A 56,370-nucleotide genomic window follows, 5' to 3' on the forward strand; every position below is an offset into this window, starting at 1 on the left:
CGGCCGCCGCGAAGCCCGCGGCCGCCGCGCCCGCGCCCGCTGCTGCCAAGCCGGCGCCCGCCGCTCCGGCCAAGCAGGCCGCGGCCCCGGCCGCCGACGGCCCGGAGCTGGTCACGCTGCGCGGCCCCGCCGCCGCGGTCGCGAAGAACATGAACGCCTCACTGGAACTGCCCACGGCCACATCCGTGCGCGCCGTCCCGGTGAAGCTGCTGTTCGACAACCGCATCGTCATCAACAACCACCTCAAGCGGGCCCGGGGCGGGAAGATCTCCTTCACGCACCTGATCGGCTACGCGATGGTGCAGGCCATCAAGGCCATGCCGTCGATGAACTGGCACTACGCGGAGAAGGACGGGAAGCCCACCCTCGTCAAGCCGCCGCACGTCAACTTCGGCCTCGCCATCGACCTGGTCAAGCCCAACGGCGACCGCCAGCTGGTCGTCGCGGGCATCAAGAAGGCCGAGACGCTGAACTTCTTCGAGTTCTGGCAGGCCTACGAGGACATCGTCCGCCGCGCCCGTGACGGCAAGCTGACGATGGACGACTTCACCGGTGTCACGGTCTCCCTGACCAACCCCGGCGGCCTCGGCACCGTCCACTCCGTGCCCCGTCTGATGCCCGGACAGTCGGTCATCATGGGCGTCGGCTCCATGGACTACCCGGCCGAATTCCAGGGCACCAGCCAGGACACCCTCAACAAGCTCGGCATCTCGAAGGTCATGACGCTCACGTCGACCTACGACCACCGGGTCATCCAGGGCGCCGCCTCCGGCGAGTTCCTGCGCCTCGTCGCGAACCGCCTCCTCGGCGAGCACGGCTTCTACGACGACATCTTCGAGGCCCTGCGCATCCCCTACGAGCCGGTCCGCTGGCTCAAGGACATCGACGCCAGCCACGACGACGACGTCACGAAGGCCGCCCGCGTCTTCGAGCTGATCCACTCCTACCGGGTCCGTGGCCACGTCATGGCCGACACGGACCCGCTGGAGTACCGCCAGCGCAAGCACCCCGACCTGGACATCACCGAGCACGGGCTCACCCTGTGGGACCTGGAGCGCGAGTTCGCGGTCGGCGGTTTCTCGGGCAAGTCCCTGATGAAGCTGCGCGACATCCTCGGCGTCCTGCGCGACTCGTACTGCCGTACGACCGGCATCGAGTTCATGCACATCCAGGACCCGAAGCAGCGCCGGTGGATCCAGGATCGTATCGAGCGCCCGCACTCCAAGCCGGAGCGCGAGGAGCAGCTGCGCATCCTGCGCCGGCTCAACGCGGCGGAGGCCTTCGAGACCTTCCTGCAGACGAAGTACGTAGGCCAGAAGCGCTTCAGCCTTGAGGGCGGCGAGTCGGTCATCCCGCTGCTGGACGCGGTCATCGACAGCGCCGCCGAGTCCCGCCTGGACGAGGTCGTCATCGGCATGGCCCACCGCGGCCGCCTGAACGTCCTGGCGAACATCGTCGGCAAGTCGTACGCCCAGATCTTCCGTGAGTTCGAGGGCAACCTCGACCCGAAGTCGATGCACGGCTCCGGCGACGTGAAGTACCACCTGGGCGCCGAGGGCACCTTCACGGGCCTGGACGGCGAGCAGATCAAGGTGTCGCTGGTCGCGAACCCGTCGCACCTCGAAGCCGTCGACCCGGTCCTGGAGGGCGTCGCCCGCGCCAAGCAGGACATCATCAACAAGGGCGGCACGGACTTCACGGTCCTGCCGGTGGCTCTCCACGGCGACGCGGCCTTCGCGGGCCAGGGCGTGGTGGCCGAGACCCTGAACATGTCGCAGCTGCGCGGCTACCGCACCGGCGGCACGGTCCACATCGTCATCAACAACCAGGTCGGCTTCACGGCGGCTCCCGAGTCGTCGCGGTCCTCGATGTACGCCACGGACGTGGCGCGCATGATCGAGGCCCCGATCTTCCACGTGAACGGCGACGACCCCGAGGCGGTCGTCCGCGTCGCGCGCCTGGCCTTCGAGTTCCGCCAGGCGTTCAACAAGGACGTGGTGATCGACCTCATCTGCTACCGCCGCCGCGGTCACAACGAGTCGGACAACCCGGCGTTCACCCAGCCGCTGATGTACGACCTGATCGACAAGAAGCGCTCGGTGCGCAAGCTGTACACCGAGTCGCTGATCGGCCGGGGCGACATCACTCTGGAAGAGGCCGAGCAGGCCCTGCAGGACTACCAGGGTCAGCTGGAGAAGGTCTTCACGGAGGTCCGCGAGGCTACGTCGCAGCCGGCCGCCGCCGAGTCCCACGACCCGCAGGACGGCTTCCCGGTCTCGGTGAGCACCGCGATCTCGGCGGAGACCGTCAAGCGCATCGCCGAGTCCCAGGTCAACGTCCCGGACCACATCACCGCCCACCCGCGTCTGCTGCCGCAGCTGCAGCGCCGGGCGTCGATGGTCGAGGACGGCACGATCGACTGGGGCATGGGCGAGACCCTCGCGGTCGGCTCCCTCCTCCTGGAGGGCACCCCGGTCCGCCTGGCGGGCCAGGACTCCCAGCGCGGCACCTTCGGCCAGCGTCACGCGGTGATCATCGACCGCGAGACGGGCGAGGAGTTCACGCCGCTGATGTACCTCTCCGAGGACCAGGCACGGCTGAACGTCTACAACTCCCTCCTCTCCGAGTACGCGGCGATGGGCTTCGAGTACGGCTACTCGCTGGCCCGCCCCGAGTCCCTCGTGATGTGGGAGGCCCAGTTCGGCGACTTCGTCAACGGCGCCCAGACGGTCGTGGACGAGTTCATCTCGTCGGCGGAGCAGAAGTGGGGCCAGACGAGCGGCGTCACGCTCCTCCTCCCCCACGGCTACGAGGGCCAGGGCCCGGACCACTCCTCGGCCCGCCCGGAGCGCTTCCTCCAGCTCTGCGCCCAGAACAACATGACGGTCGCCATGCCGACCCTCCCGTCGAACTACTTCCACCTCCTGCGGTGGCAGGTGCACAACCCGCACCACAAGCCGCTGGTCGTCTTCACCCCGAAGTCGATGCTGCGCCTCAAGGCCGCCGCGTCGAAGGCGGAGGAGTTCACGACGGGCCAGTTCCGCCCCGTCATCGGCGACCCCACGGTCGACGCGGCCGCCGTCAAGAAGGTCGTCTTCTGCGCGGGCAAGGTCTACTACGACCTCGAGGCCGAGCGTCAGAAGCGCGGCGCCACGGACGCTGCAGCTGCCGAGACGGCGATTATCCGCCTCGAGCGCCTGTACCCGCTCCCGGGTGCCGAGCTCCAGGCCGAGATCGCCAAGTACCCGAACGCCGAGAAGTACCTCTGGGCCCAGGAAGAGCCGGCCAACCAGGGCGCCTGGCCGTTCATCGCCCTGAACCTGATCGACCACCTCGACCTGGCCGTCGGCGCCGACGTCCCCCACGGCGAGCGCCTGCGCCGCATCTCCCGCCCGCACGGCTCCTCGCCGGCGGTGGGTTCGGCCAAGCGGCACCAGGCTGAGCAGGAGCAGTTGGTGCGGGAGGTGTTCGAGGCGTAATCGCTCTCGATCCCATCCGTACGCAGCCGGGCCGCACCCCTCTCTCGGGGGTGCGGCCCGGCCGTTTCCGCGCACTTATCCTTGACGCATGTACTTCACCGACCGTGGCATCGAGGAACTGGAGAAGCGGCGCGGCGAGGAGGAGGTCACCTTCGAGTGGCTCGCCGAACAGCTGCGGACGTTCGTCGATCTGAATCCGGACTTCGAGGTGCCCGTCGAGCGGCTGGCGACATGGCTGGCTCGGCTGGATGACGAGGACGACGAGTAGAGCCCCAGGTCGGGGGAGTCAGTCGCGGGGGTGGGACAAGTCGTAGAGCAGGCCGAGGGCGCCGTGGGCGATCAGGAGGCTGCCCGCGACGATCCAGCCTCCGCCGCGGCGGTACAGGCCCCAGACCGTGAGCGGTAGGCCGGCCACCAGTTGGGCGGTGGCGAGGGCGCGGGCTCTTGGGGTGCCGGCCCAGGGCAGCCAAGGGCCCAGGCGGCCGCGTTCGAGGGCGTCGAGTTCCGTGCGTACGGCTCCACGCCAACCCGTCCATTCGATGCGCTGGACGTCCGGCTGGACACGGGCGACCCCGCGCAGGCGGTCGGCCGGTTCGCCCGGGGCCAGGCCGGCGGGGAGGGCCACTCCCGCGCGGGCGAGGACGGCGAGGAGGCCCAGCATGCGGGTGCGGGCCTTCGCCGTCGGGTCGGGCTTCGTGAGGTCGTACAGGGGCTGCGTGTCGAGGACCGGGTCCAGGCCCAGGCGGGCGGCGAAGGTACGCATCGCCTCGTCCTCGCCGACCGGCGTGCCGTTCGCGAGCCATACGTAGCCGACGGTGCGGCGGAAGCCGGCGGCAAGGGTGCAGCCGCTGCGGTCCGCGTCCCACCACAGCGCGAGTACGGGCCAGGAGGCGCCGACGGCGAGGGCGGTGGCCCAGCCGGTGAGGACGCTGTCGACGGGTTCACCGCCTTCCAGCCAGGGCTTGCCCTCGGGCACGAGCACACTCCACCCGGTTCCGGCCGAGGTGAGCAGCATGCGTTCGCGCAGCAGTTGGGCGACGGGGGCGACGGAGTCGGGATCCGCCCGGCAGAGCAGGAGCGCGCCGGGGGCGGGTGTGGGCCGGGAGTTTTCCGTCGACATGCACCCACGCTAGGGCGATTTGTCCGCATACACCCCTGCGGGATCACCGGAACGGGTGTCTTGACTTCCCGTCACCGCGATATATCGTGAATTACGTGAGACGCGATATTGCGCGTATGGGGTGGTTGGTTCTGTCGAGGAGGTCAGCGCTATGTCCGAGTGGTCCGTCGCCGAGCCACGAAAGCTCACATTCGACGAACCGGTGACGGCACTGCATGTGCGAGTCGTCAACGGAACGGTGAACGTCGTGGGCACCGAAGAGGGTTCCGCCCGTCTGGAGGTCTCCGATCTGGAGGGCCCACCGCTGACGGTGACGCAGAGGGACGGCACCCTGACCATCGCGTACGACGATCTGCCCTGGAAGGGCTTCCTGAAGTGGCTCGACCGAAAGGGCTGGCGTCGCAATGCGCTGGTCTCGCTCGCCGTTCCGGCCGGCACCCGGGTCGAGGTGGGCGTGGTCGGCGCCACCGCCGTCGTCTCCGGAGTGGGCGGGCGTACGGACGTGAAGGGCGTCTCGGGCGACACCACCCTGGTCGGCCTGTCAGGGCCGGTGCGCGCGACGACGGTGTCCGGGAACGTGGAGGCACAGGCCCTCACCGGGGATCTCCGGCTGAGTTCCGTCTCCGGCGACCTGACCGTCATCGAGGGGTCCTGCCCGACCGTCAAGGCCGAGTCGGTGAGCGGCTCGATCATCCTCGACCTCGACCCCACGGGCGGGCCTACCGACGTCGGCCTCAACAGCATCTCCGGCGAGATCGCCATCCGCCTCCCCCACCCCACCGACGCCGAAGTCGAGGCCAACACCGCCAGCGGCACCATCGCCAACGCCTTCGACGACCTCCGCGTCACCGGCCCCTGGGGCGCCCACAAAGTCACGGGCCGCCTCGGCAAGGGAAATGGCCGCCTGAAGGCGACGACCGTCTCCGGTTCCATCGCCCTACTGCGCAGGCCTCCGGCGGAGGACGAGCCTTGGGGTGGGGATATGGGGGACGAAGCGATGAGGGGCATGCGCACAGGGGGTATGGAGGCTGGGTCGCGCGACGCCGGATCAAGCGACGGGGGTCCACGCGACGCACGGCCACACGGCGGCGGGTCTGGGGACGGGGGCGCTGGGGGTCTTGGGGCGAGCGGTGGTGTGGCGGGGGACGACCTGGCGGGGGACGCCGACCCCGGGGGCGAGGGCGCCAAGGCGGACGGCGGCACGCCGGGGGCGGGCACGGACTCCCTCGGGCTGAGCGGCGGCACAGCGGTGGCGTCGGGCACGGCTTCGAGTACCGACGCGCACGAGGCCCCGCCCGGTAACCCGGGGGCGGGCACCGACTCCGCTGGACTCGGCGGCACAGCGGTGGCGTCGGGCACGGCTTCGAGTACCGGCGCACACGTGGCCCCGCCGGGCACCCCACAAGCCGAGCGGATCGGTGTCGTGACCGACAATGTGTCTGCCGACTCCTCCGAGCCGTCCACCGACCTCACCAGGTCGGCTGCCGACTCACCTGAGCCGCTTGCCGACGCGACTGAGCCGTCCGACGCCCCCTCGGGCCACGCGACGTCCGAGGGACCCACAGGACCCTCGCCCGACAGTTCGGCCCCCGGTTCGGCCGACGGCACGAACTCCAGCACGACCGAGAAGAAGGTGTGACATGCCTCCCGTCTTCGCCCACGGACGCCTGCGGCTGTATCTGCTGAAGCTGCTGGACGAGGCGCCGCGCCATGGCTACGAGGTGATCCGGCTGCTGGAGGAACGCTTCCAGGGGCTGTACGCCCCCTCGGCCGGCACCGTCTATCCGCGCCTGGCCAAGCTGGAGGCCGAGGGGCTGGTCACCCACACCACCGAGGGCGGCCGCAAGGTGTACGCGATCACGGACGCGGGCCGCGCCGAACTGGCCGATCGGAGTGGCGAGTTGGCCGACCTGGAGCTGGAGATCCGCGAGTCGGTGGCGGAGCTGGCCGCCGAGATCCGAGCCGATGTACGGGGCGCGGCGGGCGAGCTGCGCCGCGAGATGCGGGCGGCGGCCTCCGAGGCACGCAAGGGCGGCGGGGCGGGCGCCGGTGAGCAAGGGCCGCTCGGGGAGTTCGGGGAGTACGCCGACAAGGAGGCCTGGCGCGCCGCGAAGGAAGAGATGCGCCGCGTCAAGCAGGAGTGGAAGGAGCAGGCCCGGCGGGCGAAGGACGAGAGCCGCCGGGCCCGCGAGGAGGCCCAGCGCGCCCGCCGCCAGGCCAAGGAGGCCCAGGAGCGGGCCCGCACCCAGGCTCAGGAAGAACTCCAGCGCATCGCCAAGCGGGTCCAGGACCACGTCCAGGACCACTTCACCCGGGGCGACTGGCCGACGGGCGTACGTGAAGGGCTCACCGAACTGGCCAAGGAGTTCGGCGAGTTCGGGAAGGACTTCGGAAAGGAGTTCGGCAAGGACTTGGGCTTCGGGCGCACGGGGGCGGGGACGGGGACTGAGGCAGGTGCGGGCGCCAGCCCCGGCTCTGGCTCTGGCTCTGGCTCTGGCTCTGGCTCTGGCTCAGCGACTGATAAGGGCGTCGGGGAGCCCGAGTACTCGACGACTCCCGAGGACTTCCCCGGCACGTTCGAGCCCGCCTGGGTGCACGAGGCCTCCACGGGCGATCCCGGCCGCGATCTCGACCGCCTCCTGGACCGTTTCCGCGACGACATCCGCGACGCGGCCCGCGACCACGGAGTGACAGAGGACCAGCTCCGTGACGCCCGCCGCCACCTGTCGACAGCGGCGGCTCACATCGGGGCCGCTCTGAGGACACCCAAGGCGTAGCGCCGGGGGCGAGGGCGGGCGCCGAGAGGGCCTCCCACGCTCACCCCCGGCTCACCCCGCCTTGGCCTCTCCGGGGCCATAAAGGACCCGCTCCAGCGCCTCGTGCGTCACCCCGTGGTCCGCGAGGACCTCGGCTGGGACACCGGGGCGGGTGGTGAGAGCGAGGAGCAGGTGTTCGTCGCCGATGTGCCGGTCACGGCGGGCGACGGCGATGCGGAGGGACTTCTCCAGGATGTCCTTGGCGGGCCGGCTGAAGGAGCGGTGGCCGGTCCACCACCGCTTGTCCTTCCAGTCACCGGACATCGCGCCCACGCCGTGCGCCTCCTCGACCCGGGAGACGATCTCCGAGACGTCGATCCCGAGCCCGGCAAGCGCCTCGGCCTCGGCCCGGGAGAGGCCGGCCCGGCGTCGTACGTCGTCCAGGGCACGCCGTACGGACTCGCTGTGGTCGGTGAGCCCGAGCGCCGACAGCGCGAAGGAGCCGCGGCTGCCCCGGCGGTCGAGCAGCGCGAGCAGCAGGTGCTCGGCGTCGACGGTCCGGGATCCGGCCCCCTCGGCGTGCTCCACCGCGCCCAGCACCACGGCCCGGGCGTCCTTCGTGAACCGTTCGAACATCAATGCCTCCCGTACTTCTTGTGCACGGCTTGCCTGCTCACACCTAGTTCCGTGGCGATCTCCTGCCACGACCAGCCCTGATTGCGCGCGCTGCGCACCTGGACCACTTCCAACTGCTCCAGCACCCTCCGCAGCGCGGCGACGGCCCGCAGCCCGATACGGGGGTCGCGGTCGCCCGCGCGCTCGGCGAGATTCGTTGCTTCGGTCATGCTGTCAACTTACGTTGACGTCGACGGTCGCGTCAACCCCGGTTGACATGACGACGGCCGGCCCGGAAGAACCGGGCCGGCCGTCGTGTCGATGGATTCCGTCAGGGGTTGGTGAGAACGATCTTTCCGAACTGGTCCCCCGACTCCAGGCGTTCAAAGCCCTCGCGGGCGCGGTCCAGGGGCAACGCCTCGTCGATGACGGGGCGTACGTCGGTCGCGGCGCAGAAGGAGAGAAGATCCTTCAGTTCGTCCTTGCTGCCCATGGTGGAGCCGACGACCTTGAGTTCGAGGAAGAAGATGCGGGTCAGTTCGGCGTGGGAGGGACGGTCGCCGCTGGTGGCGCCGGAGATGACGAGGGTGCCGCCGGGACGCAGGGACTTCACGGAGTGGGACCAGGTGGCGGCGCCGACGGTCTCGATGACCGCGTCGACGCGCTGCGGCAGCCGGGCCCCCGACTCCAGCGCCTCCACCGCGCCCAGTTCCAGGGCCCGCTTGCGCTTGGCCTCGTCCCGGCTGGTGGCGAACACCCGCAGTCCGGCCGCCTTGCCGAGCACGATCGCGGCGGTGGCGACACCACCGCCGGCGCCCTGGACGAGGACCGAATCGCCGGGGCGTACGCCCGCGTTGGTGAAGAGCATGCGGTACGCGGTCAGCCAGGCGGTGGGCAGGCAGGCGGCCTCTTCGAAGGAGAGTTCCTTGGGCTTGGGGAGGACGTTCCAGGTGGGGACGGCGACCTGTTCGGCGAAGGTGCCCTGGTAGCGCTCGGTGAGGATCGAGCGGGGCTCGTCGGGGCCGACGCCGTGGCCGGTCTGGCCGATCACCGAGTGCAGGACGACCTCGTTGCCGTCCTCGTCGACGCCGGCGGCGTCGCAGCCGAGGATCATGGGCAGCTTGTCCTCGGGGAGGCCGACGCCGCGCAGGGACCACAGGTCGTGGTGGTTCAGCGAGGCGGCCTTCACGTTCACGGTCGTCCAGCCGGGCCTCGGCTCCGGGGCCGGGCGGTCGCCCAACTCCAGTCCGTTGAGGGGGCGGTCACGGTCGATGCGGGCGGCGTAGGCAGCGAACATGGGCCTGACCATAGGGGTACGCCGGAGGCGATGGAACCGGGCCGCGCTGTGACACGCGTCCCGCCACCGGATCCGCCCGGGGAGGTTTGCGCCTCCAGACCCCCCTGGGCGGTTTGTTCGGCTGCGGGGAACTGCGCGACAAGCCCCCACCCACCCGCACCCGGACGGGTAGGGGCGGCGGGGGCGGAAAACCCAACGGCTCCGCCCCGCACCAGCGGGACGGAGCCGTCGAACCAACCGTCGGCGTCGGGTCAGCGCCGAGCCACACCCTCCGCCCGAGCCGCCGCGGCCACCGCCGCGGTCACCGCCGGGGCGACCCGCTCGTCGAAGGGGGACGGGATGACGTAGTCGGCCGCGAGGTCGTCACCGACGACCGAGGCCAGCGCCTCGGCCGCGGCGATCTTCATGCCCTCGGTGATCCGGGACGCCCGCACCTGCAACGCCCCCGCGAAGATCCCGGGGAACGCCAGCACGTTGTTGATCTGGTTCGGGTAGTCCGACCGCCCCGTCGCGACGACGGCCGCGTACTTGTGGGCGACATCGGGGTGCACCTCGGGGTTCGGGTTGGCCATGGCGAACACGAACGCACCCTCGGCCATGGAGGCGACCGCCGCCTCCGGGACCGTACCGCCGGAGACGCCGATGAAGACGTCCGCGCCCGCGAGGGCGTCCTCCAGGGAGCCCGACAGCCCCGCCTTGTTGGTGAGCTCGGCGAGCTCCCGCTTGACCGGCGTGAGGTCCTCGCGGTCCGCGGAGACGATGCCCTTGCGGTCGGCGACCGCGACGTCGCCGAGGCCGGCCTCAAGCAGCATCTTGGCGATGGCGACACCCGCCGCACCGGCACCGGAGATGACGGCCCGCAGGTCGCCCAGCCCACGGCCGGTCAACCGAGCGGCGTTCCGGAGGGCCGCCAGTGTCACGACCGCCGTACCGTGCTGGTCGTCGTGGAAGACCGGGATGTCGAGGCGCTCCTGGAGCCGCTTCTCGATCTCGAAGCAGCGGGGCGCCGAGATGTCCTCCAGGTTCACGCCGCCGAAGGACGGGGCGAGACGGACCACGGTCTCGATGATCTCGTCGACGTCCGTGCAGGCGAGCGCGATCGGCACCGCGTCGACGCCGCCGAACTGCTTGAACAGGATCGCCTTGCCCTCCATCACCGGGAGGGAGGCCTCGGGCCCGATGTCGCCGAGGCCGAGAACCGCCGTACCGTCCGTCACGACGGCGACGACCGAGGATTTCCAGGTGTAGTCGTTGACCAGTTCGGGCTGCTCGGCGATGGCGGTGCACACGCGCGCGACGCCGGGCGTGTAGGCGAGGGACAGATCGTCCTTGTCGCGGATCGGCACGGTGGACTGCACGGCCATCTTGCCGCCGCGGTGCAGGGCGAACGCGGGGTCGAAGGAATCGAGCGGCTCCCCGCTGCCCTCCTGCCCCGTATTGCCCGTGCCGGCGTCGTTGCTGTCGGTGCGAGGATTGACAATCTCCGCTGCCACGTTGGTGACCCCTTAAGTCTTCAAGGTTTGAGGGTGACCGCTCCCGGTTCGGGAACGGGCGGGCACCGCGTAAGTCCCAGGTCACCGATACGTACGGCGACACCTGCGGGCTCAGACGCGACGGGCGCGCCGCACACGCGCCCTGGGCCCCGGATGAGGGGTGTGAAGAACCTTCTTACCGGACGGACGGCGCCGACGACGAGTCCATACCTGTTCACACCTCGAAGGTCACAACTGATGGTCACCACCGAAGGTCATTTGCAGACGATCACCGGTGCCGCGACTCATCGCCGCATGACAGGACAGGTTCGAACAGATCGTGACAAGTCCCATACGGCCGCGTGTGCGGGGTCCGCGGCCGACCGCATCCTGAGATGCACCGAAGATCCTCCGGCCAGAAGGAGGGAAGTCCGCACAGGATTCGGCTTGATCACCTGGTCTGCGACGGTTCGTGGGGTGCTCGGGGGTGACCCGTTATCCGATTTTGACATGGGGGGTCATCTGAATGCACATGCCCGAATGGCAAGATGCCCTAATCACACGAGGTCGCGACACTCGAAGAAGTGTGTCGCCCCAGCCGACCCTGTCGGCCTTCTCCACACCTTCTCCACCCACCCCGCCGGAGGAATCCACCATGACCGCAAGCACCACTCGTCGTACGACCGGCCTGCGCTCCCGGACAGCCGCGGTCGGCGCGATCGCGGTCGCGGGCGCCCTGCTGCTCACCTCTTGCGGTGACCAGACGGACAAGAACACGGACTCGGACAGTGCCTCCGCCTCCGCTGCCGCACCGCTCGCCGACAAGCTTCCCGCGGACATTCGCAAGGCGGGCGTCATCAAGGTGGGCTCCGACATCGCGTACCCGCCGGTCGAGTACATGGAGGACGGCAAGGCAGTCGGTATCGACCCGGACATCGCCGAGGCGCTGGGCAAGCAGCTGGGCGTGAAGTTCGAGTTCCAGAACAACAAGTTCGCGCAGCTCATCGTGGGCCTGGAGGCCGAGCGGTACAACGTGATCATGTCCGCGATGAACGACACGGCGGACCGCCAGAACGGCGTCGACTCCGACACCGGCAAGAAGGTCGGCAACGGCATCGACTTCGTCGACTACTTCACCGCCGGCACCTCGATCCTGGTCCAGAAGGGCAACCCCAAGGGCATCAAGTCCCTGGACGACCTGTGCGGCCAGGTCGTGGCCCTGCAGGTGGGCACCACCTCCGAGGGCATCGCCAAGGAGCAGAGCAAGAAGTGCGAGAAGGACGGCAAGAAGGCCATCAAGCTGCAGACCTTCGACACCGACCCCGAGGCGCTGCTCCGGCTCAAGCAGGGCGCGTCCGTCGCGGACCTGAATGACTTCCCGGTCGCGGCGTACAACGCGAAGACCTCCGGCGGCGGCAACGACTTCGAGGTCGTCGGTGACCAGATCGAGGCCGGCCCGTACGGCATCGGTGTCAGCAAGAAGAACACCGAGCTGCGTGACGCCCTCCAGGCGGCGATGGCCGCGATCATCGAGAACGGCGAGTACGAGAAGATCCTCAAGGAGTGGAACGTCACCGACGGTGCTGTGACCGAGGCGAAGATCAACGGCGGCTCCTGAGCCTCGCGCAACACTGAAGGGCAGTCACTGTGACTGACACTGTCGACAAGGTTCCGGCGTCGGCGCTACCGCCGGAGCAGATCAAGGCCATCCCGGTGCGTCACTACGGGCGCTGGGTGGCCGCGGTCGTGGTCGTCGCGATCCTGGTGCTGATCGGGATCGCGTTCTCCAACGCCAACATCAACTACGACGTCATCCCGGACTACCTCACGGCCGACACCATCCTGTCCGGCGCCTGGGCCACGTTGTACATCTCGGTGCTCTCCATGGCGCTCGGCCTCGTCCTGGGCGTGGTCCTCGCCGTGATGCGCATGTCGTCGAACCCGGTCACGAGCACCGTGTCCTGGTTCTACATCTGGTTCTTCCGCGGCACGCCGGTGCTGGTGCAGTTGCTGCTCTGGTACAACATCGCCCTCGTGTTCCCCGTCCTGAACCTGGGGTTCTACAAGGACGAGATGAACCAGGTGATGACGCCGTTCCTGACGGCGCTGCTGGGTCTCGGGCTGAACGAGGCCGCGTACATGGCCGAGATCGTGCGGGCCGGTATCCAGTCCGTGGACGAGGGGCAGACGGAGGCGTCGCACGCGCTGGGCATGACGCGGGGGCAGACGCTGCGCCGCGTCGTCCTCCCGCAGGCCATGCGCGTGATCGTGCCGCCCAGCGGCAACGAGTTCATCAACATGCTGAAGACGTCGTCGCTGGTCTACACGGTGCAGTTCACCGAACTCATCAAGGCGGCCCAGGACATCTCCAGCACCTCGCTGGCGGTGGTCGAGATGTACTTCGTGGCCTCGATCTGGTATCTGCTCCTGACCAGCATCTTCAGCATCGGTCAGTACTATCTGGAGCGCCGCTACGCGCGTGGTTCGACGCGTAATCTGCCGCCGACCCCGTTGCAGCGTCTCAAGGCGAACGTCCGCCTGTTCGCTTCGTTCCGCCGTCCGGAGGCCGTCCGATGACCGCTCTCAGCAAGGGCACCGATCTCGACAAGGGCACCGGCCGCCCGATGGTCAAGGCCGAGGGCGTGCACAAGTCCTTCGGGCCGGCGCACATCCTCAAGGGCATCGACCTGGAGGTGAACCCGCGCGAGGTGTTCTGCCTGATCGGCCCGTCCGGCTCCGGCAAGAGCACGTTCCTCAGGTGCATCAACCATCTTGAGAAGATCAGCGCCGGCCGGCTGTACGTCGACGGCGGCCTGGTCGGCTACCGGCAGAAGGGCGACAAGCTCTACGAGCTGAAGGAAAAGGAAGTGGCGGCGCAGCGACGGGACATCGGCATGGTGTTCCAGCGCTTCAACCTCTTCCCCCACATGACGGCTCTGGAGAACGTCATGGAGGCCCCGGTCCTGGTCAAGCGCGAGACCAAGGCCATCGCCCGGGAGCGGGCCGCACGCCTGCTGGACCGGGTGGGCCTCGGCGATCGCAAGGGTCACTACCCCGCCCAGCTCTCCGGCGGCCAGCAGCAGCGGGTGGCGATCGCCCGGGCGCTGGCCATGGAGCCGAAGCTGATGCTCTTCGACGAGCCGACCTCGGCCCTCGACCCGGAGCTGGTCGGCGAGGTCCTCGACGTCATGCGGGACCTCGCCGAGGACGGCATGACCATGATCGTGGTCACCCACGAGATGGGCTTCGCCCGTGAGGTCGGCGACTCGCTGGTCTTCATGGATGACGGTGTGGTGGTCGAATCCGGCCACCCGCGCGAGGTCCTGACGAACCCCCGGCACGACCGCACCAAGTCGTTCCTCTCCAAGGTGCTGTGACTCCCCCGCGGGTTCACCCTCGACCGTAAGCGGGTTCCCCTCGACCGTAGGTACGTTCGCACATCCCGCCATGCACGTCTGCATGGCGGGATGTGTGGCGTCCGGGCCGATCATCGCTGTCGCCCGGCGGCGATGAGCGCCGCCCCTGCGTACGGGGAGAGATCCATGAAGGCGAAGACGAGGCTGCTGGCGGTCGTACCGCTGGCCATGACGATGGTCGTCGGCGTGAACGCCGCCGAGGCGAACGCGGTCACCAAGCACTGGTCGAGCAAGCCGTACGGCGGCGGGTTCTCGACCTGGTCGGCGCCGTTGGACCGGTGTGTCACGGTCAACATCAGCGGGACGATGGAGTACCGCTGGTGGCGCAAGCAGCCCACGACCAACCGCAAGGACATGTGGATCGACCAGGTCCGGCTGAAGAAGCCCCAGATGGAGATGATCGTCAAGGGCAACTGCCGCGCCAACGGCGCCCCGCGCAAGCTCACCGCCGCGAAGATGTCGCAGGTCATCTACGACCACGGGTGCAAGACCTCCACGGCCATCACCGTCAGCTACCCGTTCGCCGTCGGTGTCACGCCGACCAAGAAGTGCGGCCGGATCAAGGTGGCCAAACGGAAGTCCTCGTTCTCGAACGACAACTCGAAGTACTACCAGTTCAACACGGGTCGTCCCGCGACGTTCAAGCCGGACGGCATGGACGCCGCTCCCTACAAGGGCAGGAAGAGCATCTGCCTGCGGGCCGACGTGACGGCCACCGCGGTCATCAAGAACTACGACGACTCGTTCAGCAAGACGATGAGCATCTGCGCGAAGGTCTTCAACTAGGAGAGCGGGTACGGACCCTCCGGTCCGTACCCACTCTCGTACTGCTCCCAAGGCCCCGTAGGGCGGCGTTCACGCCGCTCTGAGTGACTCCGCCGACGCTCGGGCCGCGTGCGTGACCACCGCGCGAATGGGGCCGAGCACACGGAACCGGCGGCCGTACGGCGTGTCCCGGGACTGGACCATCGACTGCTCCACGAGTGAGGCCAGCAAGGACACGACGCAGGTGGGGGACAGTGGAGGTCGCGAAGAAGCTCCCGCGGGATCCTCCACGTCCTCCAGGCTGAAAGCGCCGGGGAGCTCGGAGAGGCGCTGCAGGAGCAGTCGCTCCGCCTCGTCGAGGCGCTGGTATGACCACGCGAAGACGGACGTGAGCGTGGCGGGCCGTTCTCGGACATAGGGCGACCGGGTGGCCCGCGCGGGAGGGGTCGGTGCCATCAGGCAGTCGAGGCTGGTGTCAAGACGGTCCGCGAGCGTCTTCATGGGGAGGACGCGGAGCCGGGCGGCGGCCAGTTCGAGTGCCAGAGGCAGGCCGTCCAGGCGGCGGCAGATACGCCCGGCCAGGGAACGGTCGCCGTGCGTGGCCCGGTACCCGGGCATGGCCTGGGCGGCCCGGTTCAGGAACAGCAGGGTGGCCGCGGTCTCCTCGTCGGCGACGGGGGTGGACAGCGGGCCCAGGGGCCAGACCACTTCACCGCTGATCCGCAGTGGGGCGCGCGATGTGGCGAGCACTGTCACATCAGGGTGAGCGAGCAGCCGGCGGACCAGAGAGGTGACGGCGGAGCCCATTGGGTCGAAGTCGTCCAGAACGACCAGCGTGCGCCTGCCCGGGCCGACGGTGAGCGCCTCACCGACATCGTCCGCCTGTTCGGAATCCAGCAGGGACACAAGCCTCGACAGTGCCGTCCGGCTGGGCGTGGTGACCGTCACCCCGTTGGGAAATCGGTCGGCCACCACACGCGCGGTGTCCAGAGCGAGCGCCGATTTTCCGCATCCGCCAGGACCCGTGACGGTCACCAGTCGCCCTTCCAGGGCGAGTTCGGCGAGCTCGGCGCGCTCGCGGTCGCGCCCGAGTACGGCGACGTGTGGTCGCGTCCCTTGCCAGTGAGGTTTGCCCACGGCGGTGCGGACGGAGAGGGGAGCGGCCGGCGGAGCAGAGATCTCATTGGCGAGAATCGCGCGGTGCAGCGCGCGGAGTTCGGCGTTCGGTCCGACGCCGAGTTCCCTGTCCAGCAGGGAGCACAACTCCTGGTACGTCTCCAGGGCTTCCTTCGTGCGGCCGCATCGGTGCAGGGCCAGGATCAGCCGCCCCCAGCGGTACTCGCGGAACGGCTGGGCCTGCACCAGCGTCCTGAACTCCCCTACCGCGTGGGCATGTTCACCCGCTGACAGGCGGGCGTCCATCATGTCCTCCTGGACGCTCAGCCGCATCTCCTCAAGTCGGGTGACCTGCGCCCGCAGAGGTTCCGACAGCTCCAGCGACTCCAGGACGTCGCCCCTCCACAGGTCCAGCGCCGCGACAAAGAACCGTACCGCCTGGTGTGACCGATCGGAGCGGGCGGCTTCCCGGGCGTCGGCGACGCGCCGCTCGAAGGCGGACAGGTCGAACTCGTCGGGGGCGATCCGGATGCCGTAGCCACCGCGGGACGCGACGACTATGGGCGCTCCCTGATCGTCCAAGTGCCGGCGGAGTGTGGAGATGTACGAGTGGAGATTGGCGCGGGCAGACGAAGGTGGTGCGTCTCCCCACAGGACGTCGATCAACTCATCGGTGGGGACGGTATGTCCATGGCGTAGCAGCAGAGCTGCCAGCAAAAGGCGGGTTTTGCGGCGAACAAGAGCCACCGGTTCACCTTTGTCGGTATTTATACGCAGTGGCCCCAGAATGTAGAATTTCATTGTCTATCCCCCGTGTTCAGTAGCCGGATACTACTGAACACGGGGGACTTCGATCCAGTATCAATAGGCCTTTATCAGTAGACCTTTACACAGATCTTCGCGGTCTTCCCGAAGGAATCCGAACGGCTACCGTCGTACGCGGTGTAGACGGCGTCGGCCCGCACACAGGCCTGGTTACGGCCGGCGATGGGTGCGGCACTGATGGTCTTCTTGAAAGTCGCCTTCCGGCCACTGTTGAACTGGGCGTACGTCGAGGCGTTGTTGGTGTACTTGGTCGACATCTTGGCGGTCTTGATGCGGCCGCACTTCTGGGTGGGCGTCACGCCTACCGCGAAGGGAAAACTGACCGTGATGGCCGTGGAGGTCTTGCACCCGGAGTCGTAGTAGCGCTGCGACAACGACGCGTCGGTCAGCTTCTTGGGTGCCCCGGCACGGCCGCACTTACCCTTGATGCGCATCACCATCTGCGGGTCCTTGAGGCGGATCTGCTCGACCCACTTCTCCTTGGAGCCCGGCTTCTTGTACCACCAGAGGTACTCCATCTTCCCGGTCAGATCGACCACAATGCACTTTTGCAGCGGCTTGGAGTAATTCACGAACGTCACGCCGTACGGCTTGCTCGACCATTTCTTGGTCACCGCTTCCGCCTGCGCGTTCATGCCCACAACCATCATCAGGGCCAGCGGCGCGACAGCCAGGGCACGCTTCTTCGCCTTCACTCGCACTCTCCTTGGGAACGGGCGGCGCCGATCACCACCTGAGGCGACGATCGCGCGGCCCGCCACACACCCCGCCATACGCGAGTGCATGGTGTGCGTGGCGCGCGAGGTGTGCGTGGCGCGCCCGGACACCGCACTCCGGACACAGAACTCACCTTCGCGAGGAGGGACTTCGCGCAGTCGTGCCGCGCGCTACTTGAGCGCCAGCACCAGCGAGTCCGACGGCGAGCTCCACACCGTGCGGGCCTCGGCGAAGCCCTTGTCGCGCAGGACGCGCGTGTGCCAGTCGGCGCTCTGGACGTCGCCCTCGGCGTGCTCGCCGTAGATCTCGAAACGGCGGGCCGTCGGCGCGGCGAGGACGGGGTCCTGGGCGGCGAGCTGCCACCATGCGGCCCAGTCGACGGCACCCTTCGCCTTGGCCTGTTCCATACGGGCGTGGCGGTGCGCGCGCTCCGCCGCGTTGATCCGGGGCGTGGTCTCGTCGATCATGTGGTCCGCGTTCACGAAGACACCGCCGTCGCGGACGAGCTCCGCGACCTGACCGTAGAGGGCGGCGAGGGGTTCGCTGTGCAGCCAGTGCAGGGCGGTGGCCGTCAGGACGGCGTCGTACGCGTCGTACGGCAGTTGCGTGGGCCAGTCGGGGTCGGTGAGGTCGGCGGTGACGAAGGTGACGCGCCGGTCGCCCGTGAAGGTGCCCTCGGCGATGGTGAGGAGCGCGGGGTCGAGGTCGATACCGGTGCTGACGGCGTTCGGGAACCGCGCGAACAGCCTGGACGTGATGGATCCCGTACCGCAGGCGAGGTCGAGGACGCGGGGTTCGGGGCCGACGAGGGCCTCGACCATGTCCAGCATGACCCGGAACCGCTCCTCGCGGTCCGGCATGTACCACTCCTGCTGCCGGTCCCAGCTCTCCTGCCAGGCGCGCCAGTCGGTTCCGGTCGTGGTGGTCATGGAAGCCCCCTTGTCTCCGCACACCGCGTCGCACGCGCAATACCCGTAGCACCCGTAATACCCGCGATATCCGTAATACCCTGTAAGCGTGAGCAGCTGTTACTGACCGCATCGACGACGATAGACCGCCCCCGTAAGGACTACAAGTGGAACTGGCCTATTACTCGGATTACGCCGTGCGTCTCGTCAACACCGAGGAGCCGTCCCGGGGCAAGGACACGCTGACCTCGGTGGACGCGGTGCGTGACCTCTTCGGGGTCAACCAGTCGGCGGCCCGTCGCGCCACGGACGCCGACGTGACGCGATTCCGCTCGGTCCGCACCCGGCTGCGGGCGGTCTTCGAGGCGGCGGACGGCGGCGACGAGACCCTGGCCGTGGACCTCCTGAACTCACTCCTCCTGGAGTTCCCGGTGAGCCCGCAGATCTCCGGCCACGACTTCCGCGACGACGACGGCCGCCCGCTGTGGCACATGCACCTGGCGGACCATCCCTCGAACGCGACCGCGGGCTATGCCGCCATCGCCACGATGGGCCTCGCGTTCCACCTGACCGAGTACGGCGTGGACCGCCTCGGCCTCTGCGAGGCCGCACCGTGCCGCAACGCCTACCTCGACACCTCCACCAACCGCTCCCGGCGCTACTGCTCGGACCGCTGCGCGACCCGCGCCAACGTGGCGGCCTACCGCGCCCGCAAACGCCTGGAGGCGGACCGGTCGCAGAGCACGGGACGGGCGGCCGACACGACCCAGCGAGCGAGCGCGAACGGCGAACGCTGACCGTCGCCATCGCCGTCGCCGCCGACGGGGCGGGGCCTGGGCCGGAAACGGAACCGCACCTTCCCCAGCACGAGTTCGTCGGGCACGACCCCGTAGTCCGTGCTGTCCCCGCCGGCGTACGCGTTGTCCCCGAGCACCCACCAGCCGCCGTCGCGCCGCTCGGCGATCCGCTTGACGACGAGCAGGTCCTGCTGGAAGGGGTGCCGCAGCACGACCACGTCACCGACCCGCAGCCGCGCCCCGTAGTGGACGAGCAGCCGGTCCCCGTGGTGCAGCGTCGGCACCATGGACGGTCCCGTGACCTCCGCTGCCCCCAAGGGCAGGACGGCCCTCCCCCGCTCGGTCTCCTGCGACAGCTCCGGCATCACCCGGCACCTCCCCGGTTCCATCCTCCACCAGTCCCAGTCTGACCCCGGACTTTTGTCCTAAGCCCATGGGGGCACTCGCCAAAACCTCTCACGCAGGGAGTAATGTCCCACCTGAGAAGACGATCACGAGGAAGGAATGCTCCATGCTTTCCCGCCTGTTTGCCCCCAAGGTCAAGGTCAGCGCACACTGCGACCTGCCCTGCGGTGTGTACGACCCGGCCCAGGCCCGCATCGAGGCGGAGTCGGTGAAGGCCGTGCAGGAGAAGATGGCCGCCAACGACGACCCGCACTTCCAGGCTCGCGCGACCGTCATCAAGGAGCAGCGCGCCGAACTCGCCAAGCACCACGTGTCGGTCCTGTGGAGCGACTACTTCAAGCCCCCGCACTTCGAGAAGTACCCGGAGCTGCACGTCCTGGTCAACGACACCCTGAAGGCCCTCTCGGCCGCCAAGGCGTCCACCGACCCGGCCACGGGCCAGAAGGCGCTCGACTACATCGCCCAGATCGACAAGATCTTCTGGGAGACCAAGAAGGCCTGACCCGGGCTCTCTCGACCGCACCCGGTCCGTTTGCCGCCGTCCCGTACGGCGGTGTGACGGGCCGGGTGCGGTCGTTCGAGCCTGGCCGAGGCAGCCTGGACGCGGGCAGCGGTTCCTCAGCGGCGGCAGACGAGGATGCCGCCCAGGCACGTGACCTCGAAGGCCCCATGTTGGGCAATGTGATCCAGGAGGATCGTGCGGGCCCGCACGATCGTGGCCTCGAAGGGCACGTCGTGCTGGTCCGCCCATGCGCGGTAAGAAGCCATATGCGCGATGACCGGCTCAGGATCCTGGACCGTGATGGTGCCGGGCAGTTCGATCGTCTCCACGCGACCGAACTCCTCCCCCAGGAAGGCCCCGGCCTCCTCCAGGGAGAAACGGGCGCTCAGCGAGATGCGGGCCGGTCCACGTCCGATGCCGAGGACGTCGCCTGCGGCCCGCTGCCACAAGTCGTCGAGTTCGGCCTTGTCCCGGTCGCTGTTGGTGGAGGCGATCACCAGCCCGTAACGGGCGACGACGCGGGACAGCTCCCGCACTGCCTGGGGGATGTCGGGGACGTGGTAGAGCATGTGCAGCGCCAGGGCAGCGTCGACGCTCGCCGTCGCCAACGGCAGGCGAGTGGCATCCGCCACGGCGACGGGGCCGGGCACCCCGGCGAGGATGCCGGGAGCGATGTCCAGGCCGAGCAGGGCCAGATCGGGCCGGTCCTCGCGAAGCCGCTGGATGAACTTGCCGTTGCCGCAGCCGACATCGACCACGCACCCGCGCACACCGCTCAGTTGCTCGGCGACGATGCCGGGCAGGTCGTAACGGGGCGTCTGCCACTGGTAGAGCGACTGGCGGGCGGCCAAGTCCCTGTCGCTGTTGTAGGCGCTTCCGGCGAGGCGGCTCCGGTCGGTGACGGCGGCGTCGTGTGCGGCGGACAGTTCGGTCACGTCGGCAGCTCCGGTGGGCGGGCGGCGAGTGAGGCCGCGAGGACGGCCGTGTGCTTGAGTCGTTCGCGTAGGGGTGCGGCTGTGCGGCTCCACCGTACTGCCGCTCTCCCATCGAACTGCACGCCACTGTGCTGCACATCGAGGTGCACGACGGCGACAACGGCACACCCGCCAAACGGGAGCCACGGGGCACCCGCCGACGGCGGCCGCGGCCTGCAGCTGGTGTCGAGGAACTCGCCCTGTCCAACCCCCACGGCACACTCCACGTCATGGTCAAGGGTGGCGACTGGGTCTTCGGCTCTCACCTGGTCGACGAGGCCCTCCAGGCCGTCGGCCTCACCCGCGCCCAACTCCCCGCCCGCTTGTTCTGCCCGCAGGTCGTCACCGACCGGCGCCAAGCTGTCCAAGTCGCTGGTACGCGAGGGCCGTTCGCCGTCGCCCGAGGGCGCCGCCGACTGGATGCTCGACACCCGGCAGTGGCCCGGCACCGTCGCGGAGTACGCCGAGCAACTGCTGGCCATGACCGATACGTTGCTGTCCGACCCCCGCCACTTCTTCCGCTCATACTCGGCCGCCGAGATCGGCCGCATGATGACCGCACCAGCCCTCAGGAGCATTGCTGCCCCACGACCGACACCACCGCCCGCGGCCGCGAACTCAACCTCTACCGCCAGTACTTCGGCCTCGTCGCCGCGGGCACCAAGACCATCGAGGTGCGGGTGAAATACCCGCACCTCGCCGACCTCGCCGCCTGCGACGTAATCCGCTTCCGCATCAAGGGCACTAACGAGACCTGTGAGGTCAAGGTCAAGCGCGTCACCGAGTACCCCGACTTCGAGGCACTGCTCGACGGCGAGGGGCCGGCCAACATCAACCCGACCGCCACTCGCGAACAGCAGCTCGGCAGCATCCGCACCATCTACCCGTCCGAGAAGGAAGCCCTCGGCGCCCTCGCCATCGAGATCCAACGCACTGCTGCATGATCCGAGCTGAGCTGGAGGGCAGCTACCGCCTTCCAGCGTCGGCTGCCCTGGATACAGTGACTCGGCCGCGAACTCACGAACACATGGCTTGCGAGGGGCCTCGGGCGCCGTGCCCCGTTGTGATCGCGAAGCGCCGACCCAATCTGCCCAAAGCGGCCGAGGAAGGGACGTAACCGTGGCTCAGTCGCAGACCGACCACCAGCCCAAAGCCCTCCCTACTGCCCTCGAATCCATGACCCTGCTGGTCGCCGCCGTCATCGTCCACGACAAGGCCACCAACCGCGTCGTCCTCCTCCAGCGCAGCCAGAACGCCAAATTCGCCCAGAGCATGTGGGACCTCCCCGTCGGCAAGAGCGAAGCCAGAGAACCCATCACCCAAACCGCCGTACGCGAGCTGCACGAAGAGACCGGCCTGACCGTGAAGCCGGAGTCCCTGAAGGTCGCCCACATCATCCACGGGGCCTGGGGCGTCGAAGCGCCCAACGGCTTCCTCACGGTCGTCTTCGTCGCCCACGAGTGGTCCGGCGAGCCCGAGAACCGCGAACCGCGCAAACACTCCCAGGTCCGCTGGGTCGACGCAGACGCAATCCCCGAGAACTTCGTGGACACCACCTCAAGCGCCCTCCGCCGGTACCTCGCGGGAGGCCCGGAGGTCTCCCTCGACGGCTGGCAATAGAGGCGCCTACTGCGGCCGACTGAAATCGATCACTGAGGGTAGGGCCCACTGTGAACCGTCTTCGGTCCAGGCTCGTGCGTGCTGTCAGCCCGTCGGGTGGGAGCCCGGGGTGTGGCCGAAGGTGCGGCGGAAGACGTCGATGAAGGCGCTGGCGGAGGACCAGCCGCATTGATGCGCCACCGCGGTCACCGGCGCCCGCTCGGCCAGGAGGACCAGTGCGTGATGGAGACGCAGTTGTGTGCGCCACTGCGGGAAGGTCATGCCGAGGTCACTGCGGAACAGCCGGGACAGTGTGCGGTCGCTCGCCCCGACCTCGCGGCCGAGTTCGGCAAGCGTGCGTCCGTCGCCCGGGTCGGCTTTGAGGATGTCGCACAGGGTGCGCAGCAGGGGCGTGGTGGGAGTGGGTAGGTGCAGCGGTTGCTGGGGTGATGCCCGCAGCTGGTCGAGGAGAACCGCGCGAAGGCGGGCCCGTTCGGGGCTGTCGTCGTTCTCGGCGCGTGTGTAAGCGATGATCAGTTCGCGCAGCAGCGGGCCGACGGCCAGCACGGTCGGTGCGTTGAGGCCGAGCGGGTTCTCGATGGCGGACAGTCCCACCGTGTGCAGGTCGAGTTCGCCGTAGGCCCGGTGCGCGTGCACGGTGCCGGCCGGCACCCAGATGGCGCGCGTGCCGGGGGCGACCCAGGATCCCTTGCTGGTCGTGACGGCCAGTACCCCGCGGCCTGCATAGATGATCTGGTGATCGTCGTGCCGGTGGGCATCAATTGCAGCGCCGGACGACAGCCATTGGGTGCGGGTCGGGGCTACGGGATCGTGGCGGATTTCCATCATCATGTGGCATTTTATCGGAAGCGTGACATGATGCCGGGCCCGGAACATGACGGGATGCGAAGGAACACCTCGATCGTTCTGCTGTCCGTGGGCCACGCCTGTGTCGACGTCTACCAAGGTGCCGTGGCGGCCCTGGTGCCGTTCTTCATCGCGGAGCGCGCCTACACCTACGCGGTCGCCTCGGGCATCGTGCTGGCCGCCTCGCTGCTGTCCTCGGTGGCACAGCCGGTGTTCGGCGCTCTCACCGACCGCTGGGCCATGCCCTGGCTGCTGCCGGTCAGCACGCTGCTCGGCGGTGCTGGCATCGCGCTCAGCGGACTGAGCGGCTCCTACGCGCTCACGCTCGTGTTCGTCGCTGTATCGGGGATCGGTGTGGCCGCCTACCACCCGGAATCCGCCCGCGTCACCCGCATCGCCAGCCAGGGCAGCCACCGGGCCATGGGCTGGTTCTCCACCGGCGGCAATATCGGCTTCGCGCTGGCCCCGCTCATGGTCGCCGCCGTGGTGGCCACCGGAGGACTGAGCTGGACGCCGCTGCTGGTGCTGCCAGCCCTCGCCGGAGCCGCGATGTGCCTGCCCGTGGTGCGAGCCCTGCAGCAGAGGCAGGCCGCCCGATCCGGTACGACAGTGCCGGCCGGGAGCGACGACACCACCTCCTTCGTGAAGCTGTCACTGGCCGTGGTGTTCCGGTCGATCGCGTTCATCGGTCTGAGCACCTTCATCTCGCTGTACGCCCGGCAGCGCCTGGGCGGCAGCACGGCCGCGGGCACCGCGGCCCTGTCCGTTCTCTACCTCGGCGGTGCGATCGGCTCGGTGCTGGGCGGGGCACTGGCCGCCCGCTGGGACCGGGTGACGGTCTCGCGCTGGTCGTACGTGTTCACGGCCGCCGCCATCGCGGGCGTGGTGTGGGTGCCGGGTCCGGCGATCTACCTGTCTGTGGCCCTGACCTCGGCCGGCCTGTATGTGCCCTTCTCCCTGCAGGTCACGCTCGGCCAGGACTACATGCCCTCACGGGTCGGCACCGCCAGCGGTATCACCCTCGGCCTGACCGTCAGCATCGGCGGCCTGGCCAGTCCCGCCATCGGCAGCCTCGCCGACGCCACGTCCCTGCAGGCCGCCCTGGCACCTCTCGTCCTGATGCCGGTGCTGAGCTGGTTACTGTTCCGCACCCTGCCCGAACCGAGCGTGCCGCAATCTCAGGCCGCGGCGCCTGCGAAGGGAGACGACACCGGTGCCGCCCGCAGTCCCACCCTTGCCGACCCCCGATGACCAACCCCTACCGCAGGGCCGACATCGGGTCACCGCAGTGAGTCCAAAGGCACCGGACGCCCAGGACCGCTGCCCGCTCCAGGAGTGGGGCTGCGCGGCGACCGCGTCCCGGCCGACCTGGCAGCTGCTGTCTCATCACCCCACGTCCGACGGTGACATCGAGTACTGCAAGTGCAGCTGCAACGCCGTCGTGATGCTCCAGCAGGGGCAACTCGCCAAGTTCACCGCCCCGCCCGTGGACAGCACTGACCCGTCAGTCCGAGATCCCGAAGACCGATCGAGAGGGGCCGCAAGCAGCTTCTGAGGAAGGCCCACTCCTTCTGGACCAACGCCCAGCTCCAGGAGTAGGACCATCGCTACTACGACGGTGGAGCGCCGCGGCAGTCCGCACACAGTCCGCAAGACACCCGATCAAGACCGTCGCATGCCATCGCCAGCAATCGATAAAAGGCCAGGTCAGCGCCCCACAGGAAAGATCCCCGCAGGTCACCGACCCGGCCCGCTACTGGGAGACCAAGAAGGCCCGACACCCCCGGGCCCTCCCCGCACCCGATCCGCATGCCGCCGTGGAACTTGGTTGGCGCGAGGGGTCGGGTGCGGTTTGTTTTCGACCGGACACGGGTGGGCGGGGGGATCCGGAAGGAGGGTGACGACTGCGGCGGCGTGCCCGAGGACGCTGGGCGGCGTCGGTTCTCAGCGACGGCAGACGAGGATGCCGCCCAGGCACGCAACCTCGAAGGCCCTGTACTGGGCAAGGCGATTTCGCCGCCCACGAACGGACCGGCGAACCCGAAAATCGCGGACCCCGCTCCATCGGCCCCAACGGCATGGCCGAGGTGCGCGGCACCCCCACCCCGGTCGGCCGCTCGTCGGCGGCCAGCGACCCGGACACCGCCCGCCGCCTGTGGGCCGCATCCGAGGAACTGACCGGCATCACCTTCCCCGAACCCGCCCTCACAGAGCGATGACCAAGTCCGTGGACGTGATCACATCGCCTGGTTCAAAATCAGGCCGCTGACGGGCCGGGCCAGATGGACGAGGCGTCGTCCCGGTGGGGGGACGGGAGGCGGATGGGGCGGACGGGGATCGTGTGGGTGTGGCCGTCCGTGGTTGTCGTCCAGGGGGCGGGGTGGCCCGTGTAGGACAGGGTCGTCAGGGCGAAGACGCCGTCGGCGTAGATCTCGACGTATTCGCCGATGGTGAGGATGCGGAGGGTGGTGGGGGGTTCGGGGAGGATCGTCTCGGCCAGGGGGGTGGCGTGGGGGCCGGTCGCCCTGAGGCTCTTGCCGTCGCAGGTCAGCGTGAGGGCCGGGAGGGCTGAGCCGGGGGCCTCGGTGCGCAGGGTGATGTCCACAGGGCGGCCCGAAAGTACGTCGATGTCGCCGACCGCGTGCAGCGACGGACCCTCCTGCTCCTCCCCCAGCCATGCGTCCAGGCCCGGCCACCATTCCAGGCGGGGCGCCGAATCGTCCCGTACGACAAGGGACTTGGGCTGGGCCAGCATGCCGCGGCAGTGGGCGCCGGTGTCGGTGAGGCCGACTCGGCGGGGGGTGGTGTGCAGGACCACTCGGGTGCCGTCGGGGGCGGGGATGACGCGGGGGGCGTAGGAGCCGGTGGGGCCCAACTGGCCGCGGCGGGTCCAGGGGCCGCGGAGGCGGGGGGCGGTCCAGGCCTCGAAACCTCGTGTCGCGCCGATCGAGCCGAGCAGCAACCAGGTGCCGTCGTCGAGGCGTTCCAGGACCGGGCATTCCAACTCGTCCACGTCACCCGGGGAGATCAGCGGGGGGTGGACCGTCCAGTGCTCCAGGTCGGGGGATGTCGCCCAGGCGACGCAGCCGCTGACCTCGACCGGGAGTGAGGCGTCGGCGGCGCAGACCACCATCACCCAGCCGTCCGACTCGTCGTCGCGTACGACGAACGGGTCGCGCCAGCCCATGCGTTCGCCGGTGCGGTACCAGCGCGGGTCCGCCTCGGCGACGGGGGCCGTGCCGTGGCGGCGCCACTCGGTGCCGTCGGTGCGGTCTGAGTATGCGAGACCGACCGACTGGAGGGGCCAGCCGTCCGGGGTCAGGCCGCTCACGCCCGTGTAGAACATCGCCATCCCCGCGCCGTGCCGGAACGGGTGCATGGTCCACACCGCCTGCTGGTCGAAGCGGCCGGGCAGGCCGTTGCCGAAGACGGTGCCCTCGGGCCGCCAGTCGACCAGGTCGGTGGAGGTGGCCCGGCCGTAGGAGGTCTCCATCCGCAGATGGTCGAACTCGGTGGTCCAGGGGCCCTGGAGATGCAGCACCGCGTAGGTGCCGTCGTCGTCGCGGAGCAGGGCGAAGTCGTTCACGCAGAGGCCGGGCGGGGCGTATCGCATGGGCGGTTCCTGTCGGCTCACAGCGCTCAAACGTGTGCGCTGACGATCAATAACAAAGGCATCACTTCGAAATCGGCCCAAGTAAAACTGAACGCAAACGCTTGCGCAACAGCGAGGTCGGGTTTACGGTCACGACACCCACAGCTCACACCGACGTGAAACCGACGGGAGAAAAGCGCCGTGACGGTCAGCATCACCGATGTCGCCCGCGCCGCCGGAGTCTCGGCGTCCACCGTGTCCCGCGCTCTGCGCGGCCGGCCGGGCGTCTCGGACGAGGTGCGCACCCAGATCACCGCCGTCGCCGCGGAACTCGGCTATACGGCATCCCGTTCGGCGTCCAGCCTGGCGAGCGGGCGAACGTACACAATCGGGGTCGTCGCCCCGTACATCGGCCGGTGGTTCTTCGGCACCGTGCTGGACGCCGCCGAGCAGGTGTTCAGCGCCGCCGGGTACGACGTACTGCTGTACAACCTCGGTTCGTCCGAGGCACGCAAGCGGTTCTTCACCAAGATGCCGGTCCGCAAGCGGGTCGACGCGGTGCTCTCCCTGCTCATCCCGGACGAGGAGGAGTCCGCCGCGCTGCGCTCGCTCGGGGTGCCGCTGGCCTCCACGGTCGGGGGCGCCCGGCCCGGCTTCACGGTGGTCGGCATCGACGACCGGGCGGGGGCCGAGAGCGCCGTACGGCATCTGGTGAACCTCGGCCACCGCCGGATCGGCATGATCGCCGGGGCGAGCGGTCCCCTGCACTGGACCACGCCCATCGACCGTCGCGCCGCCTACCTGCACGTTCTCGCCGAGGCCGGGATCGAGCACGACCCGGCCCTGGTGGCGGACGGCGACTACACCGTCGACGGCGGCGAGCGGGCGATGACCGAGTTGCTGGCCACTTCCCGGCCGCCGACCGCCGTGTTCGCGCAGTCCGACGAGATGGCGATGGGCGCGCTGCGCGCGCTCAGACGGCATCGGCTGCGGGTGCCGGAGGACGTGTCCGTCGTCGGCTTCGACGATCACGAACTCGCCGACGTGGTCGGGCTGACCACCGTCGCCCAGCCGGTCGCCGGCCAGGGCGCGGAGGCCGCCCGGCTGCTGCTGCGGCAGCTCGACGAGCCGGATTCCGCCCCGGCTGGCCGGGTGGAGATGCCCATCCGTCTCGTCCTGCGCGACACAACGGCCCCGCCGCGCCCGCGCGGCCCGCAGTGACCCACCCCCCCTCGCTCCCCTCGACTCCTCTTGTCACGCCCCACGCCGGAAAGCACCGCACGCCGGAAGGCACCACCACACCCCCCACGCCGGAACGCACCACCGCACCTCGCACCCTCGCCCAGCACGGAGGCACACACCATGAGCTCGACGAGCAGCTCGAACAGCAGCCCGACCGGCAGAAGGTTCCGCCGTACGGCCCGTACGGGGCTGGCCCTCGTCCTCCCCCTGGCGGCGCTGGCCGCCTGCGGCGGGGGCGGCGGCTCCGACACCTCGGCCGAGGCCGGCAGCGGCGAGGGCACCATCAGCGTCTGGGCCCACCAGGGCCAGAAGAACGAGGCCGACGCGCTGCAGAGCGCGGTGAAGTCCTTCAACTCCTCGCAGGACAAGGTCAAGGTCGAGCTGAAGCTGATCCCGGACACCGACTACACCAAGACGATCACGGCAACCGACGCCGACAAGCTGCCGGACGTACTGGAGTTCGACGGCCCGACCATGGCGAACTTCGTCTACAACAAGAAGCTCGCCGCGCTCGACGACTACGTCTCCGCCAAGACCCTCGACAACGCCACCGACGCGAACAAGGCGCAGGGCGAGATCAACGGCAAGCACTACGGCCTCGGCATGTACGACTCCGGGCTCGGCGTGTACGGCAGCAAGAAGCTGCTGGACGCGGCCGGGGTGACGTATCCGAAGGGCGTGGACGACGCCTGGACGGCGGACGAGTTCGACGCCGCGCTGAAGGCGCTGAAGGCGAAGGACTCCGACGGCAAGGTCATCGACCTCCAGGAGGGCACCGGCTACGCCAACGAGTGGGGCACCTACGGCTTCGCCCCGATCGTCTGGTCGGCCGGCGGCGGCCTGCTCAAGGACGGCAAGGCGGAGGGCGCGCTCGACAGCGCGGCCGTGGTGTCGGCGTTCAAGACCTTCCAGTCCTGGAAGACGTACACGGACGCCAACACCGACGGCAACGCCTTCGCCAAGGGCCGCGTCGCCCTCAGCTGGGTCGGGCACTGGATGTACCCGGCGTACAGCGAGGCGCTCGGCGACGACCTCGTCGTGCTGCCCCTGCCCGACTTCGGCGACGGCCCCAAGACCGGCCAGGGCTCGTGGGCCTGGGGCGTCGGCGCCAACAGCAAGAACGCCAAGGCCGCGGGAACGTTCCTGGACTTCCTTCTCAACGACGCCAGCGTCACCGCGATGACGAAGGCCAACGGCGCCCCGCCGGCCACCAAGTCCGCGCTCACCGCGAGCGAGCTGTACAAGCAGGGCGGCCCGCTCCAGCTCTACGCCGACCAGCTCGCCAAGCCCTGCGGTGACAGCGACATCAGCAAGTCCTGCGTCGCCGTCACCCGCCCGGTGACCGCCGGATACCCCGTGGTGACCGCGAAGTTCAGCGAGGCCGTGAACTCCATCTACGGCGGCGCCGACCCGAAGGACGCCCTGTCCAAGGCCGCCCGCGCCATCGACCGGGACTTCTCGGACAACGCCGGTTACGAGATCCCGTAATCCCGCAGGACCCATCGGTGGGGAGCGGGCCGCGGCCCCCGCACCCGCTCCCGCCGGGGAACAGGACCCTTCGTCAACTTCTCGGCCGAGCACGACCTGGCTTGCCCACTCGGTCATGCACACTTCGTCGCGCTCCTGGCTACCCCCGACGACAGGACGGCCACAGATCGCATCTGCCACAAGGAGAAGCCCCCTTGCAGCACGGGCACGTTGACAAGTACCCACGCCGGGTTCGCCCCGACGACATCAGCCCGGTCGACGCCACCTACAACCGTGTCCCCGGTGAATGCCGGTTCGTGCCTTCAACGGGCTCGCAAGCTGGTGCGACGAGGCTACCGGGCCACGACGCCGACCGGGGCCAAAAGGCCAGAATCTCCCTCACCCTCGGAAGGACCAGGTGAAAGCCGTGAAACCCGCGCAGTCCGTGCGCACGAACCGTGACTGGCTACACGGACTGCTGATGTCCGCCCCCGCCGTGGCCGGGCTCATCGCCTTCGTCGGCATCCCCTTCTGCTACGCCGTGGTGCTCTCCTTCTACAACGTGCGCCTCGGCTCGCCGCTCGAGCCCACCTTCTTCGGTGTGGAGCAGTACCGGCGGCTGTTCACCGACCCCGACCTGTCCGGCCCCTTCCTGCGGGCGCTGCTGAACAACCTGACCTTCGCCGTGGTCGTCGTACCGCTGCAGACGTGCCTCGCCCTCGGTCTCGCGATCCTGCTGAACCGCAAGCTGAAGGCGATAGGCCTGTTCCGCTCCCTGTTCTTCATGCCGGTCGTGTTCCCGATGGCGCTGGTCGCCGTGATCTGGCGGCTGATCCTCGCCCGCAGCGACCAGGGCATGCTCAACTCCGCGCTGGACGCGGTGAGTTTCGGCAACTGGGGCGCGTTCGACTGGCTCGGCGACGGCCTCACCGCGATGGCCTCGATCATCGTGCTCTCCGTCTGGCAGGGCGTCGGCTTCCAGATGGTCATCCTGCTCGCCGGCCTCCAGCAGATCCCGACCGAGCTCTACGAGGCGGCCCAGCTCGACCGGGCCTCGCGCTGGCAGCAGTTCCGCCATGTCACGCTGCCCGGCATCCGCGGCACCCTCGTCTTCGTCGCGCTGCTCACCTCGGTGCTGTCCTTCCGGGTCTTCGACCAGGTGTACGTCCTGGTCAAGGGCGGCGGGCTCGACGAGGACGCGGCCCGCACGGTGATGTACCAGGCCGTCACCACCGCCTTCGACCAGAACAACATCGGCCAGGCGTCCGCGATCACGGTCGTGTTCTTCCTGATCGTCGTCGTCCTGACCCTGATCCAGCGCCGCGTCGTCCGGCCCGACGACTCCTGACAACGAGGTCTGACCATGAGTACGAGTACGAGTGCCGGTCTCTCCCGCGGCCCTCTGCGCCGCTTCCTCGACTACGCCGTCCTCTCCGTGCTGGCGTTCGTCTTCGCGCTGCCGGTCATCTATCTCCTCCTCGGCAGCCTCAAGCCGTCCGACGAGGTCCTGAACGGCCTGTCCGGTTTCCTCCCCACGCATCTCTCCTTCGACAACTACTCCGCCGTCCTGGACAGCCTGAACTCCGACAGCACCGGCTACTTCTGGCAGTTCATGGGCGTCTCGCTGCTGCTGGCGTTCGTGGTGGTGACGGGTGGCCTGTTCATCAACTCGATGGCGGCGTACGGGCTTTCGCGGCTCAAGTGGCGGGGCAGGGAGGCCGTGTTCACCCTTGTCCTGCTGCTGATGCTGGTGCCGTTCGAGTCGGTGGCCGTGCCGCTGTTCTACATGTTCAACGACCAGCGGAACACGCTCCTCATCCAGGCGCTCCCCTTCGTCGCCAACGCCTTCTCGATCTACCAGTTCCAGACGTTCTTCCGGTCGATCCCGCCGAGCATCGAGGAGGCGGCCCGCCTGGACGGAGCCGGTCCCTGGCGCACCTTCTTCGCGATCATCGTCCCGATGTCGAAGCCGGTCTTCGCCTCCGTGGCGATCCTGACCTTCCTCACCCAGTGGGGTTCGTTCCTCTGGCCGGTGCTGATGGTCTCCGACCCCTCGGTCCGCCCCCTCCCGCTGGAGATGAGCGTCTTCCAGGGCCAGCAGCCGCCGGACTGGGGCCAGATTCTCGCCTTCGGCGTCCTCCTCGTCCTGCCCGTCCTGATCGTCTTCGCGTTCTTCCAGCGGTGGTTCGTCCAGGGGGTGGCCAGCGCGGCGGTCAAGGGCTGAGCGCCGGGGACCGGGGACGGATCTGGGCCGGTTGTCAGTGGCCGGTGCGATGCTGGGGGCATGAACCGGGACGATCTCGTGCGGCTGCGGCAGGCAAAGGACCGCATGGACCGCGAGTACACCGAACCGCTGGACGTGGGCGTCCTCGCGCGCACCGCGCTGATGTCCCCCGGCCACTTCCAGCGCAGCTTCCGCGCGGCCTACGGCGAGACACCGTACGGCTATCTGATGACCCGCCGCATAGAGCGGGCCAAGGCGCTGCTCCGCCGCGGGGACCTCACCGTGACCGAGGTGTGCATGGCCGTGGGGTGTACGTCACTGGGGTCGTTCAGCTCCCGGTTCACGGAGTTGGTCGGCGAGACACCGAGCGCGTACCGGGCGCGTTCGCACGAGCAGAGCGCGGCGATACCGGCGTGCGTGACGAGAACCCTGACCCGGCCGACGCGGCATCGGCCCCGAATTGGCACGACGGAGGGGGAGGGGCCGTTCTAGCGTGACCTCGTCGATCCCGAGAACCGGCGGATCCCGAGAACGGACGTGAACCCATGGCCACCGGACAGCACCCCACCCCGGCCCCGACGGACGTGAAGCTCGCCCAGTGCTTCATCGCCGTCGACGATCACGACAAGGCGCTCGCCTTCTACCGCGACACCCTGGGCCTGGAGGTCCGCAACGATGTGAGTTACGAGGACATGCGCTGGGTGACCGTGGGCTCCCCGCTCCAGCCGGACGTGGAGATCGTCCTGGAGCCCCCGGCCGCGAACCCCGACTTCTCCCCCGCCGACCAGGAGGCCGTGGCCGAGCTGCTCGCCAAGGGCGTCCTGCGCGGGGTCATCTTCACGACCGCCGACTGCGACGCCCTCTTCGCCCGCGTCCGCGAGGCCGGCGCGGACGTCATCCAGGAGCCCATGGACCAGCCGTACGGCGTCCGCGACTGCGCGTTCCGCGACCCGGCGGGCAACATGCTGCGCTTCCTGGAGCGCGGGAGCGGCACCCGTGGCTGAGACACCCGCGCGTGAGCCGATCCGCGAGCCGATCCGCTGGGCGTACGCCTTCATCGACCGCCCGGCGGCGGACTTCGACCGGGCCTGCGTCTTCTGGACAGCCGTCACCGGCACGAAGCTCTCCGAGCCCCGGGGCGAACGGTCCGAGTTCGTGACCCTCCTGCCCGAGAACGCGGACGCCGACGCCTCGGTGAAGGCCCAAGCGGTCGACTCGGGCCCCGGCGGCGCCCACCTCGACCTCTCCGTCTCCGACGTCCCGGCCCTGATCGCGTCCGCGACCGCCCTCGGCGCCGAGATCGTCACCGCCCACCCCGGCTGGGCGGTGCTCCGCTCCCCCGCCGGCCAGCTCTTCTGCGCGGTCCCCTGGCACGGAGAGTCGGTACGCCCACCCGTGGTCGAGGGCACCCGCCTGGACCAGCTGTGCCTGGACATACCCCCCGCCGCGTACGACGCCGAGGTCACCTTCTGGACCACCCTGACCGGCTGGAATTGCCACCCCGGCTCCCGCCCCGAGTTCCACGTCCTGAATCCCCTCCCGTCCCTCCCCTTCCGCCTCCTCCTCCAACGCCTGGACACCCCCCGCCCCACCTCCGCCCACCTCGACCTCGCCTGCACCACCATCGAAACCACCCGCACCCACCACGAAACCCTCGGCGCCGTCTTGGTGGCCCAGCACCCCCACTGGACGGTGATGCGGGACCCCACGGGCGGCACGTATTGCCTTACGGGCCGAGACCCGGAGACGGGAGGGTTGCGGCCAACCCAGTAAGTCGGCGAGGGTCCAGGGGGCGCAGGGCGCGCAAACTCAGCGGGGGTCCAGGGGCGCAGCGCCCCTGGCGGGGTCCGGGGCGGAGCCCCGTGTCGGTCGGGGTCGAAGGGGCAGCGCCCCTGGGGATGATGGGGTCCCCCCGCTCGAGCGAAGCCGAGAGTGGGGGAGGGTAGGGGCGGCGGGGGCGAGGAAAAGCCCGGCACAGACGCCCGCTCAGACGCCCGCTCAGACGCCCTCCACACCATCCAGAACCGGCCGGACCACCACCGGATACTCCTTGAGCCCCTCGGGCCCCGGACACCGCGCGACCCGCGCCGCGATCTCCGTGACCCGCTCCAGGCTCGCGCAGTCCAGCAACCAGTACCCGGCCATCAGCTCCTCGCTCTCCCGATACGGCCCATCGGCGACCACGGGCTCCCCACGCTCGTCGACCGTCACCAACCGCGTCCGAGCCGGCTCGGCCAACCCCTGCCCATCGATCAGCTCACCGGTCTTGGCAAGGTCCTCATTGATCGCACCCATGTGGTCGTACATGGCCTGCAGCTCATCCGGGCTCCAGGCCGGCGAGTACTCGGACGCCTTGCCCCGCATGCCCTCGTAGTCGGCCTGCGTACCAAGAACCATCACCAGGTACTTCATGAGCCAGCTCCTTCAGCCCCGCTCCTCGGCCTCCCCCTCGACCGTCTGTTCGACCTGCTCCACGGCCTTTCTCTCGGTCTTCACCGCGTACGTGCCATGCGAGCCGTGCGTCCGCCGGGCCGCGGCCCGGGGCTTCTCCACGACGGCGTCCACGGCGTCCTCGACGTACGCCTCACACTTCGGGTTCCTGCACGGACCCGGACCCCATACGGGTACGAACGCGCCCAGCGTCTTGTGCCGCCGCACGACCGTGGCCACAGGCTGTCCGCAGACCGGGCAGACATAATCGTCGGTGCCCATGTCCTCAGGGTATGACCGACGGAGGCCGCACGCTCCCCGCCGTACGCCACTGTCCGCACCCCAACCGGCGCGGCCCCGGATGATCACGACGGGCCCCGCGCACCGTGGGGATGCGCGGGACCCGCCCCGACCGAAGGCATCGACCTGCCCGGCTACCGCGTCACGCGCTCCGCCGCGTCACGAACTCGGCCAACGCGAGCAACCCACCCGCGGCCTCCGGATCCGGCACCGCACGGGACAGTTCGTGCATCGCCCGGGCCATCCGATCGGCCGCCTGGACCTGCGCCCAGTCACGCCCACCGGCCCGCTCGACCACCAGCGCCGTACGCTCCAATTCGCCCTCCTCGTACGGCGCCCCGTACAACTCAGCGAGCTCGGCGGCCTCCGGAGTACCGGAGGCGAGCGCGGCGACCACGGGCAGGGACTTCTTCCGGACCATGAGATCCGCTCCGGCCGGCTTACCGGTACGGCTCGGATCACCCCAGATGCCGATCACGTCGTCGATCAGCTGGAAGGCGAGCCCGGCCTCCCGCCCGAACGCGTCGAGCGCCTCGACATCCTCCTTCCCCGCCCCCGCGTACAACGCGCCCAGCGCACAGGCGCAGCCGAGCAACGCGCCGGTCTTCGCCTCGGCCATGGCGAGCACCTCGTCGAGGGTGACGTCGTCCGGCCGGCGTCCCTCCATCTCCGTGTCCGTGTGCTGGCCCGCGCACAGTTCGACGACACAGGCCGCGAGCCGAGCGGAGGCCGCGGCCGCCGCCGGGTGCGGATCCTCGGCGAGCAACCGCTGGGCGAGGGCCTGCAGCGCGTCCCCGGCGAGGATCGCGTCCGGCACACCGAACACGGTCCAGGCGGTGGCCCGGTGCCTGCGCGTCGTGTCCCGGTCCATCACGTCGTCGTGCAGCAGCGTGAAGTTGTGCACCAGCTCCACCGCGGCGGCGGCCCGCACGGCGGCGGACTCGCGCCCGCCGAGCGCCTCGGCTGCGGCGAGGACCAGCGCGGGACGTATCGCCTTGCCCGCGTTGCCCGCCGCCGGGGTGCCGTCCGCGTGCTCCCAGCCGAAGTGGTAGCGCGCGACCCGGCGCATCGAGCCGGGCAACGACTCGACCGCCCGGCGCAGTTCGGGGTCGACGGACAGCCGCGCCTGCTCCAGGATCCCCACCGCCTCCTGCCCGTCCGGAGGGATCGTGATGTGGCCCCGCCTTTCCAGGGTTTCGAACGGGCTGTGCTTGGTCTTGGGCAGGGTCACCGCCACCGGCCGATCTCGACGTTCTCCAGAACGCCGAGCGCGTCGGGGACGAGGACCGCGGCCGAGTAGTAGGCCGTCACGAGGTACTTGATGATCGCCTGCTCGTTGATGCCCATGAAGCGCACGGACAGGCTCGGCTCGATCTCGTCCGGGATGTTCGCGGCCCGCAGACCGATGACGCCCTGGTCCTCCTCGCCGGTACGCATGGCGATGATCGAGGTGGTCCTGGCCTCGGTCACCGGGATCTTGTTGCACGGGTAGATCGGGACACCGCGCCAGGTCGGGATGCGGTTCCCGGCGATGTCGATGGTCTCGGGGACGAGTCCGCGCTTGTTGAGCTCACGGCCGAACGCGGCGATCGCGCGCGGGTGGGCGAGCAGCAGCCTGGTGCCCCGGCGGCGGCTGAGCAGTTCGTCCAGGTCGTCCGGGCCGGGCACACCGTCGTGCGGCTGGAGCCGCTGGTCGTACTCGCAGTTGTGGAGGAGCCCGAACTCCCGGTTGTTGATGAGCTCGTGCTCCTGGCGTTCCTTGAGCGCCTCGACGGTGAGCCGGACCTGCTGCTCGGTCTGGTTCATCGGCTGGTTGTAGAGGTCGGCCACGCGCGTGTGGATGCGCAGTACGGTCTGGGCGACGCTCAGTTCGTACTCGCGCGGCGCGGCCTCGTAGTCGACGAAGGTATGCGGGATGTCCGGCTCACCGCTGTGGCCCGCGGCGAGGTCGATCTCCTTCTCGCCATACTTGTTGGTGCGCTGCGACGGGATGGAACGCTGCTCCTGAAGGTGCCCGCTCAGGGTCTCGGCTCGCTCCGCGACCTGTTCGACGGCCTGACGCGGCAGGACGAGCACCGTGCATGCGGTGACCGCGCGGGCCGTGTACTCCCAGATCGCGTCGGCGTCGAGCAGCGCCTGGTCGCCGAAGTAGGCCCCGTCGGCCAGCACTCCGAGCACGGCGTCGTCCCCGTAGGGGCCGCTGCCGATCTTCTCGACCTTGCCGTGCGCGAGCAGGAACACCTCCTCCGCCTGGCTGCCGAACTCGGCCAGCACATCCCCCGGCGCGAACTCCCGCTGCTCGCACCGCCGGGCCAGCTCGCCCAGCACGTCGATGTCCTCGTAACTCCGCAGGGCCGGCAGTTCGCCCAGCTCCGCGGGGATGACGGCGACCCGGTCCCCGGTCTTCACAAAGGTGATCCGACCGTCGCCGATCGCGTAGGTGAGCCGCCGGTTCACCCGGTACGTGCCACCCTGCGCATTCACCCATGGCAGCATGCGCAACAGCCAGCGCGAGCTGATCTCCTGCATCTGGGGCGCGGACTTCGTGGTGGTGGCCAGGTTCCGGGCAGCGGCCGTGCCGAGACTCTGCTGCGGCTTGTCCTGCTGCTGACGGACCTCTTCGCCTACCGACATACGGATTTCCCCTCCGGGTGTGCACAGATATCGCGGTCACCGATCTCGCGATCCAGCCTGCCATCACGGAGTGTGTCGATGCTATTACTCGAAAGAGCGGGAATGGATCTCAGAAGACTGGGCATATCAGCGGTTTTTGTCGACCGCACGCGCCCGTCGCCGAATCTGACCAAATCGACTCGCGCGTCGCACACGCAACTGGCATCCGTTCGCCGCCGGGAGTACAAGCCTGCGTACGAGGCGGCCGCGACCAGCGGCCGTCGCAGCGCACGAAGGAGTCGGCATGGCCCCACCCATGTCCGCGGGCAGGTTCCTCACCCTCCTGAGGAACGAGGGCGTCACGGTCGTCGAGGTCGGCGACTGGGAACATCACAACCGCAATCACAAGGGGCCGTGGGGTCCCGTGCACGGCGTGATGATCCACCACACCGTCACCTCCGGCAGCGAGCGCACCGTCCGCATCTGCCGCGACGGTTACTCGGGCCTGCCCGGCCCCTTGTGTCACGGTGTGATCACCAAGGACGGCCGCGTCCACCTCGTCGGTTACGGCCGCGCCAACCACGCCGGTCTAGGTGACGACGAGGTGCTGCGGGCCGTCATCGCCGAGAAGGCCCTCCCGCTGGACAACGAGGCCAACACCGACGGCAACCGCCACTTCTACGGTTTCGAGTGCGAGAACCTCGGCGACGGCAAGGATCCCTGGCCCGAACCCCAGCTCGACGCCATCGAGCGGGTCTCCGCCGCCGTCTGCCGCCACCACGGCTGGACGGAACGCTCCGTCATCGGCCACCTCGAATGGCAGCCCGGCAAGGTCGACCCCCGCGGCTTCACCATGGCCTCCATGCGAAACCGCATCCGCGCCCGCTTGAAGTAGGGCTCCGTCGCGGCCACGGGCCCCACCTCTGGCGCACCCGACGCCGACCGGTCATGTGTCCGACAATGGGCATGTGACCGGCCAGCCCTCCGCCCCCGACCCTTCCACCCCCGACCCGACCGCCGCCCTGAACCCCCGGCTGCCGTCCCCTCTTCAAGAGGTCGTGGACGACCGTTTCGCCCGGCACGGCGTCCGGCTGCTCCTCAAGCGCGACGACCTGATCCATCCCGAGCTGATCGGCAACAAGTGGCGCAAGCTCGCCCCCAATCTGCGCGCGGCGGCCGGACGTCCCCTCCTCACCTTCGGCGGCGCCTACTCGAACCATCTGCGCGCCACCGCCGCCGCGGGCCGCCTCCTGGGCCTGCCCACCATCGGCGTGGTCCGCGGCCAGGAGCTCGCCGACCGCCCCCTGAACCCCTCCCTGTCCCGCTGTACGGCGGACGGTATGCGCCTGCACTTCATCGACAGATCGACGTATCGCCGCAAGACCGACCCGGACACGCTGGCCGCCGTCCTCCGCGCCGCCGACGCCGACAACGCGTACGTCGTCCCCGAGGGCGGCAGCAACTCCCTCGCCGTACGCGGCTGTCAGGACCTCGGCACCGAACTGCGCGGCCGGGCCGACGTCGTCGCCCTCGCCTGCGGCACCGGCGGCACGCTCGCCGGTCTCGCCGCCGGCCTGGCCCCCGACCAGCGCGCCCTCGGCATCCCCGTCCTCAAGGGCGACTTCCTCGAAGAGGAGATACGACAACTCCAGCGGCAAGCTTTCGGCGGCCGCCGTGGCGTCTGGTCCCTCGACGACCGCTTCCACTTCGGCGGCTACGCCCGCACCACCCCCGAACTGGACGCCTTCGCAACCGGCTTCGAGACCCGGCACGGCCTCCCCGTGGAACGTCTCTATGTCGCCAAGTTGCTCTACGGACTTGTCACCCTGGCCTCCGAAGGCACCTTCCCACGCGGGACGACGCTCGCCGCGGTGATCACCGGAAGCCCCTTCTCCGAGCAGGCGAGTAGGCCCTAGGGCGTCTCCCGGTACGCCGCCGCCTCCTCCAGGTCCAGCCTGCGCAGCAGTGTCCGCAGCATCTCGTCGTCGATGTGGCGCCCGTCCCGCAGCTTGACGAACACCTCCCGTTCGGCGCCGATCATCTCCCGGGAGAGTCGCCTGTAGGTGTCGTCGGCGGTCTCCCCTGTGACCGGGTTCACCGATCCCAGCCGCTCCCACACGGCGTTGCGGCGCCGCTCCAGCACGGCGCGCAGCCGGTCGACCAGGGGCGGCGGCAGCGCGTTGCGCTCGTCCGTCAGCAGCTCGTCGAGGCGCGCCTCGGCGACCCGGGACGCCTGGGCCTGGGCATTGGCCTCGGCGAGGGTCTCGGCCCGGGCGTCGTGCCCCGGCAGCTTCAGCAGCCGGATCAGCGGCGGCAGGGTCAGCCCCTGGATGACCAGGGTGCCGATGACCGTCGTGAAGGTCAGGAAGAGGATCAGGTTCCGGCCGGGGAACTCCTCCCCACCGTGCACCGTGAGCGGGATCGAGAACGCGATGGCCAGCGAGACGACCCCGCGCATCCCGGCCCAGCCGATGATGAACGGCCCCTTCCAGGTGGGATTGTCCTCCCGCTCCCGGATCCGGGCGGACAGCGTCCGCGGCAGGAAGGTCGCCGGATACACCCACACGAACCGGGACGCGACGACCACGACGAAGACGGCCACGGCATACCAGGTGGCGCGCGCGCCCTCGTACTCGCCCAGCCCTTCCAGGACGACCGGCAGCTGGAGTCCGATGAGCGCGAAGACCGCGGATTCCAGCAGGAAGGCGACCATCTTCCAGACCGCCTCCTCCTGGAGACGGGTCGCGAAGTCGACCTGCCAGTTGCGGTGGCCGAGGTACAGGCCGACGACGACCACGGCGAGCACTCCGGAGGCGTGGACCCACTCGGCGAGCCCGTAGGCGACGAAGGGGGTCAGCAAGGAGAGCGCGTTCTGCAGGAGCGCTTCCGTCAGGTGCGTGCGCAGCCAGTGGATCGGCATCATCATCAGCAGCCCGACCGCGACGCCGCCGACCGCCGCCACCAGGAACTCGATGATCCCGCCGGCCCAGCTCGCGCCCTCGCCGATCGTGGCGGCCAGGGCCACCCGGTACGCGGTGATCGCGGTCGCGTCGTTCACCAGGGACTCGCCCTGGAGGATCGTGGTGATCCGCGACGGCAGCCCCACCCGCCGCGCGACCGCCGTCGCCGCCACGGCGTCCGGCGGCGCCACCACCGCGCCCAGCACCAGCGCGGCGGTCAGCGGCAGCCCCGGCACGATCAGGTACGCGGCCCAGCCGACGACCAGGGTCGCGAAGAGCACGTAGCCGACCGACAGCAGCGCCACGGGCCGCAGTTGGGCCCGCAGATCGAGGTACGAGCTGTCGGTGGCCGCCGTGTACAGCAGCGGCGGCAGGATCAACGGCAGGACGATCTCGGGGTCGAGCTCGTAGTGCGGCACTCCGGGCAGGTACGACACCACCAGGCCCACCGCGACCAGCAGCAGCGGAGCGGGCACCGGCGTACGCCGGGCGATGCCGGCGACCGTCGCGCTCCCCGCGACCAGCAACAGCACGGGCAAAAAGTGCATCGCTGCCCGCCCCCTTCGATTCAGCGCACGGTTCCGCGCGACCGTCGTAACCTGGCCATCATGAAACAGTGCACGCACGCGGACGCACTGCCGCACCCCGAGCCGGTTCCGCTCAGCGAGACCTGCCCGGAGTGCCTGGCGGTCGGCGCTCACCCGGTGCAGTTGCGGATGTGCCTGGAGTGCGGGCACGTGGGCTGCTGCGACACCTCGCCGCTGCGGCACGCGACCGAGCACCACAAGGAGAGCGGCCATCCCATCATGCGTACCTTCGAAGCGGGCGAGAGCTGGCGCTGGTGCTTCGTCGACCATGTCCTCGTATGAGCACTCGTACGACGCCCGGAATCCCGAACAGGACCACGACGAACAGGTCCGCGACCTCGTACGACGGAACCAAGTCACCCCGTGACTCGTCGACGTACTCGTGTGAGACGGTTCGGCAGTCCGACGCCTGGGTACGTCAATCCGGCGCGTGCTCTTCCTATTTGAGGCCCGCAGACCTCTAGCCACCGAGCGTATTCATAGGCTTACTATGAGTGACAGCATGGGGCGTGGTCCCCGGGACCCCGGGGACACGGCGCTCGGTAGCGCGATAGCGTCACCGCTGAACCACGTAGCGCGTTACCCCGGGGGGCGACCCTCGGCCCCCGAAAAAGCTTGTACCACCTTGGAGGTGAGGGTGTCCCAGATCGCAGGCGAGCCCGGGACCCAGGACTTCGTGGAAGTCCGGCTGCCGGCCGCGGGTGCCTACCTGTCGGTGCTGCGTACGGCGACGGCCGGCCTCGCGGCCCGTTTGGACTTCACCCTCGACGAGATCGAGGACCTTCGCATCGCGGTCGACGAGGCCTGCGCGATCCTGCTCCAGCAGGCCGTGCCCGGCTCGGTGCTCAGCTGTGTCTTCCGCCTGGTCGACGATTCGCTGGAGGTCACGGTCTCGGCCCCGACCACGGACGGCCACGCCCCCTCGCGTGACACCTTCGCCTGGACCGTGCTGTCGGCCCTGGCGGGCAAGGTCTCCTCCGCGGTCGCCGAAGACAAAACCGTTTCGATCAGCCTCTACAAACAGCGCGGCGCGGGACCCGGGCCGGCGTGAGGAACGGGGACGGGCCGGTGCGGGACGAAGAGAGCGGCACACGGGAACTTCCCGCGGAGGGCGGGGGTGCCCCCTGGCCGAGCGAGGCCGCAAGTCCGGGCGGCGTCGGTCCGAGCGGGCCGGTGCACCTGGCGGACGGCGTCGACGGCATCCCCGAGCAGGCCCGGCCGCACCCGGAGGACGACTCCTCGGCGGCGGCCGGACCGTCTCGGTGGGCGGAGCCGGCCGACGACGCGGAGCGCGAGGTGCTCTCCGACGGGCAGCGGGATCCGGAGGGTGCCGTACGGCGGACTGGGGCCTCCCCCGCACAGTCGAGAGCTGGGGGAACGGTGACGGTGGGCGGGACTATGAGCGAGCACGAGCGACACGACGAGGCGGGCGCGCAGAGCGTGCGCAGCACGCAGCACGACCCTCAGGACCGCAGTGGGGCGCGAGCCCTGTTCGTAGAGCTGCGTTCCCTGAAAGAGGGCAGTGCGGAGTACGCGGAGCTGCGCAATCGGCTGGTCCGGATGCATCTGCCGCTCGTGGAGCACCTCGCGCGCCGCTTCCGCAACCGCGGTGAGCCGTTGGACGACCTGACGCAGGTCGCCACCATCGGCCTGATCAAGTCGGTCGACCGTTTCGACCCCGACCGCGGCGTGGAGTTCTCCACGTACGCGACCCCGACGGTCGTCGGCGAGATCAAGCGGCACTTCCGTGACAAGGGCTGGGCGGTGCGCGTGCCGCGCCGGCTGCAGGAGCTGCGCCTCGCGCTGACCACGGCGACGGCCGAGCTCTCCCAGCAGCACGGCCGCTCCCCGACGGTGCACGAGCTGGCCGAGAAGCTGGCCATCTCGGAGGAGGAGGTCCTGGAGGGCCTGGAGTCGGCCAACGCGTACTCCACTCTGTCCCTGGACGTCCCCGACACCGACGACGAGTCCCCGGCCGTCGCCGACACGCTGGGCGCCGAGGACGAGGCGCTGGAGGGCGTCGAGTACCGGGAATCCTTGAAGCCGCTGCTCGAAGACCTTCCCCCGCGCGAGAAGCGGATCCTGCTGCTGCGCTTCTTCGGCAACATGACCCAGTCGCAGATCGCGCAGGAGGTCGGCATCTCCCAGATGCACGTGTCACGACTGCTGGCGAGGACTCTTGCCCAGCTACGGGAGAAGCTCCTCGTCGAGGAGTAGCCGCCATAGGCGCTCGACGGCTATGGCGATCCTTACCCGTTGCTGGTGCTGTGGGCAGTCGTTCCGCGGGGCGATGGGGGTCCCCCGCGCGAGCGAAGCCGAGCGTGGGGGAGGGTGGGCACAGCCGACAGCGCCGGGCGCCCTACGAACCAGGCCCCAGTACAGCTACCGGTCAGACTCCCCCGCACGCCCCGGCCCTTGAATCCCCAGGGCCCGGGTCGTAGCGGGATTGATCAGCAACACAAGCGCCGTCACGGCGACGACAGCCAGCACGATCCCCGCCGGGATCGCCACGCTGTCGGCCTGGAGCAGGCTGTACGCCACAGGCAGCGCCATGATCTGCGTGATGACGGCGGGCCCCCGGCTCCAGCCGCGCCGCAGCAGCAGCCCGCGCGCGGCGATCAACGGCAGCAGGGCCAGCGCGATCAGCGTGACGCCCCCGGTGACACCGGTGCTCAGGTCGCCCGAGTCCCCGGTGAGGCCGAGGACGAGCATGGCCCCGCCGCCGACCAGCAGCGCCACTCCCTCCAGCGCGGCCAGCGCCGCCGCGGCGGTCAGCCGCCCGGGACGGGGCTCGGCGTCAGGGGTCTGCGGGGTGGGATTCTGCTCAGGGCTCACCCCTGAAGGGTAGCCCTCGCCCTTCACCCGAACGGGCCCGACCGGACCCCCGGTGCACCGAGTACCGCCCAGTAGGTACCCTGCAACGCATGCGTGCACTTCTCGTGGTCAACCCGGCGGCAACCACCACAAGCGCACGTACGCGCGATGTGCTGATCCACGCGCTCGCGAGCGAGATGAAGCTCGAGGCGGTCACCACCGAGTACCGCGGGCACGCCCGGGACCTCGCCCGCCAGGCCGCGGAGGGCAAGGACGACGTCGAGCTGGTCGTGGCGCTCGGCGGCGACGGCACGGTCAACGAGGTCGTGAACGGCCTGCTGCACCACGGCCCCGACCCGGACCGTCTCCCCCGTCTCGCCGTGGTCCCCGGCGGCTCCACCAACGTCTTCGCCCGCGCCCTGGGCCTGCCCAATGACGCCGTGGAGTCCACCGGCGTCCTCCTGGACGCCCTGCGCGAGAGCCGCGAGCGGACGGTCGGTCTGGGCATGGCCTCGGGTACCCCGGGCACGGAGGACGAGGCGGTGCCCTCCCGCTGGTTCACCTTCTGCGCCGGCCTCGGATTCGACGCGGGTGTGATCGGCCGGGTCGAACAGCAGCGGGAACGCGGCAGGAAATCCACGCACGCCCTTTACCTGCGTCAGGCATTCCGTCAGTTCCTGGAAGAGCCCCACCGCAGACACGGCACGATCACTTTGGAACGGGCCGGCGAGGACCCCATTTCCGATCTTGTGCTCTCCATAGTCTGCAACACGTCCCCGTGGACGTTTCTGGGCAATCGCCCGGTGTACGCATCACCTAAGGCCTCGTTCGATAAAGGTCTCGATGTGCTCGGCCTCAGCCGCATGTCGACGCCCGCGCTTGCCCGTTATGCCACACAGTTGCTCACTTCGTCCCCCGAGCGCGGCCCCCACGGCAAGCACGCCACGTCCCTGCACGACCTGACCGACTTCACCTTGCATTCGAAGGTCCCCCTCCCCCTCCAGATGGACGGCGACCACCTCGGACTGCGTACGAGCGTGACGTTCACAGGCGTACGCCGTGCACTGCGTGTGATTGTGTGAGCGGAACGGGCAAAAGTCCTTCCACTCGAACGTTTAGGCCAGGATCCACCCCATGGAAGTACGGCTGTGACACAGTCGACACCGAGGAATCAAAAAAAACTTTCCGGAAGGGGTTGTATCCGCCGCCGAGGTTTGCGAGTCTCTACGTGGCACTCGGGACAGCCCGCAACACCGGCTCACGCAAGCGCCAGAACCCCTCCTCACATCAAAGGACCACACCAGTCCGTCTGGTGATCGGCCCTTCACTTGTTGAGGGATTCGTGAAAGCGTTCACATTCACAAGCAACGTGCATGTAATACCAAGGAGAGGTAGCAGCCATGGACTGGCGTCACAACGCCGTTTGCCGCGAGGAAGACCCCGAGCTCTTCTTCCCCATCGGCAACACCGGTCCTGCGCTGCTGCAGATCGAGGAAGCCAAGGCTGTCTGCCGTCGCTGCCCGGTTATCGAGCAGTGTCTGCAGTGGGCGCTTGAGTCCGGCCAGGACTCCGGCGTCTGGGGTGGTCTCAGCGAGGACGAGCGCCGCGCCATGAAGCGTCGCGCCGCCCGCAACCGGGCCCGTCAGGCCACCGCCTGACAATCCCACCCAGTAATAGCCTGAGCTTGGCGGCGCGTACAGCGAGTACGCTTCTCCCGCCCCCGAGCCGCAGCGCGCAGTGCCCCCGGTGCGCTTAATCAGCCACTTGCCTGAGCCCCGGACCAGATCATGGTCCGGGGCTCAGTGCTGTTACTGGGCCTCAGCGCTGTTACTTCTGGGTGCGCACCGGGATGTCGAGGATCACCTGGGTGCCGCGCTCGGGGGCCGGGACCATGTCGAAGGTGCCGCCCAACTCGCCCTCCACCAGCGTCCGTACGATCTGCAGGCCGAGGTTGCCCGAGCGGGCCGGGTCGAAGCCCTCAGGCAGGCCGACGCCGTCGTCCTGGACGGTGACGAGGAGACGGGTCTCCTTGGTGGTGCCGCCGCGTACGGCGGAGACCTCGACGCTGCCGGTGTCGCCCTCGCGGAAGCCGTGTTCGAGGGCGTTCTGCAGGATCTCGGTGAGGACCATGGAGAGCGGGGTCGCGACCTCCGCGTCCAGGATGCCGAAGCGTCCGGTGCGTCGGCCGGCGACCTTGCCCGGGGAGATCTCGGCGACCATGGCGAGCACCCGGTCGGCGATCTCGTCGAACTCCACGCGCTCGTCCAGGGTCTGGGAGAGCGTCTCGTGCACGATCGCGATCGACCCGACCCGTCGTACGGCCTCTTCGAGGGCCTCCCGGCCGCGCTCGGACTCGATGCGCCGGGCCTGGAGGCGGAGCAGTGCGGCGACCGTCTGGAGGTTGTTCTTCACCCGGTGGTGGATCTCCCGGATGGTCGCGTCCTTGGTGATCAACTCGCGCTCGCGACGCCGCAGTTCCGTCACGTCCCGCAGCAGCACGAGGGAGCCGATGCGCGGGCCCTTGGGCTTGAGGGGGATCGCCCGGAACTGGATCACCCCGTCGCTGGACTCGATCTCGAACTCGCGCGGCGCCCACCCGCTCGCGACCTTGGCCAGCGCCTCGTCCACCGGGCCCCGGGACGGGGCGAGTTCGGCGGTCGTACGGCCGAGATGGCAGCCGACGAGGTCGGCGGCGAGGCCGAGGCGGTGGTACGCGGACAGCGCGTTCGGGGAGGCGTACTGGACGATGCCGTCGGCGTCGAGCCTGATCAGGCCGTCGCCGACGCGCGGCGAGGCGTCCATGTCGACCTGCTGGTCGGGGAACGGGAACGCGCCCGCGGCGATCATCTGGGCCAGGTCGGACGCGCTCTGGAGGTACGTCAACTCCAGGCGGCTCGGGGTGCGCACGGTCAGCAGATTGGTGTTGCGCGCGATGACGCCGAGGACGCGTCCCTCCCTTCGTACGGGGATGGACTCGACCCGTACGGGCACCTCCTCACGCCACTCGGGGTCGCCCTCGCGGACGATGCGGCCCTCGTCGACGGCCACGTCCAGCAGGGGGCGGCGGCCGCGTGGGACCAGGTGGCCGACCATGTCGTCCTGGTACGAGGTGGGGCCGGTGTTGGGGCGCATCTGGGCCACGGAGACATAGCGGGTGCCGTCGCGGGTGGGGACCCAGAGGACGAGGTCGGCGAAGGAGAGATCGGAGAGAAGCTGCCACTCCGACACCAGCAGATGCAGCCACTCCAGGTCGGAGTCGCTGAGAGCGGTGTGCTGGCGGACGAGTTCGTTCATGGAGGGCACGTGTGCGAGCGTACCTGGCGGTACGGACATGGCCGGAAACGGTGGTTCGGTAACCGGTGCGGGCCCTGGAAGCACCCGCGGGCCGCGGCGCCTGAGAGGGACCCTCAACCCTCCCGGCACCGCAGCCCGGAGCAGCATCGGCCGTGGGGTGTGCGGTCCCAGATGGCCGAAGGATGAGGAGCCGGAGCAGTCAGGGCAGAGAGCGCCGGTTCCTCGGTCCGCCTTCCTGTGCGGGGAAGACGGAGGTCTGTTTCGTCGTACGCGTGATCGCCGCGGTCGGGACCGCTGATCGATCACATGTCCTACCCCGCATTGTTGACTAGACCACTGCGTGTGTCCATGCGTTCGCGGATGTTTGTTGTTGTGCCATTGAACAATATTCGGCCCGTCTGGACCATCCTGCTAGATTGGTCTAAACCACATGTGGATTGAGTCCCCTTTCCAGATCGGCAGGCCCAACGTGGAAGTTGTCATCGTTCCGGATGCCAAGGCGGGTGGCGAGCTCATAGCCGAGGCGATGGCCCAGTTGCTCCGGCGCAAGCCCGACGCGCTGCTCGGGGTGGCCACGGGGTCGACCCCGCTGCCCGTCTACACGGCGCTGGCGGCGAAGGTGCGGTCCGGTGCCGTGGACGTGTCGCGGGCGCGGATCGCGCAGCTCGACGAGTACGTGGGGCTGCCGGCCGAGCATTCCGAGTCGTACCGCTCGGTGCTGCGGCGGGAGGTGCTGGAGCCGTTGGGGCTCGGCATGGACGCGTTCATGGGGCCGGACGGGACCGCCGAGGACGTGCCGGCGGCGTGCGCGGCGTACGACAGGGCGCTGGCCGAGGCGGGGGGTGTGGATCTGCAGTTGCTCGGCATCGGGACCGACGGGCACATCGGGTTCAACGAGCCGTGCTCGTCGCTCGCCTCGCGGACGCGGATCAAGACGCTGACCGAGCAGACCCGCGTCGACAACGCGCGGTTCTTCGACGGGGGCATCGAGCAGGTGCCGCACCACGTCATCACGCAGGGCATCGGGACGATCCTGGAGGCGCGGCATCTGGTGCTGCTCGCGACGGGTGAGGGGAAGGCGGATGCGGTTGCGGCCACCGTGGAGGGGCCGGTGGCGGCGGTGTGTCCGGCGTCGGCGTTGCAGCTGCATGCGCATGTGACGGTGGTGGTGGATGAGGGGGCCGCGTCCAAGTTGAAGCTGGCTGACTATTTCCGGCATACGTATGCGAATAAGCCGGAGTGGCAGGGGATTTGAGGGTGCGGTCTCGTCTGCCGGGTTCGGTGATTCGAGGGCTGCGGGCTCGTCGTGGTTTCTCGCGCAGTTCCCCGCGCCCCTAAAGGGCGCGACAGGCGCCGCTCCCTTCAAAGGGAGCGGCGCCTGTCGTGTCGTAGCTGCTACTTGCCTGCGATGATCTCCGCCGCCGCTCGGCCGCAGACTCGGGCCGCCCCGTGCGTCGCGATGTGGAGGGCGCCCCGGGGAGCGGACTGAGGTACGCCCATTTCGACCACGATGGTGTCGGGGCGGGTCCGGAGGAGTGTGTCGAGGGCGGTGGTCATCCAGGGGTGGCGGTGTTCGTCGCGGACTACGGCGACGATGCGGTGGGGGCCGGCGGCCGTCAGGGCGGAGGGGCCGGCGTTGTCGCCCGTGAAGGTGCCGGTCTCGGTGCCGGGGAGGAGGCGGGACAGTTCGGCACCTACTCCCCACGGGGTCTCGTCGCCTACGGCGATGTTCGCCATGGGAGTGAAGGCGGCGACGTAGAGGGGGCGGGTGGCGGGCTCGTACGGTTCGGAGGGAGTGACCGTCAGGGCGCGGCGGGCGGCGATGAGGCCCACGTCCGGGCGGGCCTCGGCGGCGGAGGCGGTCCCCGTCCACCGCGCCAGTGCCCGGACCCGGCTCGCGGCGTCCGCCAGGCGGGCTTCCGGGAGGGTGCCGGAGCGTACGGCCGCGACGAGGGCGTCGCGGAGGCGGCGTACCGTCTCGTCGTCGGCGAGGCCGCCGCCCACGCAGATCGCGTCGGCGCCGGCGGCGAGGGCGAGGACGCTGCCCTGTTCGATGCCGTAGGTGCCGGCGATGGCGCGCATCTCCATGCCGTCGGTGACGATGAGGCCGTCGTAGCCCAGTTCGCCGCGAAGGAGGTCGGTGAGGATGCCGTGCGACAACGTTGCCGGGCGGTCGGGGTCCAGGACGGGGACGAGGATGTGGGCGCTCATCATCGCGCGTGAGCCGGCGGCGATGGCGGCCCGGAACGGGGCCAGGTCGCGGGCCTCCACCAGGGACCGCTCGGCGTCGATGCGGGGCAGGGCGAGGTGGGAGTCGACGGCGGTGTCGCCGTGGCCCGGGAAGTGCTTGGTGCAGGCGGCGACTCCGGCGGACTGGAGGCCGGTGACGTAGGCCGCGGTGTGGCGGGCGACCAGTTCGGGGTCGGCGCCGAAGGAGCGTACGCCGATGACGGGATTCCCCGGATTGGAGTTCACGTCGGCCGACGGGGCCCAGTTGAAGTTGACGCCGCAGTCCGCGAGGCGGCGGCCCAGGGCGTGGGCGACCTCCCTCGTCAGGTCCACGTCGTCGACCGCGCCCAGGGCGTGGTTGCCGGGGAAGGACGAGCCGGTGCGCACCTCCAGGCGGGTGACGTCGCCGCCCTCTTCGTCGATCGCGACCAGGACGTCCTCGTGCTCGGCTCGCAACTGGGCGGTGAGCGCGGAGAGTTGTTCGGGGGAGGTGATGTTGCGGCCGAAGAGGCCGACGGAGGCGAGGCCCTCGCCGAGGCGGCGCAGCAGCCAGTCGGGGGCGGTGGTGCCCGTGAAGCCGGGCTGCAGGACCGTCAGCGCGTCCCGCGTGAGAGTGTCCGAGCCAGTGGCGAATGTCGTCATCGGGTGCGCTTATCCCTTCACGGCGCCCGCGGTGAGACCCGCGGCCATCTTGCGCTGGACGAGGAGGAAGAGGACGACGATCGGCACGGCCATCATCGTGGAGCCGGCCATCATCGGGGCGTATTCGGTGCCGTGCTTGGTGGTGAAGTTGCCGAGCCAGACGGTCGCGGTCTGGTTCTGCTGGCTCATCAGCATCAGGGCGTACAGGTACTCGTTCCACGCCTGGATGAAGCCGTAGACCGAGGTCGCCACCATGCCGGGGGCGAGCAGCGGGAACACCACGCGGAGGAAGGCGGTGGTGCGGGAGCAGCCGTCGACCATGGCCGCCTCCTCCAGTTCGCGCGGGATGTTGACGATGAAGCCGCGCAGGGTCCACACGGTGAACGGGAGGATGAAGGTCAGGTAGGTGAGGATCAGGCCGGTCAGGCGGTCGTACTGGCCCAGGTCGTTCAGAAGCAGGAAGACCGGGATGATCATCGCGACCAGCGGGACCATCTGGACCGCCAGGATGCCGACGATCACCACCTTCCGGCCGCGGAAGGCGAAGCGGGAGATGGCGAGGGCTGCCAGCATGCCGACGACGATGCCGATCACCACGACGGCGAGGGACACGATGAGGCTGCGGCCGACCGAGCCCCAGAAGTCGGCGATGTCCAGCGCCCGGCTGAAGTTGGAGAGGGTCACACCGGTCGGCAGCAGGCTCGGGTCCGGGTCGATGGCGTCCTTCGCCGGCTTGAACGCCGTGTTCAGCATCCAGTAGACGGGGAAGCCGGCGGTGACGAAGACGAGGAGACCGAGGAGGTTCCAGCCGAGCTTGGACCTCCGGGGACCGGAGACACCGGCAGTACTCATTCGACCTCTCCGATCTTCAGCATCTGGCGCATGTAGACGCCGATCACGCCCAGCAACAACACCACGGTCAGCAGGGCGATCGCCGAGCCCTGCGCGTAGTCGTTGACCACGAACGCCTTGTTGTACGAGTAGGTGGTGAGCAACTGGAACTCGGCCTCCGGGTGGCCCCCCCGCATCACGAAGACCTGGGGGAAGACGCCCATGTCCCAGATGACCGAGAGAGTCGTGAGCATCACGATGATCGGCTTGAGGATGGGGAGGGTGACATAGCGGAACACGCCCCACGCGCCCGCGCCGTCCAGCCGGGCCGCCTCCTCCAACTCCTTCGGCACCTGGGTGAGTCCGGCGCTGAGCGTGATGACGACGAACGGCACCGCGCCCCACACCACGAGCAACGTGATGACGGCCAGGCCCTCGGGGCCGCTCGCGAACCAGTTGTGGCCGATCATGTCGACGCCGGGGAGCTTACTGAGCAGCGCGTTGAAGATGCCGTAGTCGGAGTCGAAGAGCCACTTGAAGACGGTCGTGGCCACGATGATCGGCATGCCCCAACTCGCCACCAGCGCGATGTTGATGAGCGTCTTCACCCAGCCCGAGACCCGCTGGAGCAGCAGGGCGATCAGCATGCCGATGACCATCGTGAAGATCACGCAGGCGGCGGCGAAGACGACGGTCCGTACGACGACGGCCCAGAACTCACCGTCGCCCAGCACCTCGGCGAAGTTGTCGAAGCCGACCGACTCCGCCGGCTTGAAGCCCCACAGCTGGGACTGGCCGAACTCCTGGAAGGAGAGCGTGACCAGCCGGCCCAGCGGATAGCCGAGAACGAGGGCGAGGATCAGGAGACAGGGCGCGAGGAGGGCCCAGGGTACGGCGGCGCCGCCCGAGGTCCGCTTTCTTCGTGGGCTTTCCGGGACGGTCGGTGGCGGCGCCTGCCGCGGCGGCGGCACCTTGATGGGGGTGGTCGTGTCTGCGGCACTCATCGCGCGCTCCTCAGCGATCCCTCAGGTCGAACGGTCGTACGGGAAGTGGGGCCCCGCCCCGTGAACGGGGCCCCCACCGGTGCTCACGCGTTGTTGATGACCTTGTCGATCGCCGCATCCGCTTCCTTCGCCGCCTCCTCGACAGACTGCTTGCCCGTGCCGATGGACTGCAGCATGGTCTGCAGGATCTGCGCCTTCTCGACCTGCCCCCACCCGGGCGCCATCGGCACGAACCAGTTGGACTCGGCAGCGGTCGCCGGAACCGCCGTAGCCGGGTCGGACTTGAGCGTCGCGAGGTCGGTCTTGTTGTTGGGCAGGTTGCCCTTCTCCATCAGCACCTTCTGCCCCGAGGAACCGGTGAACGCGTTGATCCACTCGGCGGCGACGGTCTGTGCGTCGGACTTCACCGGCACGGCGAGGTCGGAGCCGCCGAGGAAGACGGGGAGGTTCTTGCCGGACGGGCCGGGCATCACGAAGTTCTCGACGTTGCCGGCGAGCTTGCCGGTCTTGTCGTTCTCCTTGACCGCGGCGGTCGCGCCCTCCCAGGCGGGGGCGAAGATCATGCCGGACTTACCCTGGCCGTAGACGATGTAACGGTCGGACTCGTCCTTGGTCTTGTCGCCGTGCATGTAGGTGTCGACGACGTTCTTGAACTCCTCCAGGCCCTTGATGGACTCCGGGGAGGAGAGGTTGGCCTTCCACTCGCCGCCCGACTCGACCGCTATGGAGCCGCCGGCGTCGTAGACGAAGGACATGGCCGCGTACCAGTCGCGGGTGGGCTGATACCAGGCGTTGAACTTGTCGCCCTGCTTTTTCTGGACCTTGTCGAGGGCGGCGGTGAGCTCGTCGTACGTCTTGGGGGTGGACTTGACGCCGGCCTCGGCGAAGAGGTCCTTGCGCCAGTTGGCGACGCGGCCGCCGGCGTAGTACGGGACGCCGTACGTCTTGCCCTCGTAGGTGACGGAGGCCTTGAGGCCGTCCAGCCAGGCGCCTGCGTTGTCGAACTTCGCCGGGTCGACGGGGGCGAAGGCGCCCTTGACCATGTAGGCGAGCATCTCGGTGTTGCCCATCTCGACCACGTCGGGCGCCTTGTCGGTGGCGAGGACGGCGTCGAGCTTGGCGTTCTTGTCGGGCCAGCCGTAGTACTCGTGCTTGATCTTGATGCCGGGGTGCTTCTCGGTGACCGCCGCGTCGGCGGCCTTGACCAGCTCGGGCCAGTTGTTCTGCGCGTCCACCGTGAGCCAGACGGTCAGCTCCTCGGTGTCCGCCCCCGTGTCCGAGCTCCCGCTCCCGCCGCCCCCGCACGCCGCGATGGAGACCATCATGCCCGCGACACAGATCGCGGTTGTCAGCTTGCGCTTCACGCCACCCCTCCTCAGAACACCTGGACCAATGGTGTAGACCAGTAGGCGGAGCTTGGCTCAGACCAATAGGTGTGTCAAGGAATGAGCGACCCGCTCTCACCAGCCGTTATGCGACCTACATATGCAGGAACCTTTAAGTAAGAAGGCGGCGAAAATCGTTCGGTTGGGGCACACTCGTCAGGTAGACCATTCCACGATGGTGGACTAGACCAGCACAGGGTGTGAAGGTATACAGAGGGATCGCGCGACGTGCGAGGATGAGCCATTCACCAGGAGCCGGGAAGGCGGAGCATGACGACCGACGTCAGCAGTGCGGAGAACGAGAACGGGGCGAACGTCCGTACTGCACGCGTGCCCAAGTACTACCGCCTGAAGAAGCACCTGCTCGACATGACCGAGACACTGCCGCCCGGCACCCCGGTGCCGCCGGAGCGGACGCTGGCCGCCGAATTCGACACCTCGCGTACGACCGTTCGGCAGGCGCTTCAGGAGCTGGTCGTCGAGGGGCGGCTTGAGCGGATCCAGGGCAAGGGCACGTTCGTCGCCAAGCCGAAGGTCTCCCAGGCGCTGCAACTCACCTCGTACACCGAGGACATGCGGGCCCAGGGCCTCGAACCGACCTCACAGCTGCTGGACATCGGTTACATCACCGCCGACGACACCCTCGCCGGGCTGCTCGACATCACCGCCGGCGGACGGGTGCTGCGGATCGAGCGCCTCCGTATGGCGAACGGCGAGCCGATGGCCATAGAGACGACTCACCTCTCCGCCAAGCGCTTCCCGGCCCTGCGCAGGTCGCTCGTCAAGTACACCTCCCTCTACACCGCGCTCGCCGAGGTCTACGACGTCCATCTCGCCGAGGCCGAGGAGACCATCGAGACCTCCCTGGCCAACCCGCGCGAGGCCGGCCTCCTCGGCACGGACGTGGGCCTGCCGATGCTGATGCTCTCCCGCCACTCCCTGGACAAGGAGGGGCAGCCGGTGGAGTGGGTGCGGTCGGTCTACCGGGGCGACCGATACAAGTTCGTGGCGCGGCTCAAGCGGCCGCAGGACTGAGCCTCCTCTGGGCGGGCGTCCACGAACCGTTCCTGAGCAGTAAGTGGGCAAGCCCGCTCATTGGCACGCCCCGAACGGTCTTGGGCGCACTGGTCGTCCGCTTTCGCATCCCGGGCGGCGACACGGATCACGTCCGTGGTCCGAGCCGGGTGGGCGGAGTCCCTCACGACCTGGCCATGTGAGTACGGCGGCGGTCCTGGCCCTGCTGATCGTCGTGGTGATCGCGGACGCCTTACGGATCCGCGTCCGACACATACGCCGCCCGGCGCTGTCCACGCTGAACGAGGCCAAGTACGTCGAGTCGAAGATCGTCGCCCCGGCGGGGCTGATCCCGACCAAGGAGGAGAAGGAGGACGAGCGCCATGCGGTCGCTTGGGCGGGTGGTTAGGGGTGTGCGCTGGTACGTACGGGAACTGACCGACGAGTCGGCGTACGACCGCTACATGGAGCACCTGCGTACGCACGACCCGGGAGGGGGTCCGCTGCCGCTGAACACACAACCTTCGCATCCGTTATCCGGACAGGGGGTTCCATACGGCGAAACCGTCCCTTACATTTCCTGCGCGTTAATGCAGGTGATCTGCGTTAATCAGTGGTGATCAGTGAGGGGACGGAACCCGGACATGTCAGAAGCGCCTGAAGTGAGACCCCCAGGGGCACCGGTGGTGACACCAGTCAGGGTGGTCATCGCCCTGTGCCTGTTCGCACCGTTCGTGGCGATGCTCTGGGTCGGTTCCTACGCCAAGACGGACCCGGTGCTCATGGGCATCCCGTTCTTCTACTGGTACCAGATGGCCTGGGTGCTCATCTCCACCGTGCTCACGGGCGTCGCGTACGTGCTGTGGCAGCGTGACCAGCGTGCCCGCAAGTCCCAGCGGTCCGCGAACGGGGGTGTCGCGAAGTGAAGGACGGCGTGAACGGCGTGGCACTCGCCGTCTTCATCTTCTTCTTCCTGGCCGTCACGGTCATGGGCTTCATGGCCGCGCGCTGGCGCAAGGCCGAGAACGAGAACAGCCTCGACGAATGGGGCCTGGGCGGCCGGTCGTTCGGCACCTGGGTCACCTGGTTCCTGCTCGGCGGCGACCTCTACACGGCGTACACCTTCGTCGCCGTACCGGCGGCGATCTACGCGGCGGGCGCGGCCGGCTTCTTCGCCGTGCCCTACACGATCCTGATCTACCCGCTGATCTTCACCTTCCTGCCCCGTCTGTGGTCGGTCTCGCACAAGCACGGCTATGTGACGACGTCCGACTTCGTACGCGGCCGCTTCGGCTCGAAGGGGCTTTCGCTGGCGGTGGCGGTGACCGGCATCCTCGCGACGATGCCGTACATCGCGCTCCAACTCGTCGGTATCCAGGCCGTACTGGACGTCATGGGCGTCGGCGGCGGTGAGAACACCAACTGGTTCATCAAGGACCTGCCGCTGCTGATCGCGTTCGGTGTGCTGGCCGCGTACACGTACTCGTCTGGCCTGCGTGCCCCGGCGCTGATCGCGTTCGTCAAGGACACCCTGATCTACATCGTCATCGCGGTGGCGATCATCTACATCCCGATCAAGCTGGGCGGCTTCGACGAGATCTTCGCCAAGGCGGGCGAGGCGTACGGCCAGACCAACCCGGCGACGGGTGCGCCGCGCGGTGCGCTGGTGCCGGGCGACGCGAGCCAGTGGACGTACGCGACGCTGGCCCTCGGCTCGGCGCTCGCACTCTTCATGTACCCGCACTCGATCACGGCGACGCTGTCGTCGAAGAGCCGCGAGGTGATCCGCCGCAACACCACGATCCTGCCGCTCTACTCCCTGATGCTGGGCCTGCTCGCGCTGCTCGGCTTCATGGCGATCGCGGCCGGGATCAAGGTGCAGAACGGCCAGCTGGCGATCCCGCAGCTGTTCGAGACGATGTTCCCCGACTGGTTCGCGGGCGTCGCCTTCGCCGCCATCGGCATCGGTGCGCTGGTCCCCGCGGCGATCATGTCCATCGCGGCGGCGAACCTCTTCACCCGCAACATCTACAAGGACTTCATCAGGCCGAACGCCACGCCGGAGCAGGAGACCAAGGTCTCCAAGTTGGTGTCGCTGCTGGTGAAGGTAGG

Annotated in this window: 53 protein-coding genes and 5 pseudogenes (1 of these 58 only partly in view); 35 read left to right on the plus strand and 23 right to left on the minus strand. The window is 69.1% G+C overall.

Annotated elements, in window-relative coordinates; all coding sequences use genetic code 11:
• On the plus strand, positions 1-3,479 hold a 3,479-nt coding region (locus F3T56_RS34740), incomplete at its 5' end, for a multifunctional oxoglutarate decarboxylase/oxoglutarate dehydrogenase thiamine pyrophosphate-binding subunit/dihydrolipoyllysine-residue succinyltransferase subunit (protein WP_149829330.1).
• Positions 3,480-3,567: 88 nt separating this feature from the next.
• Entirely contained in the window at positions 3,568-3,747 is a 180-nt protein-coding gene (locus F3T56_RS34745; RefSeq protein WP_003992906.1) for a DUF6104 family protein, read from the plus strand.
• A gap of 18 nt (positions 3,748-3,765) precedes the next feature.
• Here the strand turns inward: F3T56_RS34745 and F3T56_RS34750 are convergent, their stop codons facing one another.
• Complete coding sequence (locus tag F3T56_RS34750; RefSeq protein ID WP_149829331.1) at positions 3,766-4,599, minus strand: hypothetical protein; 834 nt, start codon at positions 4,597-4,599, stop codon at positions 3,766-3,768.
• Between the two features lie 151 nt (positions 4,600-4,750).
• Here F3T56_RS34750 and F3T56_RS34755 point away from each other — a divergent pair.
• Together F3T56_RS34755 and F3T56_RS34760 are read left to right on the plus strand one after the other, a co-directional pair.
• Positions 4,751-5,716: pseudogene (locus F3T56_RS34755) on the plus strand (DUF4097 family beta strand repeat-containing protein); the annotation flags it as partial.
• 523 nt (positions 5,717-6,239) lie between these two features.
• On the plus strand, positions 6,240-7,376 hold the full coding sequence (locus F3T56_RS34760) for a PadR family transcriptional regulator (RefSeq protein ID WP_149829332.1): 1,137 nt from the start codon (positions 6,240-6,242) through the stop codon (positions 7,374-7,376).
• Between the two features lie 51 nt (positions 7,377-7,427).
• Here the strand turns inward: F3T56_RS34760 and F3T56_RS34765 are convergent, their stop codons facing one another.
• The 4 genes from F3T56_RS34765 to F3T56_RS34780 form a co-directional block, all read right to left on the minus strand.
• Entirely contained in the window at positions 7,428-7,991 is a 564-nt protein-coding gene (locus F3T56_RS34765) for a Clp protease N-terminal domain-containing protein (protein ID WP_149829333.1), read from the minus strand.
• Positions 7,991-8,200, minus strand: a complete 210-nt coding sequence (locus F3T56_RS34770; protein WP_149829334.1) for an HTH domain-containing protein — start codon at positions 8,198-8,200, stop codon at positions 7,991-7,993. Before F3T56_RS34770 ends, F3T56_RS34765 begins: the two co-directional genes overlap by 1 nt.
• A 101-nt stretch (positions 8,201-8,301) precedes the next feature.
• On the minus strand, positions 8,302-9,267 hold the full coding sequence (locus F3T56_RS34775; RefSeq protein WP_149829335.1) for a zinc-binding dehydrogenase: 966 nt from the start codon (positions 9,265-9,267) through the stop codon (positions 8,302-8,304).
• 251 nt (positions 9,268-9,518) lie between these two features.
• The gene (locus F3T56_RS34780; RefSeq protein WP_149829336.1) at positions 9,519-10,760 is read right to left on the minus strand and encodes an NAD(P)-dependent malic enzyme; all 1,242 of its coding nucleotides are present in this window, start codon (positions 10,758-10,760) and stop codon (positions 9,519-9,521) included.
• Positions 10,761-11,394: 634 nt separating this feature from the next.
• Between F3T56_RS34780 and F3T56_RS34785 the strand changes: the two genes are divergently transcribed.
• From F3T56_RS34785 to F3T56_RS34800, 4 genes are all read left to right on the plus strand, one after another.
• On the plus strand, positions 11,395-12,357 hold the full coding sequence (locus F3T56_RS34785; protein WP_149829337.1) for an ABC transporter substrate-binding protein: 963 nt from the start codon (positions 11,395-11,397) through the stop codon (positions 12,355-12,357).
• A gap of 29 nt (positions 12,358-12,386) precedes the next feature.
• Positions 12,387-13,316 (plus strand): amino acid ABC transporter permease, encoded by a 930-nt coding sequence (locus F3T56_RS34790; protein ID WP_149829338.1) that lies wholly within the window; start codon positions 12,387-12,389, stop codon positions 13,314-13,316.
• Entirely contained in the window at positions 13,313-14,116 is an 804-nt protein-coding gene (locus tag F3T56_RS34795; protein WP_149829339.1) for an amino acid ABC transporter ATP-binding protein, read from the plus strand. The genes F3T56_RS34790 and F3T56_RS34795 overlap by 4 nt, the downstream gene beginning before the upstream one ends.
• A 165-nt stretch (positions 14,117-14,281) precedes the next feature.
• Positions 14,282-14,941 carry a hypothetical protein gene (locus F3T56_RS34800; RefSeq protein ID WP_149829340.1) on the plus strand — a complete coding sequence of 220 codons (660 nt, stop codon included), beginning with the start codon at positions 14,282-14,284 and terminating at the stop codon, positions 14,939-14,941.
• Between the two features lie 69 nt (positions 14,942-15,010).
• Here the strand turns inward: F3T56_RS34800 and F3T56_RS34805 are convergent, their stop codons facing one another.
• From F3T56_RS34805 to F3T56_RS34815, 3 genes are all read right to left on the minus strand, one after another.
• Positions 15,011-16,837, minus strand: coding sequence for an AfsR/SARP family transcriptional regulator (locus F3T56_RS34805; RefSeq protein ID WP_149829341.1), 1,827 nt, complete (start codon positions 16,835-16,837; stop codon positions 15,011-15,013).
• A gap of 74 nt (positions 16,838-16,911) precedes the next feature.
• The gene (locus F3T56_RS34810; RefSeq protein ID WP_149829342.1) at positions 16,912-17,556 is read right to left on the minus strand and encodes a hypothetical protein; all 645 of its coding nucleotides are present in this window, start codon (positions 17,554-17,556) and stop codon (positions 16,912-16,914) included.
• A gap of 192 nt (positions 17,557-17,748) precedes the next feature.
• The gene (locus tag F3T56_RS34815) at positions 17,749-18,507 is read right to left on the minus strand and encodes a class I SAM-dependent methyltransferase (protein WP_149829343.1); all 759 of its coding nucleotides are present in this window, start codon (positions 18,505-18,507) and stop codon (positions 17,749-17,751) included.
• A gap of 146 nt (positions 18,508-18,653) precedes the next feature.
• On the opposite strand from F3T56_RS34815, the gene F3T56_RS34820 reads away from it, so the two are divergent.
• Entirely contained in the window at positions 18,654-19,283 is a 630-nt protein-coding gene (locus F3T56_RS34820; RefSeq protein ID WP_149829344.1) for a CGNR zinc finger domain-containing protein, read from the plus strand.
• On the opposite strand, the gene sodX is transcribed toward F3T56_RS34820, so the two are convergent.
• A complete protein-coding gene (gene sodX, locus F3T56_RS34825) occupies positions 19,187-19,648 on the minus strand; it encodes a nickel-type superoxide dismutase maturation protease (protein WP_149829345.1) in 462 nt (153 codons plus the stop codon). The two genes, F3T56_RS34820 and sodX, sit on opposite strands and share 97 nt — an antisense overlap.
• 146 nt (positions 19,649-19,794) lie before the next feature.
• Between sodX and sodN the strand changes: the two genes are divergently transcribed.
• Positions 19,795-20,190, plus strand: a complete 396-nt coding sequence (sodN, locus tag F3T56_RS34830; protein WP_149829346.1) for a superoxide dismutase, Ni — start codon at positions 19,795-19,797, stop codon at positions 20,188-20,190.
• Between the two features lie 116 nt (positions 20,191-20,306).
• Here sodN and F3T56_RS34835 read toward each other — a convergent pair whose 3' ends face one another.
• Positions 20,307-21,125 carry a class I SAM-dependent methyltransferase gene (locus F3T56_RS34835; RefSeq protein ID WP_149829347.1) on the minus strand — a complete coding sequence of 273 codons (819 nt, stop codon included), beginning with the start codon at positions 21,123-21,125 and terminating at the stop codon, positions 20,307-20,309.
• A 224-nt stretch (positions 21,126-21,349) separates the two neighbouring features.
• On the opposite strand from F3T56_RS34835, the pseudogene F3T56_RS34845 reads away from it, so the two are divergent.
• The 3 genes and pseudogenes from F3T56_RS34845 to F3T56_RS34855 all read left to right on the plus strand — a co-directional run.
• Positions 21,350-21,752: pseudogene (locus F3T56_RS34845) on the plus strand (hypothetical protein); the annotation flags it as partial.
• 2 nt (positions 21,753-21,754) lie between these two features.
• Positions 21,755-22,108: pseudogene (locus F3T56_RS34850) on the plus strand (ASCH domain-containing protein); the annotation flags it as partial.
• A 175-nt stretch (positions 22,109-22,283) separates the two neighbouring features.
• The gene (locus F3T56_RS34855; protein ID WP_149829348.1) at positions 22,284-22,784 is read left to right on the plus strand and encodes an NUDIX domain-containing protein; all 501 of its coding nucleotides are present in this window, start codon (positions 22,284-22,286) and stop codon (positions 22,782-22,784) included.
• A gap of 84 nt (positions 22,785-22,868) precedes the next feature.
• Here F3T56_RS34855 and F3T56_RS34860 read toward each other — a convergent pair whose 3' ends face one another.
• Entirely contained in the window at positions 22,869-23,612 is a 744-nt protein-coding gene (locus tag F3T56_RS34860; protein WP_149829384.1) for a helix-turn-helix transcriptional regulator, read from the minus strand.
• Between the two features lie 54 nt (positions 23,613-23,666).
• Here F3T56_RS34860 and F3T56_RS34865 point away from each other — a divergent pair, with 54 nt between their 5' ends.
• Together F3T56_RS34865 and F3T56_RS34875 are read left to right on the plus strand one after the other, a co-directional pair.
• The gene (locus F3T56_RS34865) at positions 23,667-24,881 is read left to right on the plus strand and encodes an MFS transporter (RefSeq protein WP_149829349.1); all 1,215 of its coding nucleotides are present in this window, start codon (positions 23,667-23,669) and stop codon (positions 24,879-24,881) included.
• Positions 24,882-25,696: 815 nt separating this feature from the next.
• Positions 25,697-25,849, plus strand: a pseudogene (locus F3T56_RS34875) (oxidoreductase); the annotation flags it as partial.
• A gap of 38 nt (positions 25,850-25,887) precedes the next feature.
• Here the strand turns inward: F3T56_RS34875 and F3T56_RS34880 are convergent.
• Entirely contained in the window at positions 25,888-27,243 is a 1,356-nt protein-coding gene (locus F3T56_RS34880) for a glycoside hydrolase family protein (RefSeq protein WP_149829351.1), read from the minus strand.
• Between the two features lie 180 nt (positions 27,244-27,423).
• Here F3T56_RS34880 and F3T56_RS34885 point away from each other — a divergent pair, with 180 nt between their 5' ends.
• From F3T56_RS34885 to F3T56_RS34915, 7 genes are all read left to right on the plus strand, one after another.
• Entirely contained in the window at positions 27,424-28,443 is a 1,020-nt protein-coding gene (locus tag F3T56_RS34885) for a LacI family DNA-binding transcriptional regulator (RefSeq protein WP_149829352.1), read from the plus strand.
• Between the two features lie 141 nt (positions 28,444-28,584).
• Positions 28,585-29,952, plus strand: a complete 1,368-nt coding sequence (locus tag F3T56_RS34890) for an ABC transporter substrate-binding protein (RefSeq protein ID WP_149829353.1) — start codon at positions 28,585-28,587, stop codon at positions 29,950-29,952.
• A 406-nt stretch (positions 29,953-30,358) separates the two neighbouring features.
• Complete coding sequence (locus tag F3T56_RS34895) at positions 30,359-31,279, plus strand: carbohydrate ABC transporter permease (RefSeq protein ID WP_246204212.1); 921 nt, start codon at positions 30,359-30,361, stop codon at positions 31,277-31,279.
• Positions 31,280-31,294: 15 nt separating this feature from the next.
• A complete protein-coding gene (locus tag F3T56_RS34900; protein ID WP_149829355.1) occupies positions 31,295-32,155 on the plus strand; it encodes a carbohydrate ABC transporter permease in 861 nt (286 codons plus the stop codon).
• A 60-nt stretch (positions 32,156-32,215) separates the two neighbouring features.
• A complete protein-coding gene (locus F3T56_RS34905; RefSeq protein WP_149829356.1) occupies positions 32,216-32,647 on the plus strand; it encodes a helix-turn-helix transcriptional regulator in 432 nt (143 codons plus the stop codon).
• A gap of 53 nt (positions 32,648-32,700) precedes the next feature.
• Complete coding sequence (locus tag F3T56_RS34910) at positions 32,701-33,159, plus strand: VOC family protein (protein WP_149829357.1); 459 nt, start codon at positions 32,701-32,703, stop codon at positions 33,157-33,159.
• Complete coding sequence (locus F3T56_RS34915) at positions 33,152-33,928, plus strand: VOC family protein (protein ID WP_246204214.1); 777 nt, start codon at positions 33,152-33,154, stop codon at positions 33,926-33,928. Before F3T56_RS34910 ends, F3T56_RS34915 begins: the two co-directional genes overlap by 8 nt.
• A gap of 225 nt (positions 33,929-34,153) precedes the next feature.
• On the opposite strand, the gene F3T56_RS34920 is transcribed toward F3T56_RS34915, so the two are convergent.
• From F3T56_RS34920 to F3T56_RS34935, 4 genes are all read right to left on the minus strand, one after another.
• Positions 34,154-34,567, minus strand: a complete 414-nt coding sequence (locus tag F3T56_RS34920) for a YciI family protein (protein WP_149829358.1) — start codon at positions 34,565-34,567, stop codon at positions 34,154-34,156.
• A gap of 12 nt (positions 34,568-34,579) precedes the next feature.
• Entirely contained in the window at positions 34,580-34,867 is a 288-nt protein-coding gene (locus F3T56_RS34925) for a hypothetical protein (RefSeq protein ID WP_149829359.1), read from the minus strand.
• A gap of 160 nt (positions 34,868-35,027) precedes the next feature.
• The gene (locus F3T56_RS34930) at positions 35,028-36,077 is read right to left on the minus strand and encodes a family 2 encapsulin nanocompartment cargo protein polyprenyl transferase (RefSeq protein WP_216373038.1); all 1,050 of its coding nucleotides are present in this window, start codon (positions 36,075-36,077) and stop codon (positions 35,028-35,030) included.
• 35 nt (positions 36,078-36,112) lie between these two features.
• The gene (locus F3T56_RS34935) at positions 36,113-37,519 is read right to left on the minus strand and encodes a family 2B encapsulin nanocompartment shell protein (protein WP_149829360.1); all 1,407 of its coding nucleotides are present in this window, start codon (positions 37,517-37,519) and stop codon (positions 36,113-36,115) included.
• 283 nt (positions 37,520-37,802) lie between these two features.
• Between F3T56_RS34935 and F3T56_RS34940 the strand changes: the two genes are divergently transcribed.
• The gene (locus tag F3T56_RS34940; protein ID WP_172639282.1) at positions 37,803-38,393 is read left to right on the plus strand and encodes an N-acetylmuramoyl-L-alanine amidase; all 591 of its coding nucleotides are present in this window, start codon (positions 37,803-37,805) and stop codon (positions 38,391-38,393) included.
• Positions 38,394-38,466: 73 nt separating this feature from the next.
• Positions 38,467-39,414 carry a 1-aminocyclopropane-1-carboxylate deaminase/D-cysteine desulfhydrase gene (locus F3T56_RS34945; RefSeq protein WP_149829361.1) on the plus strand — a complete coding sequence of 316 codons (948 nt, stop codon included), beginning with the start codon at positions 38,467-38,469 and terminating at the stop codon, positions 39,412-39,414.
• Here the strand turns inward: F3T56_RS34945 and F3T56_RS34950 are convergent.
• On the minus strand, positions 39,411-41,006 hold the full coding sequence (locus tag F3T56_RS34950; RefSeq protein ID WP_149829362.1) for a Na+/H+ antiporter: 1,596 nt from the start codon (positions 41,004-41,006) through the stop codon (positions 39,411-39,413). The genes F3T56_RS34945 and F3T56_RS34950 overlap by 4 nt on opposite strands.
• A gap of 60 nt (positions 41,007-41,066) precedes the next feature.
• Between F3T56_RS34950 and F3T56_RS34955 the strand changes: the two genes are divergently transcribed.
• From F3T56_RS34955 to F3T56_RS34965, 3 genes are all read left to right on the plus strand, one after another.
• The gene (locus tag F3T56_RS34955) at positions 41,067-41,327 is read left to right on the plus strand and encodes a UBP-type zinc finger domain-containing protein (RefSeq protein WP_149829363.1); all 261 of its coding nucleotides are present in this window, start codon (positions 41,067-41,069) and stop codon (positions 41,325-41,327) included.
• A 355-nt stretch (positions 41,328-41,682) separates the two neighbouring features.
• On the plus strand, positions 41,683-42,096 hold the full coding sequence (locus F3T56_RS34960; RefSeq protein WP_128379511.1) for an ATP-binding protein: 414 nt from the start codon (positions 41,683-41,685) through the stop codon (positions 42,094-42,096).
• Positions 42,093-43,262, plus strand: coding sequence for an RNA polymerase sigma factor SigF (locus F3T56_RS34965; protein WP_149829364.1), 1,170 nt, complete (start codon positions 42,093-42,095; stop codon positions 43,260-43,262). Before F3T56_RS34960 ends, F3T56_RS34965 begins: the two co-directional genes overlap by 4 nt.
• A gap of 165 nt (positions 43,263-43,427) precedes the next feature.
• Here F3T56_RS34965 and F3T56_RS34970 read toward each other — a convergent pair whose 3' ends face one another.
• Positions 43,428-43,880: a hypothetical protein gene (locus F3T56_RS34970; RefSeq protein WP_149829365.1), complete on the minus strand. Its 453-nt coding sequence runs from the start codon at positions 43,878-43,880 to the stop codon at positions 43,428-43,430.
• Positions 43,881-43,969: 89 nt separating this feature from the next.
• On the opposite strand from F3T56_RS34970, the gene F3T56_RS34975 reads away from it, so the two are divergent.
• Positions 43,970-44,941, plus strand: a complete 972-nt coding sequence (locus F3T56_RS34975; protein WP_149829366.1) for a diacylglycerol/lipid kinase family protein — start codon at positions 43,970-43,972, stop codon at positions 44,939-44,941.
• Positions 44,942-45,259: 318 nt separating this feature from the next.
• On the plus strand, positions 45,260-45,517 hold the full coding sequence (locus F3T56_RS34980; protein ID WP_007491230.1) for a WhiB family transcriptional regulator: 258 nt from the start codon (positions 45,260-45,262) through the stop codon (positions 45,515-45,517).
• A gap of 169 nt (positions 45,518-45,686) precedes the next feature.
• On the opposite strand, the gene F3T56_RS34985 is transcribed toward F3T56_RS34980, so the two are convergent.
• Positions 45,687-47,153, minus strand: coding sequence for a sensor histidine kinase (locus tag F3T56_RS34985; protein ID WP_216373039.1), 1,467 nt, complete (start codon positions 47,151-47,153; stop codon positions 45,687-45,689).
• Between the two features lie 469 nt (positions 47,154-47,622).
• Here F3T56_RS34985 and nagB point away from each other — a divergent pair, with 469 nt between their 5' ends.
• Positions 47,623-48,408, plus strand: coding sequence for a glucosamine-6-phosphate deaminase (gene nagB / locus F3T56_RS34990; protein ID WP_149829368.1), 786 nt, complete (start codon positions 47,623-47,625; stop codon positions 48,406-48,408).
• Positions 48,409-48,548: 140 nt separating this feature from the next.
• Here nagB and F3T56_RS34995 read toward each other — a convergent pair whose 3' ends face one another.
• From F3T56_RS34995 to F3T56_RS35010, 4 genes are all read right to left on the minus strand, one after another.
• The gene (locus tag F3T56_RS34995; RefSeq protein ID WP_149829369.1) at positions 48,549-50,024 is read right to left on the minus strand and encodes a glycoside hydrolase family 3 protein; all 1,476 of its coding nucleotides are present in this window, start codon (positions 50,022-50,024) and stop codon (positions 48,549-48,551) included.
• 9 nt (positions 50,025-50,033) lie between these two features.
• The gene (locus tag F3T56_RS35000) at positions 50,034-50,876 is read right to left on the minus strand and encodes a carbohydrate ABC transporter permease (protein WP_149829370.1); all 843 of its coding nucleotides are present in this window, start codon (positions 50,874-50,876) and stop codon (positions 50,034-50,036) included.
• Positions 50,873-51,859 (minus strand): carbohydrate ABC transporter permease, encoded by a 987-nt coding sequence (locus tag F3T56_RS35005; protein ID WP_149829371.1) that lies wholly within the window; start codon positions 51,857-51,859, stop codon positions 50,873-50,875. The genes F3T56_RS35000 and F3T56_RS35005 overlap by 4 nt, the downstream gene beginning before the upstream one ends.
• Positions 51,860-51,942: 83 nt before the next feature.
• A complete protein-coding gene (locus F3T56_RS35010; RefSeq protein WP_149829372.1) occupies positions 51,943-53,223 on the minus strand; it encodes an extracellular solute-binding protein in 1,281 nt (426 codons plus the stop codon).
• Positions 53,224-53,514: 291 nt separating this feature from the next.
• Between F3T56_RS35010 and F3T56_RS35015 the strand changes: the two genes are divergently transcribed.
• From F3T56_RS35015 to mctP, 5 genes and pseudogenes are all read left to right on the plus strand, one after another.
• Complete coding sequence (locus tag F3T56_RS35015; protein WP_149829373.1) at positions 53,515-54,279, plus strand: GntR family transcriptional regulator; 765 nt, start codon at positions 53,515-53,517, stop codon at positions 54,277-54,279.
• A 187-nt stretch (positions 54,280-54,466) separates the two neighbouring features.
• Positions 54,467-54,667: pseudogene (locus F3T56_RS35020) on the plus strand (hypothetical protein); the annotation flags it as partial.
• Positions 54,642-54,878: a YbdD/YjiX family protein gene (locus F3T56_RS50285; protein WP_149829374.1), complete on the plus strand. Its 237-nt coding sequence runs from the start codon at positions 54,642-54,644 to the stop codon at positions 54,876-54,878. The pseudogene F3T56_RS35020 and the gene F3T56_RS50285, both read left to right, overlap by 26 nt.
• A 24-nt stretch (positions 54,879-54,902) precedes the next feature.
• Entirely contained in the window at positions 54,903-55,184 is a 282-nt protein-coding gene (locus tag F3T56_RS35030; protein WP_172639283.1) for a DUF3311 domain-containing protein, read from the plus strand.
• Positions 55,181-56,370 carry the 5' portion of a monocarboxylate uptake permease MctP gene (gene mctP, locus F3T56_RS35035; RefSeq protein WP_149829376.1) on the plus strand. It continues 439 nt past the right edge of the window, so only the first 1,190 of its 1,629 coding nucleotides appear in the window; it begins with the start codon at positions 55,181-55,183; its stop codon lies off the right edge, out of view. The genes F3T56_RS35030 and mctP overlap by 4 nt, the downstream gene beginning before the upstream one ends.

Source organism: Streptomyces tailanensis, assembly GCF_008386495.1.
GTDB lineage: Bacteria > Actinomycetota > Actinomycetes > Streptomycetales > Streptomycetaceae > Streptomyces > Streptomyces tailanensis.

What these genes read in the sequence shown, in the direction of transcription:
- F3T56_RS34745 (WP_003992906.1), top strand. Translation starts at nt 3,568, where the DNA reads ATGTACTTCACCGACCGTGGCATCGAGGAACTGGAGAAGCGGCGCGGC.
- F3T56_RS34750 (WP_149829331.1), bottom strand. Translation starts at nt 4,599, where the DNA reads ATGTCGACGGAAAACTCCCGGCCCACACCCGCCCCCGGCGCGCTCCTG.
- F3T56_RS34760 (WP_149829332.1), top strand. Translation starts at nt 6,240, where the DNA reads ATGCCTCCCGTCTTCGCCCACGGACGCCTGCGGCTGTATCTGCTGAAG.
- F3T56_RS34765 (WP_149829333.1), bottom strand. Translation starts at nt 7,991, where the DNA reads ATGTTCGAACGGTTCACGAAGGACGCCCGGGCCGTGGTGCTGGGCGCG.
- F3T56_RS34770 (WP_149829334.1), bottom strand. Translation starts at nt 8,200, where the DNA reads ATGACCGAAGCAACGAATCTCGCCGAGCGCGCGGGCGACCGCGACCCC.
- F3T56_RS34775 (WP_149829335.1), bottom strand. Translation starts at nt 9,267, where the DNA reads ATGTTCGCTGCCTACGCCGCCCGCATCGACCGTGACCGCCCCCTCAAC.
- F3T56_RS34785 (WP_149829337.1), top strand. Translation starts at nt 11,395, where the DNA reads ATGACCGCAAGCACCACTCGTCGTACGACCGGCCTGCGCTCCCGGACA.
- F3T56_RS34795 (WP_149829339.1), top strand. Translation starts at nt 13,313, where the DNA reads ATGACCGCTCTCAGCAAGGGCACCGATCTCGACAAGGGCACCGGCCGC.
- F3T56_RS34800 (WP_149829340.1), top strand. Translation starts at nt 14,282, where the DNA reads ATGAAGGCGAAGACGAGGCTGCTGGCGGTCGTACCGCTGGCCATGACG.
- F3T56_RS34805 (WP_149829341.1), bottom strand. Translation starts at nt 16,837, where the DNA reads ATGAAATTCTACATTCTGGGGCCACTGCGTATAAATACCGACAAAGGT.
- F3T56_RS34815 (WP_149829343.1), bottom strand. Translation starts at nt 18,507, where the DNA reads ATGACCACCACGACCGGAACCGACTGGCGCGCCTGGCAGGAGAGCTGG.
- sodX (WP_149829345.1), bottom strand. Translation starts at nt 19,648, where the DNA reads ATGCCGGAGCTGTCGCAGGAGACCGAGCGGGGGAGGGCCGTCCTGCCC.
- sodN (WP_149829346.1), top strand. Translation starts at nt 19,795, where the DNA reads ATGCTTTCCCGCCTGTTTGCCCCCAAGGTCAAGGTCAGCGCACACTGC.
- F3T56_RS34860 (WP_149829384.1), bottom strand. Translation starts at nt 23,612, where the DNA reads ATGATGGAAATCCGCCACGATCCCGTAGCCCCGACCCGCACCCAATGG.
- F3T56_RS34865 (WP_149829349.1), top strand. Translation starts at nt 23,667, where the DNA reads ATGCGAAGGAACACCTCGATCGTTCTGCTGTCCGTGGGCCACGCCTGT.
- F3T56_RS34880 (WP_149829351.1), bottom strand. Translation starts at nt 27,243, where the DNA reads ATGCGATACGCCCCGCCCGGCCTCTGCGTGAACGACTTCGCCCTGCTC.
- F3T56_RS34890 (WP_149829353.1), top strand. Translation starts at nt 28,585, where the DNA reads ATGAGCTCGACGAGCAGCTCGAACAGCAGCCCGACCGGCAGAAGGTTC.
- F3T56_RS34900 (WP_149829355.1), top strand. Translation starts at nt 31,295, where the DNA reads ATGAGTACGAGTACGAGTGCCGGTCTCTCCCGCGGCCCTCTGCGCCGC.
- F3T56_RS34905 (WP_149829356.1), top strand. Translation starts at nt 32,216, where the DNA reads ATGAACCGGGACGATCTCGTGCGGCTGCGGCAGGCAAAGGACCGCATG.
- F3T56_RS34910 (WP_149829357.1), top strand. Translation starts at nt 32,701, where the DNA reads ATGGCCACCGGACAGCACCCCACCCCGGCCCCGACGGACGTGAAGCTC.
- F3T56_RS34920 (WP_149829358.1), bottom strand. Translation starts at nt 34,567, where the DNA reads ATGAAGTACCTGGTGATGGTTCTTGGTACGCAGGCCGACTACGAGGGC.
- F3T56_RS34925 (WP_149829359.1), bottom strand. Translation starts at nt 34,867, where the DNA reads ATGGGCACCGACGATTATGTCTGCCCGGTCTGCGGACAGCCTGTGGCC.
- F3T56_RS34935 (WP_149829360.1), bottom strand. Translation starts at nt 37,519, where the DNA reads ATGTCGGTAGGCGAAGAGGTCCGTCAGCAGCAGGACAAGCCGCAGCAG.
- F3T56_RS34940 (WP_172639282.1), top strand. Translation starts at nt 37,803, where the DNA reads ATGGCCCCACCCATGTCCGCGGGCAGGTTCCTCACCCTCCTGAGGAAC.
- F3T56_RS34950 (WP_149829362.1), bottom strand. Translation starts at nt 41,006, where the DNA reads ATGCACTTTTTGCCCGTGCTGTTGCTGGTCGCGGGGAGCGCGACGGTC.
- F3T56_RS34955 (WP_149829363.1), top strand. Translation starts at nt 41,067, where the DNA reads ATGAAACAGTGCACGCACGCGGACGCACTGCCGCACCCCGAGCCGGTT.
- F3T56_RS34975 (WP_149829366.1), top strand. Translation starts at nt 43,970, where the DNA reads ATGCGTGCACTTCTCGTGGTCAACCCGGCGGCAACCACCACAAGCGCA.
- F3T56_RS34980 (WP_007491230.1), top strand. Translation starts at nt 45,260, where the DNA reads ATGGACTGGCGTCACAACGCCGTTTGCCGCGAGGAAGACCCCGAGCTC.
- F3T56_RS34985 (WP_216373039.1), bottom strand. Translation starts at nt 47,153, where the DNA reads ATGAACGAACTCGTCCGCCAGCACACCGCTCTCAGCGACTCCGACCTG.
- F3T56_RS34995 (WP_149829369.1), bottom strand. Translation starts at nt 50,024, where the DNA reads ATGACGACATTCGCCACTGGCTCGGACACTCTCACGCGGGACGCGCTG.
- F3T56_RS35000 (WP_149829370.1), bottom strand. Translation starts at nt 50,876, where the DNA reads ATGAGTACTGCCGGTGTCTCCGGTCCCCGGAGGTCCAAGCTCGGCTGG.
- F3T56_RS35005 (WP_149829371.1), bottom strand. Translation starts at nt 51,859, where the DNA reads ATGAGTGCCGCAGACACGACCACCCCCATCAAGGTGCCGCCGCCGCGG.
- F3T56_RS35015 (WP_149829373.1), top strand. Translation starts at nt 53,515, where the DNA reads ATGACGACCGACGTCAGCAGTGCGGAGAACGAGAACGGGGCGAACGTC.
- F3T56_RS50285 (WP_149829374.1), top strand. Translation starts at nt 54,642, where the DNA reads ATGCGGTCGCTTGGGCGGGTGGTTAGGGGTGTGCGCTGGTACGTACGG.
- F3T56_RS35030 (WP_172639283.1), top strand. Translation starts at nt 54,903, where the DNA reads ATGTCAGAAGCGCCTGAAGTGAGACCCCCAGGGGCACCGGTGGTGACA.